Annotated in this window: 46 protein-coding genes and 1 riboswitch (1 of these 47 only partly in view); of the genes, 24 read left to right on the plus strand and 22 right to left on the minus strand. The window is 44.6% G+C overall.

Annotated features, from left to right (window positions below; translation table 11 throughout):
• Positions 1 to 100 precede the first annotated feature (100 nt).
• The 9 genes from DBR43_RS01405 (at position 101) to moeB (ending at position 8,279) form a co-directional block, all read left to right on the plus strand.
• Positions 101 to 946: a hypothetical protein gene (locus DBR43_RS01405; protein WP_124577207.1), complete on the plus strand. Its 846-nt coding sequence runs from the start codon at positions 101 to 103 to the stop codon at positions 944 to 946.
• Positions 947 to 1,069: 123 nt separating this feature from the next.
• Positions 1,070 to 1,157: riboswitch (TPP riboswitch) on the plus strand.
• Positions 1,158 to 1,219: 62 nt separating this feature from the next.
• Positions 1,220 to 1,423 carry a sulfur carrier protein ThiS gene (gene thiS / locus DBR43_RS01410; RefSeq protein WP_124577209.1) on the plus strand — a complete coding sequence of 68 codons (204 nt, stop codon included), beginning with the start codon at positions 1,220 to 1,222 and terminating at the stop codon, positions 1,421 to 1,423.
• Between the two features lie 59 nt (positions 1,424 to 1,482).
• Positions 1,483 to 3,366 (plus strand): phosphomethylpyrimidine synthase ThiC, encoded by a 1,884-nt coding sequence (gene thiC / locus DBR43_RS01415; RefSeq protein WP_124577211.1) that lies wholly within the window; start codon positions 1,483 to 1,485, stop codon positions 3,364 to 3,366.
• Entirely contained in the window at positions 3,367 to 3,969 is a 603-nt protein-coding gene (locus DBR43_RS01420; RefSeq protein WP_124577213.1) for a thiamine phosphate synthase, read from the plus strand. It begins immediately after the preceding gene.
• Positions 3,945 to 4,700 (plus strand): hydroxymethylpyrimidine/phosphomethylpyrimidine kinase, encoded by a 756-nt coding sequence (locus DBR43_RS01425; protein WP_124577215.1) that lies wholly within the window; start codon positions 3,945 to 3,947, stop codon positions 4,698 to 4,700. The genes DBR43_RS01420 and DBR43_RS01425 overlap by 25 nt, the downstream gene beginning before the upstream one ends.
• Positions 4,697 to 5,350: a thiamine phosphate synthase gene (locus DBR43_RS01430; RefSeq protein WP_124577217.1), complete on the plus strand. Its 654-nt coding sequence runs from the start codon at positions 4,697 to 4,699 to the stop codon at positions 5,348 to 5,350. The genes DBR43_RS01425 and DBR43_RS01430 overlap by 4 nt, the downstream gene beginning before the upstream one ends.
• A gap of 5 nt (positions 5,351 to 5,355) precedes the next feature.
• Positions 5,356 to 6,126, plus strand: coding sequence for a thiazole synthase (locus DBR43_RS01435; RefSeq protein ID WP_124577219.1), 771 nt, complete (start codon positions 5,356 to 5,358; stop codon positions 6,124 to 6,126).
• Positions 6,116 to 7,228: a 2-iminoacetate synthase ThiH gene (gene thiH, locus DBR43_RS01440; RefSeq protein ID WP_124577222.1), complete on the plus strand. Its 1,113-nt coding sequence runs from the start codon at positions 6,116 to 6,118 to the stop codon at positions 7,226 to 7,228. Before DBR43_RS01435 ends, thiH begins: the two co-directional genes overlap by 11 nt.
• Positions 7,229 to 7,232: 4 nt before the next feature.
• Entirely contained in the window at positions 7,233 to 8,279 is a 1,047-nt protein-coding gene (gene moeB / locus DBR43_RS01445) for a HesA/MoeB/ThiF family protein (protein ID WP_124577224.1), read from the plus strand.
• A gap of 22 nt (positions 8,280 to 8,301) precedes the next feature.
• Here the strand turns inward: moeB and DBR43_RS01450 are convergent, their stop codons facing one another.
• Together DBR43_RS01450 and DBR43_RS01455 are read right to left on the minus strand one after the other, a co-directional pair.
• Positions 8,302 to 9,393 carry a hypothetical protein gene (locus tag DBR43_RS01450; RefSeq protein ID WP_124577226.1) on the minus strand — a complete coding sequence of 364 codons (1,092 nt, stop codon included), beginning with the start codon at positions 9,391 to 9,393 and terminating at the stop codon, positions 8,302 to 8,304.
• Positions 9,387 to 10,019: an ATP-binding cassette domain-containing protein gene (locus tag DBR43_RS01455; protein ID WP_158622396.1), complete on the minus strand. Its 633-nt coding sequence runs from the start codon at positions 10,017 to 10,019 to the stop codon at positions 9,387 to 9,389. Before DBR43_RS01455 ends, DBR43_RS01450 begins: the two co-directional genes overlap by 7 nt.
• A gap of 84 nt (positions 10,020 to 10,103) precedes the next feature.
• Here DBR43_RS01455 and DBR43_RS01460 point away from each other — a divergent pair, with 84 nt between their 5' ends.
• Entirely contained in the window at positions 10,104 to 10,949 is an 846-nt protein-coding gene (locus DBR43_RS01460) for a S1 RNA-binding domain-containing protein (RefSeq protein WP_124577230.1), read from the plus strand.
• A 68-nt stretch (positions 10,950 to 11,017) separates the two neighbouring features.
• Here DBR43_RS01460 and DBR43_RS01465 read toward each other — a convergent pair whose 3' ends face one another.
• From DBR43_RS01465 to DBR43_RS01520, 12 genes are all read right to left on the minus strand, one after another.
• Positions 11,018 to 12,238: a PepSY-associated TM helix domain-containing protein gene (locus tag DBR43_RS01465; protein WP_124577233.1), complete on the minus strand. Its 1,221-nt coding sequence runs from the start codon at positions 12,236 to 12,238 to the stop codon at positions 11,018 to 11,020.
• Positions 12,238 to 14,637, minus strand: a complete 2,400-nt coding sequence (locus DBR43_RS01470; protein WP_124577235.1) for a TonB-dependent receptor — start codon at positions 14,635 to 14,637, stop codon at positions 12,238 to 12,240. Before DBR43_RS01470 ends, DBR43_RS01465 begins: the two co-directional genes overlap by 1 nt.
• A gap of 145 nt (positions 14,638 to 14,782) precedes the next feature.
• The gene (locus DBR43_RS01475) at positions 14,783 to 16,852 is read right to left on the minus strand and encodes a hypothetical protein (RefSeq protein WP_199756929.1); all 2,070 of its coding nucleotides are present in this window, start codon (positions 16,850 to 16,852) and stop codon (positions 14,783 to 14,785) included.
• 93 nt (positions 16,853 to 16,945) lie between these two features.
• Positions 16,946 to 17,962: a substrate-binding domain-containing protein gene (locus tag DBR43_RS01480; RefSeq protein WP_124577237.1), complete on the minus strand. Its 1,017-nt coding sequence runs from the start codon at positions 17,960 to 17,962 to the stop codon at positions 16,946 to 16,948.
• Between the two features lie 105 nt (positions 17,963 to 18,067).
• The gene (locus DBR43_RS01485; protein ID WP_124577238.1) at positions 18,068 to 19,690 is read right to left on the minus strand and encodes a RagB/SusD family nutrient uptake outer membrane protein; all 1,623 of its coding nucleotides are present in this window, start codon (positions 19,688 to 19,690) and stop codon (positions 18,068 to 18,070) included.
• 23 nt (positions 19,691 to 19,713) lie between these two features.
• Positions 19,714 to 22,782: a SusC/RagA family TonB-linked outer membrane protein gene (locus tag DBR43_RS01490; protein WP_158622397.1), complete on the minus strand. Its 3,069-nt coding sequence runs from the start codon at positions 22,780 to 22,782 to the stop codon at positions 19,714 to 19,716.
• 345 nt (positions 22,783 to 23,127) lie between these two features.
• A complete protein-coding gene (locus DBR43_RS01495) occupies positions 23,128 to 23,796 on the minus strand; it encodes a superoxide dismutase (RefSeq protein ID WP_124577242.1) in 669 nt (222 codons plus the stop codon).
• An 83-nt stretch (positions 23,797 to 23,879) separates the two neighbouring features.
• Positions 23,880 to 26,495 carry a BamA/TamA family outer membrane protein gene (locus DBR43_RS01500; protein WP_124577244.1) on the minus strand — a complete coding sequence of 872 codons (2,616 nt, stop codon included), beginning with the start codon at positions 26,493 to 26,495 and terminating at the stop codon, positions 23,880 to 23,882.
• An 8-nt stretch (positions 26,496 to 26,503) separates the two neighbouring features.
• Positions 26,504 to 28,864 (minus strand): GAF domain-containing protein, encoded by a 2,361-nt coding sequence (locus tag DBR43_RS01505; protein ID WP_124577246.1) that lies wholly within the window; start codon positions 28,862 to 28,864, stop codon positions 26,504 to 26,506.
• A 25-nt stretch (positions 28,865 to 28,889) separates the two neighbouring features.
• Positions 28,890 to 29,768 (minus strand): SdiA-regulated domain-containing protein, encoded by an 879-nt coding sequence (locus tag DBR43_RS01510; RefSeq protein ID WP_124577248.1) that lies wholly within the window; start codon positions 29,766 to 29,768, stop codon positions 28,890 to 28,892.
• A gap of 12 nt (positions 29,769 to 29,780) precedes the next feature.
• Complete coding sequence (gene ppk1, locus DBR43_RS01515; protein WP_124577250.1) at positions 29,781 to 31,778, minus strand: polyphosphate kinase 1; 1,998 nt, start codon at positions 31,776 to 31,778, stop codon at positions 29,781 to 29,783.
• A gap of 1 nt (position 31,779) precedes the next feature.
• A complete protein-coding gene (locus DBR43_RS01520; protein ID WP_124577252.1) occupies positions 31,780 to 32,991 on the minus strand; it encodes a Pycsar system effector family protein in 1,212 nt (403 codons plus the stop codon).
• Positions 32,992 to 33,383: 392 nt separating this feature from the next.
• Between DBR43_RS01520 and DBR43_RS01525 the strand changes: the two genes are divergently transcribed.
• The 9 genes from DBR43_RS01525 (at position 33,384) to DBR43_RS01560 (ending at position 42,072) form a co-directional block, all read left to right on the plus strand.
• On the plus strand, positions 33,384 to 35,783 hold the full coding sequence (locus DBR43_RS01525) for a heavy metal translocating P-type ATPase (protein ID WP_124577254.1): 2,400 nt from the start codon (positions 33,384 to 33,386) through the stop codon (positions 35,781 to 35,783).
• Complete coding sequence (ccoS, locus tag DBR43_RS01530) at positions 35,780 to 35,965, plus strand: cbb3-type cytochrome oxidase assembly protein CcoS (protein WP_124577255.1); 186 nt, start codon at positions 35,780 to 35,782, stop codon at positions 35,963 to 35,965. The genes DBR43_RS01525 and ccoS overlap by 4 nt, the downstream gene beginning before the upstream one ends.
• 77 nt (positions 35,966 to 36,042) lie before the next feature.
• Complete coding sequence (gene ccoN, locus DBR43_RS01535; protein WP_124577257.1) at positions 36,043 to 38,154, plus strand: cytochrome-c oxidase, cbb3-type subunit I; 2,112 nt, start codon at positions 36,043 to 36,045, stop codon at positions 38,152 to 38,154.
• An 18-nt stretch (positions 38,155 to 38,172) separates the two neighbouring features.
• Positions 38,173 to 38,337 (plus strand): hypothetical protein, encoded by a 165-nt coding sequence (locus DBR43_RS33135; protein WP_167353165.1) that lies wholly within the window; start codon positions 38,173 to 38,175, stop codon positions 38,335 to 38,337.
• On the plus strand, positions 38,337 to 39,131 hold the full coding sequence (locus DBR43_RS01540) for a cbb3-type cytochrome c oxidase N-terminal domain-containing protein (RefSeq protein ID WP_124577259.1): 795 nt from the start codon (positions 38,337 to 38,339) through the stop codon (positions 39,129 to 39,131). Before DBR43_RS33135 ends, DBR43_RS01540 begins: the two co-directional genes overlap by 1 nt.
• 1 nt (position 39,132) lies before the next feature.
• A complete protein-coding gene (ccoG, locus tag DBR43_RS01545) occupies positions 39,133 to 40,533 on the plus strand; it encodes a cytochrome c oxidase accessory protein CcoG (protein WP_124577260.1) in 1,401 nt (466 codons plus the stop codon).
• 4 nt (positions 40,534 to 40,537) lie between these two features.
• Entirely contained in the window at positions 40,538 to 40,969 is a 432-nt protein-coding gene (locus tag DBR43_RS01550; protein WP_124577262.1) for a FixH family protein, read from the plus strand.
• On the plus strand, positions 40,966 to 41,652 hold the full coding sequence (locus DBR43_RS01555; RefSeq protein WP_124577264.1) for a sulfite exporter TauE/SafE family protein: 687 nt from the start codon (positions 40,966 to 40,968) through the stop codon (positions 41,650 to 41,652). The genes DBR43_RS01550 and DBR43_RS01555 overlap by 4 nt, the downstream gene beginning before the upstream one ends.
• Before the next feature lie 33 nt (positions 41,653 to 41,685).
• Entirely contained in the window at positions 41,686 to 42,072 is a 387-nt protein-coding gene (locus DBR43_RS01560) for a group III truncated hemoglobin (protein WP_124577266.1), read from the plus strand.
• Positions 42,073 to 42,221: 149 nt separating this feature from the next.
• Here DBR43_RS01560 and hemN read toward each other — a convergent pair whose 3' ends face one another.
• From hemN to DBR43_RS01580, 4 genes are all read right to left on the minus strand, one after another.
• Complete coding sequence (hemN, locus tag DBR43_RS01565) at positions 42,222 to 43,580, minus strand: oxygen-independent coproporphyrinogen III oxidase (protein ID WP_199757000.1); 1,359 nt, start codon at positions 43,578 to 43,580, stop codon at positions 42,222 to 42,224.
• A gap of 1 nt (position 43,581) precedes the next feature.
• Positions 43,582 to 44,055, minus strand: coding sequence for a lactate dehydrogenase (locus DBR43_RS01570; protein ID WP_124577270.1), 474 nt, complete (start codon positions 44,053 to 44,055; stop codon positions 43,582 to 43,584).
• Positions 44,056 to 44,138: 83 nt separating this feature from the next.
• Positions 44,139 to 45,197, minus strand: a complete 1,059-nt coding sequence (locus tag DBR43_RS01575) for a response regulator (protein ID WP_124577272.1) — start codon at positions 45,195 to 45,197, stop codon at positions 44,139 to 44,141.
• Positions 45,198 to 45,216: 19 nt separating this feature from the next.
• Positions 45,217 to 46,401, minus strand: a complete 1,185-nt coding sequence (locus DBR43_RS01580) for a PAS domain-containing sensor histidine kinase (RefSeq protein ID WP_124577274.1) — start codon at positions 46,399 to 46,401, stop codon at positions 45,217 to 45,219.
• 136 nt (positions 46,402 to 46,537) lie between these two features.
• On the opposite strand from DBR43_RS01580, the gene DBR43_RS01585 reads away from it, so the two are divergent.
• The 5 genes from DBR43_RS01585 to DBR43_RS01605 all read left to right on the plus strand — a co-directional run bounded on the left by DBR43_RS01585 (position 46,538) and on the right by DBR43_RS01605 (position 51,021).
• The gene (locus tag DBR43_RS01585; protein WP_124577276.1) at positions 46,538 to 48,307 is read left to right on the plus strand and encodes a hypothetical protein; all 1,770 of its coding nucleotides are present in this window, start codon (positions 46,538 to 46,540) and stop codon (positions 48,305 to 48,307) included.
• Positions 48,308 to 48,537: 230 nt separating this feature from the next.
• Positions 48,538 to 48,999, plus strand: a complete 462-nt coding sequence (locus tag DBR43_RS01590; protein ID WP_199756930.1) for a hypothetical protein — start codon at positions 48,538 to 48,540, stop codon at positions 48,997 to 48,999.
• A gap of 59 nt (positions 49,000 to 49,058) precedes the next feature.
• On the plus strand, positions 49,059 to 49,739 hold the full coding sequence (gene folE / locus DBR43_RS01595) for a GTP cyclohydrolase I FolE (RefSeq protein WP_124577278.1): 681 nt from the start codon (positions 49,059 to 49,061) through the stop codon (positions 49,737 to 49,739).
• Positions 49,736 to 50,758: a CobW family GTP-binding protein gene (locus DBR43_RS01600; RefSeq protein ID WP_124577280.1), complete on the plus strand. Its 1,023-nt coding sequence runs from the start codon at positions 49,736 to 49,738 to the stop codon at positions 50,756 to 50,758. The genes folE and DBR43_RS01600 overlap by 4 nt, the downstream gene beginning before the upstream one ends.
• Positions 50,759 to 50,826: 68 nt before the next feature.
• On the plus strand, positions 50,827 to 51,021 hold the full coding sequence (locus DBR43_RS01605) for a hypothetical protein (RefSeq protein WP_124577282.1): 195 nt from the start codon (positions 50,827 to 50,829) through the stop codon (positions 51,019 to 51,021).
• Between the two features lie 204 nt (positions 51,022 to 51,225).
• Here the strand turns inward: DBR43_RS01605 and DBR43_RS01610 are convergent, their stop codons facing one another.
• The 4 genes from DBR43_RS01610 to DBR43_RS01625 form a co-directional block, all read right to left on the minus strand.
• A complete protein-coding gene (locus tag DBR43_RS01610) occupies positions 51,226 to 53,748 on the minus strand; it encodes a family 20 glycosylhydrolase (RefSeq protein ID WP_124577284.1) in 2,523 nt (840 codons plus the stop codon).
• Positions 53,749 to 53,795: 47 nt separating this feature from the next.
• A complete protein-coding gene (locus tag DBR43_RS01615; RefSeq protein ID WP_124577286.1) occupies positions 53,796 to 54,917 on the minus strand; it encodes an acyltransferase family protein in 1,122 nt (373 codons plus the stop codon).
• Between the two features lie 93 nt (positions 54,918 to 55,010).
• Positions 55,011 to 56,798, minus strand: a complete 1,788-nt coding sequence (locus DBR43_RS01620; RefSeq protein ID WP_124577288.1) for a RagB/SusD family nutrient uptake outer membrane protein — start codon at positions 56,796 to 56,798, stop codon at positions 55,011 to 55,013.
• Between the two features lie 74 nt (positions 56,799 to 56,872).
• A protein-coding gene (locus DBR43_RS01625) for a TonB-dependent receptor (RefSeq protein WP_158622398.1) crosses the window boundary here: on the minus strand, positions 56,873 to 57,671 show its end. The gene runs 2,720 nt beyond the window's last position; the window shows 799 of its 3,519 coding nt (coding positions 2,721–3,519); its start codon lies beyond the right edge, outside the window; its stop codon occupies positions 56,873 to 56,875.

Consider the following 57,671-nt stretch of genomic DNA (forward strand, 5'->3'; position numbering starts at 1 on the left):
CACCGTGGACTCACTGTGGAGCATCTCTGGATTCAGCATAAACTTAACTTGGACGAGGCCCTAATTATGATTAACTTCAACTTAACTAAACATAAACAACATGGCAAGATTTAAAGGAAAATTTCTTGTTGGTTCTATAGGCAACCTCACCTTCAAGAAAAATAAAAAAGAACAGATCGTCCAGACCAAACCTGGAAAGAGAGGCGTAAAACAAACTACAGCCACAAAAAAAGCAGCACTTGTTTTTGGCAAAGCAAGTCAATTCTCCAATTGCGTCAGAACAAGCTTTCGTTCGCTAACTAAGGGCAATTATGATGGCGAAATGATCAACCGTCTTAACAAGGAGAACTTTGCAATCCTCAGGCAATGTTATCAAACTGAATCGGAAAGTTACGATTTTAAACCGGATAGCTTCAAAAGACTGAATGGTTTTGATTTTAACAGCAAGTCGCCGCTAAAAGATAATTTATGGATAGAACCTTCCGTTCAGGTACAGGAGAAGGAACTTCTGATTCAACTTCCAGATTTTGAAATCCCTGCTGACTTCAAGTTTCCTGGCCTCAGCAATACCTGCAGCCTGATGCTAAAAGTCTACCTTCTATCTATCAAAACAGGCTTTGAGAAAGGCCAATACCTGGAAATACTGCAAATTTCCAACGACCAGAAAATAGTGCCTGCCCAGGAATGGAAACTGGAAATCCCGGATGGGTGTATCTGTGTTACCGGCATGGCTTTAAATTATTACCGCATTCAAGGGAATTTGATGACTCCGGTAAATCATAAAGAATTTAACCCGGCAGTGATTTTAAACGCGACAGTCAGCAATGGAGAATTTAATCTGCCCTTGGATTCCAGCTGGCAATTTTCCGGATTTAAATTCCAGCCTGATGTCGAAAATGAGAACGCCCCGAACGACCATTCAAGTCCCGAAACTAAACCGGAATAAAATGATGATCGCTTCATCACCATTACAAAACAAAGTATACTCCAATAAAAAACTAAAAAACAGGATTGAAACGTTGCTCCAGGTGCAACGTTTCTTTTTTTCAAAAAAATAATCTAGTTTTACAAAAAACTTTAGGGGTGCCTTGCGCTGAGAAATACCCTTTGAACCTGATGCAGTTAGTACTGCCGAAGGGAAAAGTAGAAGCAACTTACGTTGCCGTCTTTTCATGCCTGTAAAAAGGTCATGCCTATAGTTTTTCCAATTTTTTAAAATATGGAAATAACTGTAAATCAAAAAAACTACCAGCTTAACGACACTTGTTCCGTAGAACAAATGCTAACAGAGGTCCTCAAAATTCCTGTTCAGGGAATTGCTGTGGCCATCAACCAAAACATTATTCCTAAAACCGACTGGCCCAAACGGGAACTCCAGGCCGGCGACCGCATCACGGTCATCAAAGCCACCCAAGGCGGCTAGACTCCACGAAACATACCAATCCAACAAATAAATCTCCAGTAACCAAGAAATCATAAATTATGAAACACGAAAAGACGCCAGACGAACAGGTCATCAGCCGAACTCCTTTTCCGGCATCCAAAAAGATTTTTGTTAAAGGCCAGCTCCATGATATCCAGGTGGCAATGCGTGAAATCACGCTGAGTGATACCAAAATCCATAACGGGTTTGGTGCCACAGAACCCAATCCACCGGTAACGATTTACGATACGAGCGGTCCCTATACAGATCCGGATGCAGATATCGACGTAAAACGTGGCCTGCCAAAACTAAGGGAAAGCTGGATCACCGGCAGAAAAGACGTGGAACAACTGGATCACATTTCTTCAGATTACGGTCAGGAGCGCCTGGCAGACCCCAAACTGAATGAACTCCGGTTCGCCTACATCAACAAACCTTACAGAGCTACTCCGGGCAGCAATGTTTCTCAGATGCATTATGCAAAAAAGGGAATCATCACCGCCGAAATGGAATACATCGCCATCAGGGAAAATCAAAGGATCGATCTTTTGAATGAACAACTGGGTGCACAATACGGCGTAATGGCACATCAGCATCAGGGACATAGCTTTGGCGCAAATACGCCAAAAGGATACATCACTCCGGAATTTGTGAGAGCGGAAGTGGCATCCGGAAGGGCAGTCATCCCCTGCAATATCAACCACCCCGAACTGGAACCAATGATCATCGGCAGGAATTTCCTGGTAAAGATCAATGCCAACATCGGAAATTCTGCAGTCACCTCTTCCATCGAGGAAGAAGTAGAAAAAGCAGTATGGGCATGCAGGTGGGGTGCAGATACAATCATGGATTTATCGACAGGTAAAAATATCCATGAAACAAGAGAATGGATCATCCGCAACTCCCCTGTTCCAATCGGGACCGTTCCGATTTACCAGGCTTTGGAAAAAGTGAACGGCAAAGCCGAAGATTTAACCTGGGAATTGTTCAGGGATACCCTGATCGAACAGGCAGAACAAGGAGTGGATTATTTTACCATCCATGCAGGTGTACGCCTTCGTTATATCCCTATGACTGCAAAAAGGGTAACGGGTATCGTATCCCGCGGCGGATCGATCATGGCAAAATGGTGCCTTGCTCATCATAAAGAAAGTTTCCTGTACACCCATTTCGAAGAGATCTGCGAAATCATGAAAGCTTATGATGTTGCTTTCTCTTTGGGAGATGGATTAAGACCAGGCTGTATCGCTGATGCAAATGACGAAGCGCAATTCGCAGAACTGGAAACCCTGGGTGAACTGACCAAGATTGCCTGGAAACACGACATCCAGACAATCATTGAAGGTCCGGGACACGTGCCAATGCACCTGATCAAGGAAAATATGGAGAAACAACTGGAACATTGTTCTGAAGCACCATTTTACACTTTAGGCCCGCTCACTACAGACATCGCCCCTGGCTATGACCACATCACTTCCGCAATCGGCGCCGCAATGATCGGATGGTTCGGAACCGCGATGCTGTGCTATGTGACACCAAAAGAACACCTCGGACTGCCCAACAAGAAAGATGTGAAGGACGGCGTGATCACTTACAAGATCGCCGCACATGCTGCCGATCTTGCCAAAGGTCATCCGGGTGCACAATACCGCGATAATGCGTTGAGCAAGGCGAGGTTTGAGTTCAGATGGGAAGATCAGTTTAACCTTTCTCTGGATCCGGATACTGCAAAAGAGTTTCATGATGAAACCCTTCCTGCCGATGGCGCCAAGATCGCGCACTTCTGCTCGATGTGCGGACCAAACTTCTGCTCGATGAAAATCACGCAGGATGTAAGGGACTATGCCGCCAAACAGGGAGTAGATGAATCGGATGCTTTGAGCAAGGGTATGGCCGAAAAATCTAAAGAGTTCACAGAGAAGGGCAGTGAAATTTATTTGTAATTGGAACTGATCGTCATTTCTAACCCGCGCTTTTTTGAAGGAGAAGCTGCACTCATCAACCAACTTTTTGAGTCGGGTATGGAGCGCTTTCACCTGCGGAAAGAGGGGGCAGAAAAACACGAATATGAACAACTGCTGGGCAACATTAATCCTGAATATCTGGAGCGTGTTGCCCTGCACCAGTTCCATGAACTCGCTGTTGATTTTGGAATCCGAAGGCTCCATTTTCCGGAAGCACAAAGAAAGGAGGGGCAACACCTGCTCCTTCGCTCTCCGGAAACGACAAACTTAAGCACTTCTATACATAACACAGATCAAATTACTGATTTAGAAAATTTTAAATATACTTTTTACGGCCCCGTATTCCAGAGCATCTCCAAAAAAGACTACCCGTCAGTGGTTCCGGATGGATTTAAACTGAGGAATCCGGGAACGGTTAAAGTTATCGCCCTTGGCGGAATCACACCTGAAAAAATCAACCTGGTCAGACAGATGGGTTTCGACGGCGCCGCCATTTTAGGCAGCCTCTGGAACATACCGGAACTCGCCTTAAACCATTTCAAAAAGAGCTTAGAAAAATGTCAGCGCACAGACCCTATGTAATCAGCATCGCCGGCTTCGACCCCAGTGCCGGAGCAGGAGTCCTCTCCGACCTGAAGTGCTTCGAAGCACACCGGGTTTACGGATTTGGGGTTTGCTCTGCACTGACGGTGCAGACCGATTCAGATTTTTTAAAGAACGACTGGCTGACGGCCACACAGATCATCGGCCAGATCGATCCTTTGTTAAAAAAGTTCCCGGTTCCGGTGGCCAAAATCGGATTGATCCGGGACCTCGATACCCTGGAAGAAGTCTGCATTCATTTGAAGCAGCTCAATCCGCAGATTAAAATTGTCGTAGACCCCATTTTAAAGGCCAGTGCCGGATATAAATTCCATGAATGGAACCAATACCCGGAAAAACTAAAAAACGTCTTAAAACAGCTCTATTTGATTACGCCTAATTTTCAGGAAATGAAAAGTCTTGGCGAAGGCAGGGAGGTCCATTCGCTATGCAAAGAATGGTCGGAACAGCTTGCGGTCCTTTTGAAGGGCGGCCATAACCCGGATGCACCCGGCACCGATTTTCTCTATACCGGGAAACAATGCCTGGAGCTGAAACCGGAACAGACGGAAGTCTTCCAGAAACACGGTTCGGGATGCGTACTTTCTGCCGCCATCACCGCCCGGCTTGCCCTGGGAAATCCCCTCGCCGAAGCCTGCCTTCTGGCCAAGCAATACACCTACTTTTTTCTTCACAGTAACACCAGCCTTTTGGGCTACCATTCCTCATGATAGACAGACTACATTACATCTCCCAATCCAGCGCAGAACTCAGCCATTTAGAGGCCATAGAACAAGTCCTCAATGCCGGCGGAAAATGGATCCAGCTCCGGGTAAAAGACCAGCCGGAAACGGAAGTTTTAAACCTGGCTAAAGCTGCAAATGAGCTCTGCAAAAAATTTGCAGCCCGTTTAATTATCAATGATTTTCCTGGCGTTTCCAAGGCCATTTCTGCCCATGGATTACATTTAGGATTAAATGATATGAGCATCACAAACGCCAGATTATTAACTGGTAATAAAATAATCATCGGTGGAACTGCAAATACTTTTGCAGACATACAAAAAAGAGTTGCAGAAGGGGCCGATTACATTGGTCTTGGCCCCTTCCGCTTCACGGGTACGAAGAAAGTTTTAAGCCCGGTCCTCGGCCTGGAAGGCTATGCAGAAATCATGAAACAAGTCAAAAAGTCAGGCATTATTTTACCGGTAATTGCCATTGGCGGGATCACTCCGGAAGACCTTCCGGAGCTCCTGAAAACAGGCCTCTACGGCGTCGCTGTTTCGGGCGCACTGACCCAAAAATCAGATGCCCGGGAGCGGATAAAAAGCATGTATGCCGAGCTCGAAAAACACCCTGTTTCCCACACCCTAAACCCTTAAAGAAAATGTTAAAAATAGCAGACAAAATATTCAGCTCCCGCCTGTTTACCGGCACCGGAAAGTTCAGTTCTCCGGAAGCCATGGAAGCCGCATTACTCGCCTCCGGCTCGGAACTGGTTACTGTTGCCCTAAAACGGGTAGACCTGAACGATGCCGCAGATGACCTTTTAAGGCACCTCAAACACCCGCACCTGAACCTTTTGCCCAACACTTCCGGTGTTCGAAATGCCAAAGAAGCGGTCTTTGCTGCACAGATGGCCAGAGAAGCGCTGGAAACAAACTGGGTTAAACTGGAAATCCATCCGGACCCAAAATACCTGATGCCAGACCCCATAGAGACGCTTAAAGCAACGGAAGAACTGGCAAAACTAGGCTTCATTGTTCTCCCTTATATCCATGCAGACCCTGTTTTATGTAAACGGCTGGAAGATGCCGGAACAGCTGCAGTGATGCCGCTGGGCTCTCCGATAGGCAGTAATAAGGGGCTAAAAACCATAGATTTCCTGGAAATTATCATCAGCCAGAGCAATGTACCTGTTATCATTGATGCCGGAATCGGCTCTCCTTCTGATGCCGCCAAAGCCATGGAAATTGGTGCAGATGCAGTTTTGGTCAACACCGCTATTGCCGTATCCGGAAACCCGACAAAAATGGCAGAAGCCTTTAAAATCGCCGTTCAGGCAGGCAGAATGGCTTATGAGGCGAGATTAGCTGCGATTTATTCACATGCTGTGGCCAGCAGCCCCTTAACCGCATTTCTTGACGATGAGTTTTAACGAAATTTTTGAAACCTATAGCTGGGATGAGACCAGCAGGAGCATTTATGCGAAAACAAGCGCAGATGTAGAACAGGCATTAAAGGCAACAAAAAGAACTTTGGAGGACTTTAAAGCACTGATCTCCCCTGCTGCTGCACCATATTTGGAAAGAATGGCGCAACTGAGCCAACAGCTCACTTTAAAGCGGTTTGGAAACACCATCCAGATGTATGTGCCGCTATACCTGTCCAATGAATGCAACAATATCTGTACGTACTGTGGCTTCAGCTACGACAATAAGGTGAAACGCAAGACCTTATCTCCGATAGAGATCATGGAGGAAGTTGCAGCGATCAAAGAAATGGGCTACGACCATGTACTGCTGGTGACCGGTGAAGCCAACCAAAGTGTGCATACCGATTATTTCAAAAAGGTACTGGAGCTGATCAGGCCACATTTTGCACACATCTCAATGGAAGTGCAGCCGCTTGACCTTTCCGATTATCAGGAACTGACCCCTTATGGCTTAAATACAGTATTGGTGTACCAGGAAACCTATCATGAGGAAGATTATAAAAAACACCACCCAAAAGGTAAAAAATCAAACTTTCAGTACCGCCTGGATACACCCGACCGCCTGGGGCAGGCCGGAATTCACAAAATGGGACTAGGCGTACTGATCGGCCTGGAAGACTGGCGGACAGATTCCTTCTTCACAGCAGTACACCTGAATTACCTGGAAAAGAAATACTGGCAAAGTAAATACAGCATCTCTTTTCCCAGACTCCGGCCATTTAGCGGCGGACTGGAGCCGAAGGTGGTGATGAACGACAGAGAACTCGTCCAGCTCATCTGCGCGTACCGCCTGTTCAACGAAGAAATAGAGTTGTCGATCTCGACGAGGGAATCCATCGCGTTCCGGAATAACATCATCAAACTGGGCATCACCTCCATCAGTGCAGGCTCAAAAACCAATCCCGGAGGATATGCCGTGGAGCCGCAGTCTTTGGAACAGTTTGAAATTTCAGACGAAAGAACAGCTCCGGAAATCGCAGAAATGATTCATCAACAAGGATATGAAGCCGTATGGAAAGACTGGGACATGAACTTAACAAGGTAAAACAATGAACAATCAGGAATTTAAACGATACGATCGTCAGATTTTGCTGGAAGAAATGGGCATGGAGGGCCAGGAAAAGCTACAAAAGGCCTCGGTACTGATCATTGGTGCCGGCGGACTGGGCTGCCCCCTCCTATCCTACCTTACCGGAGCGGGAATAGGAAAAATCGGGCTGATTGACGGGGATGTGGTAGAGGAAAGCAACCTGCACAGACAGGTGCTTTACCAGCAGGATGACATTGGCAGGAACAAGGCCCAGGCCGCTGCCGAGCAGCTCAACCGGCTCAATCCACTGGTAGAAATACAGGCCTATCCGCATCATCTGAATGCCCAAAATGCCATAGAAATCATTTTGGATTATGACCTGGTGATTGACGGATCTGACAATTTCCCCACACGATACCTGGTCAATGATTCCTGCCTGGCACTGCACAAACCCCTGGTATTTGGTTCAATCTTCCATTTTGAAGGACAGGTCTCTGTCTTTAATTATAAGGGAGGGCCGGATTACCGCAAGTGTTACCCGGAGGCTCCGGCAGCAGACGAGGTGCCAAATTGCGGGGAGAGCGGTGTTCTCGGCCCCCTGCCGGGCATGATCGGAAGCATCATGGCCAATGAGGCCATAAAAATTATCTGTGGCTTTGGAACACCCCTCTCCGGAAAACTACTTATATTGAATGCTTTAAATTATGACATGCAGATTTTTAACATTCAACCGGAAAATCCAGAGAAAAATGAGACAGCCCCGGCAAAAAGCAAGGCCGCAGCCTATCAGGAAATCGACATCCGGGAACTCCGGGAATGGCAGGAAAATGCAGAACCTTTCCTGCTGATTGATGTGCGGGAAGCCTACGAATTCGAAGAACATAACATCGGAGGAACACACATTTCCCTTTACGATCTGAAAGATAAAATAGACAGCATCCCCTTCCACAACAAGCTTGTTTTATGCTGCGCTTCGGGAGCAAAAAGCAGAATGGCGGTCAAAATCATCAGCAAAAAAAGAAGAGAAGAATTATTTATAATCAGTTTGTTAGCCAAAAATACCTAAACTTCCTGTTCAACAGGAGGCCTTAAATTTCCTGCAGGTCTTTTTTGTGGTAAAAGAAAGAAAAATAGCAAAGATATCCCAGTAAGATGAGCAGGCTATAGAGCAGATAATAATGCGCAAGGACAATAAACATGCTGACGAAAAAGAAGCCGAGTAACCATTTCAGGTATTGATCCTGATCGAGTTTTACCCGGTATAACATCAACTGTAACCCCATTAATCCTGATAAACCGAACAGCAATCCAAAACCAATATGCAGGGGCTGAAATCCTGTTCTGTGGACATAGAAAATGATCTCGGGAACAAAGAGCAAGAGCAGGACCAGGATGCGATGCCCCATCCTTGAGCCTGGAGTGATGGGCAGACTTCTGGTAAAAGAAAGGCGGTCCAGCTCATTTTTTAAAAGGGCATGAATGAGCATACTGTGCGCCAGTACGGCCGCAAGAATCCCGATCAAGGCCACCCGAATATCTCCGGACACATCGGCAAAGACCCACATAACGGCATTAAAAAGGGCAAATGACAAGACTTTACTCCCCAGCAGCATGAGCGTCTGCTCTTTCAGCAAGTAATAAAAAGGCCATGTCCAGTAAGGCTTACTCCATTGGGGGAGGGAGGTTTTTAAATAAACCTTAGCTGGAACATGGCTATAATTGATGATCCGGAACATATATCCGGATACGGCAAATAATAAGGTAAGGATACAGAGTAAAACCGCGCAAACACTCACATAATAAGCATAAACCATGCCTATATAAACCAATGGAAGGGCATACAGCAAGATCGGTAAAAATAATACGGCATACAGCTTCAGCCAGAGCTTAAGCTGGGTTTTTCGCGCTGCTGTGCCCAGGAGGAATACAAAACGATAGCTTTCCAGCTTCAACTGTTTTTTCACAAAAAACAGGCATTTCAGGAGGTATAAAGCCCAGCAGACAAAGACCAGAAAAAGAACAAGCGGTGAAGAATAAACCAGCATCATGAGGGTTTTATGATAACTGATGAGCTGTGAAGCCTCCACAATTCCAAACAAAAGGTAAAAGCCAAACAGGAATAAACCGGCATGTGAGGCGTAAAACTCTTTGCTTAAAGTCTTTAGAAATAGCTTTAACATGCTTCTATTTTCCTGTCTTTAATTTGAAATGTGGCTTTAAGTGCCAGCTGCCCGGGTTCCAGCTCCTGATGGGAAGACAACAGGAAACTACTCCCCTTTTTATGATATTGGTTGATCAGACCATAAAGAACCTGAGCGGATTTTGCATCTATGGTAATTAAGGGCTCATCAAGGATATACAACTGAATATCACCGGTAAAAGCACAAATAAGAGAGAGCTTTTTTAACATCCCACTGGAATAACTTCCAATCTTATTGTTCATAAAGGCGGTCATGCCGAACTGCTCAATGATGTCCTCAATCACCTTTCGATCTGCTTTTCTTAACGCAATAATGTATTTTAACAGTTCATTCCCGGTAATAAAAGAAGGATATTGAGGCTCAGCCTCTGCATAACTGATCATTGCGCGATAGGCAACAGGCTGCTTTTTCAGGCTGATTTGATTTAAACTGAGCGCTCCTTTAAATGGCGTTTGCCCGGAAATCACCCTGAAAAGCGTGGTTTTTCCGGTCCCGTTTCCCCCTTTAATCCAGTAAATTCCTGAATCCAGGCTCCATTTCTCAAAAGAAAGAATGGTATGCGCTCCGTATTTTTTCTCTATATCTTCTAAATCTAAGCTGATCACCCGGTATATTTTTAAATTTAGATACACCGCAGACCGATATGTTACTAACGATATCGCTACCTTTGCAAAAATGCCTGCAAGAACATGATAGAAATAGGAAGATATAACGATCTCAGAATTATAAATAAAACCGAAAACGGCCTCATACTTACCGAAGGCGAAAAAGAAGTACTTCTCCCTTATGTAGATGTCCCTAAAAACATCGAAATCGGAGAGAACATCAATGTTTTCGTATACATGCACAAAGATGGCAGACTAATGGGTACCACCAAAAGGCCTCATGCCTGCGTAGGAGATTTTGCCTACCTGACTGTGGTTGATGATGGAGAAGACGGTGCATTTATGGATCTTGGTCTTGATAAAGACATCTATGTCCCTCAGCGTGAGCAGAAACGCCCGATGTTTAAAGGCGAAAGTCATGTGGTTTACGTATACCTTGACGAAAGTAACGACCGCATGGTGGCTTCTTCCCGTTTAACCAATTATGTGGAAGATCAGGACATTGACCTTGAAGAAGGTGATGAAGTAAGTTTACTGATTGTAGACCGCTCTGACCTGGGTTACAATGCCATTGTAGACAACAAATACATTGGTTTATTGTACACCAACGAGCTGTTTGACCAACTGAATCCGGGAGAATTCAGAAAAGGATGGATCAAAAAGATCCGTGTGGAAGGAAAAATCGATTTGAGCCTTCAACCTATGGGTTACGGCCATATTCTGGAAAATAAGGATGCCATCCTCGACGAACTTAAAGAAAGTGGCGGCGTGATTGCCCTTGGCGATAAAAGTGCACCGGAGGAGATCTATGACCGCTTTAAGATCAGCAAAAGTGCTTTTAAAAAGGTAATTGGCGGATTGTATAAAGACAGACTGATCACGATCTCTGATTATGAAATCAAACTTTTCGTAGATAACGAAGCAGATTAACTGCTGCCGGATTAAACTGAGGTCATAAAAAAGCCGGAATCATAAACATTGATTCCGGCTTTTTAGCTTTAAACCTCAAGGGCTTCCAGTTGTTTTATTTTTGGAGCCTTATGCTCCTCCCCTTTTTTCCGGGGCAATGCGGGTGCATTTCCCCCTTTTTTCTTCTTTTTAAACTTCCTGTTGTACCAAATGATAAAACCGGTAACCGGCAGACTGGCAGAGATCAAACTTGCCAGAAAGGCCAGAATTTTCGTCGGAATCCCCAGTATCGCACCAATGTGCAGGTCGTAATTCATCCTTCTGAGCTTGTCCGCAGCACTGGCATCCTCATATCTTCCTGAAAAAGGAGAGCCATCTGTAATGGGCTTGAGGCTCAGCTGATCAAAGTTATAACGGTTGGTCTTATACAATGTTCCCGCTTTCAGATAAACTACAAAACCAATGGCATCTGAGGCCTTTTCAGGCAATGAAACGAGGATATTTTCTGTCCGGTCTGAGGCCACAATCCTGCTGTAAAGCCGGTCTACATCTGTTGGTTTAAAGGTTCCCGTTGCGGTAGTATCCGAAAGGGCCCTTTTAAATTCCTTCAGAGGCTGCCCTCCGGAACTTAACCAATAGAGGGATTTACTATACCATTTATAGCTGTAAACCAATCCTGTTAGTGAAATCAGCAATAAAAACAGAAAAGTATAAAACCCGAGCACATTGTGCAGGTCGTAATTTTTCCGCTTAAAACTGGCATTCCACTTAATTTTAAAGCTTTTATCACGAATAGATTTGATCCATTTCTTTGGCCACCATAAGATGATCCCGGAAACGAGTAACAGCACAAAAATCAGCACTGCTGCCCCAACGATGGGCCTTCCGACAGGATAAGGTAACCACAATGCACGATGTCCATTTAAGATGAAACGGAAGAAATCCGGGTTACTTTTCCTGTTTTTCTTTTCCGTATGAATCAGTTCCCCTGTATATGGGTTCATAAAAACCACCACACTAACTCCCTTCTTCCGGTTAAAATTGCTGACGGTAACTGCTTCATCTTTTTGTCCGTAGCGAATGGAATTAGGTTTCAGCCCGCCCATTTTCGGGGTAGCCAGAGCAGTTAGCTGCGTAGGAAACAGGAAAGCCTCCTGCCGGGGTTTTACAAATTGCCAGGGCTCATATAAGCTTCTGATCTCTTTTTCAAACACATAAATACAGCCGGTAATGCTCACTATAAACACAATCAGGCCCGAACCAAGTCCGAGCCATAAGTGTAAAAAGGCGTTGATCTTTTTAAAAGTCATTATTTAAATTTATATAGCGCGGTAATTCTTGCGTTTCTAGGCATGTCGTAAATCCAGGTATAGTATCCGGACGCGTTTGCAGGGGCAGTTCCCTGGGTAAACAACCTGCGGTCGAGCACATTATTAACTACGGTAGAAATGCTGAATTTTCCTTTAGTATAAGAAACTCCGGCATCAAAACGGATGTAATCAGGAAGATTTGGCTTCGTAAATCCCTGTCCGGCAATACGTTTTCCCTGATACTGATATCCTCCTGAAAGTCCGAAACCATTCAATAAAGCGCCTTGTTTTTTATAGGTATAGCTCAACCAGCCATTGCTGATGTGTCTGGCTGAATTTGTTAAATAAGTACCTTTAAGGTTTTTATTCAATGCCTGATCTTTGGTCACTTTAGGCTCTGTATAGGCATAATTTAAGGTCACGTTTAATCCTTCCACCAGTTCTCCTACCACATCGATTTCTATCCCTTTAGACTGAATTTCACCGAGTTGAACTTTGTATCCTGCCGGATCTCCGGGAAATCTTGGATCTTCGGTAAGGACGTTCTTCTTAGTAATCTGATAGGCCGTTATTGAGGTATTCCATTTTCCGTCAAACCAGTCTTTCTTGAATCCGATTTCAATATTATTTCCTCTTAAAGGCTTAAAGATCTCTCCTTCTTTATTGGCGCCCGGCTGAGGCAGGAAACTCTGATCAAATAAAGTATAAACAGACATGTTTTTTGTGATGGAATAGCTCAAACCCGCTCTCGGAGAAAATGCATTATCAGACAACTGTGCTGCATTGGTCTTTCCAACCGTCACTGCATGGGTAAACCTTCCGGCAAGTGTCAGGCGTAATTTTTCCTCCAGAAAACGAAGTTCATCCTGAACATAAACTCCGGTATAGCTCACATTTGTTGCATAGATGTTGTTTCCGGAACGCACCTGAATGCTCTTTGAACGGTCAAATACCGGGATGTTTGCTGCAGGAATTCCATAAATCGGATTGTAAATATTAAAAGGCACATTACCTGCCAATTGAAGATCCGGTGTGGTGGAACTGCTAAAGTCACCCCATGTTTTCAGGTTTCCCATATCCAAACCACCTAAAACCCGATGCACGACATCTCCGGTTTTAAATTCTCCCTGTAAACTGAACTGTGCATTTTTATTAATCGCCAGCTCATCACCAATATTGTAATAACGCTTCATGTTTCCCTGATCGTCCAGCGAAGAAAGCCATACCGATCCCCCTTCTAAGGAATAATTCAGATAGGCCAGTTGCGCATTGAAAGTCCAGTCGTTATTTAGCTTATGGTTTAAATAAAGGGTAACGTTATGGTCATTCAGTTTTGCAGGATCTAAAGCAGGATCTCCCAGGAAAAAGCTTGGAGGAACATCACCGAAGCCTTTTTTAGAGAAACCATAATTTCCCAATGCCTGCGCTTCTACATGCTGACGGGTATATTCTGCCGTAAATTTGGTATTACTATCTATCTGATAACTGATTACCGGAGCGATCACATATTTATCAGTATAATTGTATTTATTAAAACTTCCCTTAGTTTGTCCGGCAACATTCAAACGAAACAGCAATTTACCGTCCTGACTCAGCTTGGTATCCAGGTCGACCGCCGCACGGGCAAGGTTATAACCACCTGCACTGACACTTACAGAACTGTTGTTCTGACCTGTAGGTTTCTTGGTGACAATATTATACATTCCACCGGGTTCGCCGTTGGCCATCATAAAACTGGCCGGGCCTTTCACAAATTCAATGCGGTCAATGGTGGCTGCATCGTCTGCCAATGGGCCCCATGGTGTTTTCATATTCATCCCGTTACGGAAAGCAGGAATGGTGGTTCCACGCATATAGATATTGGCGTATTGTGCATCCCAATGGCCTACCCTGATTGCGCCACTGACATTTCTCGTCACCCCGTCCACGATATCAAAAGCCATCTGATCGGCCATCACCTGACTGGTCACCACGCGAATGTTCTGAGGCAATTCCAGCAAAGGCGTCTGTAAACGCAGGGAAGAAGAGACTTTATCTACTTTAAATTTCTTTTTATTACCTGAAATCTGAACGACATCCAGCTGAGACAAGTTCTCTTTCAATGAGAAATCAACAATAAGGGTTGATTTTCCGGTCACGATGATTTGCTTTTCTTTTGTCAGCAGTCCAACTCCGGAAACAACGATGGTATGTGTTCCTGCAGGAACCTTTCGGATGTGGTATTCACCATCCTCATTCGTGATTACACCAATGGAAGTACCTGCCAGTTTTACGGAGATATTGCTCGCTACACTCCCATCTGCTGTAGTGATCCGTCCTTTAATACTACTGGATTGTTGCGCCAGTACGCCGGAACTGAGTAAGAGAAAAAATAGGAGATTCAGTAAAGATTTCTGCATATATTGCGCTTTATTAAGATTAATTATAAATAAAACGCAAAGAAAGCTAAATGCAGGTTATCTTCCTAATAATATTTAAAAAACCTTTTAGCATTTTGCTTTTGCCCCGGCTAATCAGCTGGCGGGACAAAAGCAAAGGCAGGATCTAAACTTTAAGTAAGAGGGTAGTACCGTTTTTAAGTAGGTATTGTTTGACTTTTCCTTCCTTTTTGATGCTGATCCGCATGCGGTTCTTACCTATTCTGGAAATCTCCATATCAAACGTACTTCCAAAGGAATGAATGTTGCGCAAAGCCATCTGATTCCATCCTTCCGGCATCCTCGGCGTACAATTAAAACGGTCAAAACCCAGCGGGCGAATGCCAAACAGGCCTTCGGTAAAGACCCGGCAATACAGGCCGCTTTCTGCGGATAAATGTCGTTGTCCGCCTTCCGGAAAGGCTTCTACAGGATATGGAACGTGTTCGCCCAGCAGGCGTCTTCTGGAATAATACCTGAGGTAAGCCATGGCTTCTTCGGTCTCTCCGGCGGATAGAATCCCCCTTAAAGCGTATAAAGTGGCCCGATCCCAGAAGGTCTTGTCTCCGGATTGTGTCAGGAGGCCATCGCTGGTGAATAACCTGGAGGAAAACAATGCCTTAATGGTCCCTTCTTTCCGGTCTTCAATGCCCACTGTAAGTGGCATACAAATCCAGGAACGCAATACCTCATTGCCTTTGTAATACCTGTAGGTCTCGAATCCTTCTACATTGGCAGAAAAATACCGGCTTATTGCAAGCCTCAGTGTTTCTGCCTGTTTCCGGTAGGCCTGCTGTGTCTTTACGCCTTTATTGAGCAAAGGAGCCAGCTCTGCAGCCGAGATCAAAGCATCATAATACAAACAGCTGGTCGACAGGTTGGCATCTCCGGCAGGAAATCTCCCTTCCAGTTCATCGCTTTTAGAGGCCACTACCCCATCTTTATTCAGCTTTCGCCTGGAATATTCCAGGCACCATTCAATTAAAGGCCACAATACACGTGCGGAATCAATGTTTCCATTCGCAAGAGCGTAACGGGAAGCACCATAGGCGATCATGGCCTGATCACCACGGTCGCCGGCCCCGTTCCAAAAGCCCTCTCCTTCCGCAATAATCGAGCTGGGAATGGGTTTGTATTCAGGGTTCATATAGGTGGCAAACATGCGGTAGGCATTCATGGCCGATTTATTTCCGAGGTCGTCACCTAAAAATGCAAAAAAGGGATTTACATACTCTGCCTGGTCATTTGCCCAGATGGCTGCGTAATAAGAAAGACCACCCGGACCATGCATCAGGCCCCCTTTCGTGTTAAAAATACTTTCTGTCGCCCTGAGTTTGGCAAAGGCAAAAGCCGTGTTTAAAATGGGTTCCGGAGTGATCAGCTGCAGTTTTTGAGCGATTTCTCCGATGCGGGCCTGTCTTTTGGATTCTTCCGCAAGCACATCAATGTCAACTGTAGCTGCTGCATTGGCAGCGGCCTGATAGCTGATCGAAAAGCTGATAGAATCACCGGGTTTAACGAGTTGTTTTCCGCTTGCAGCGGAGCGGAGGATGATGTGATGTGGCTTCAGGTAGGCCCTGGAGGTATCAATCAGGATGTCCCTAAACTGATGGACCATTGAAATCCTGACCGGCTTAAGTCCTTGATTTACAAAAACCAACTGTTCTATAGCGATAGGCTGACTAACCGCAGGAAACAATGTTCTTTTCATTGTAACAAGTCCTTTTTCGCCTGTCTTACTGTAAACCTCCATCCTTCCGTCGAGCCGGATTCCGGTCAGGACATTTGAAAAACCTTTCAGTTGATGGCCGTTAAAGAGTTCCTCTTTCATCGGTTTTCCATCTACAAAAATCTGTGGAAGCTCCTCATCCCTGATCACCTGCATCAGACTGGAGTGGGTATCATTGGGCTTCATTCTAAAGGTTGGAAACACCACCGTACGCTTCAAATGAAGCCTTTTTTCTGCATCTACTTCGTATTGCAGCCATAGAGAAACCTTCTGTCCGCTCATTTCAATATGATCGGCATGGGGCAAGCGGTCTGTAATTTTCCAAAAGATACTGCCGTCCTTTCGGATCTCCCAGCGGTCTGTCTGAACCGGCAGGTCCAGCTGTTGGGCAAAAACCAGGTTCCGGATGGTCATCAGGACCAATAGGCTTAAACAGATCTTCAAGGGCTTCAATTTAATTTTCATCATTTCAATGTGTTAAATGGGTTAAAATAAAAAAATCACAACATCGCCTGTGCAATGGCCAAGGCCATTACCGGTTATTAACTGAAAATGAAATTGTTAAAGAGATTTCCGCCTCTTGAGTACCGTAGGTATCACCTCCCGGATTCTTTCCTGACCAACAACAAATTGTGCTGCTTTCTGTGCCATCAGGTTAAAATCTGTAGAGTAAGTTGTGATGCCCCCGCAAATGATTTCCTTAATGGGGTCATCGTCCTGAGATAAAATACCGACGTCCTTTCCGAGTACAATACCTTGATTTTCACAATCTTTAAGCATCATCCACAGCTGCCTGTCGTTACAAATAAAATAGACTTTCCCCTGCTCTACCGAACCGGGCAGATATTCCTTTTTTACCTGATATTTGATATCATAATCCTTTACAAACCTTTTAAAGGCTTTCATGATTTCAATCGGCAGGTCTGAATTGGGCCGGGAAAAGAAGACCATTTCATCAAATTTTCTGATCGTATCCAGCAATTCGACAAATACCCGGTAACTGGATTCCTCAAACTCCTGACTGAGGTAGGAAAAATCCCCCTGCATGGGTTCAAAACGGTCTATCATCAGCATTTTATGAAGCGGAAGCAGTTTTAGGATCTTTGCTGTTTTAGGATGAGGCATCGGCGTTACGACATACATTCCATATTTCCCGCTGATGTTATTGATGATGCTTTCGAAAGTATCAATATTCTGGTGATGAAAGAAAACATCAATCTGAATGTTCGGCACAAGAAGGTCTCTAAAGGCATTGTAAAAGGTTTCCTGAATGGAATCAAAGGCATATAAGACCAGTGCAAGCTTTAAAGGCTGACCGGTATCTACATTAGAAATGTAATAACCCATTCCTCTTTTAGATTCTATGATCCCGCGCTCAATCAGCTCCTTATACCCTTTCACGATGGTTTCCCGGGCAAATCCGGTTTCCCTGATCATGACGTTTACAGAAGGAAGCTGATCCCCTTTCACCAGAATCTTACTGTCAATTGAGTTAATAAAGCCCTGAACCAACTGCTCGTGTTTAGAATAACCCGGAATTACTTCCAGCTCTTGTATTTTCTCAAAAACATTCCTCATATATCTTATCTAATTGCGGGCCTGATCAGGATCAGGAAAACAAATTTAACATTCCAATTATTAAAAACGTTACGGCATGGATACGCCGTAACGTTTTTCTTCAGATTAATATCCGGGGTTCTGGCTTAGCAATTTATTCTTTTGTGTTTCGTATCTGGGAATGGGAAACAAATAATTGGCTTCCAGAAACTTGCGCGGCTGCAAATCAAAGTAATCATAGCTAAAGGAACCGTTCTGGTTTTTAGTGATGTTCACTGCCCGGATTGGCTTATTCTCTGAAGCAGCGGCAATTTTCCACCTGCGTACATCATAAAAACGATGTCCTTCAAAGCATAATTCTATCTCCCGTTCATGTCTGATCGCATCCCTGAGCGCGGTAGATCCGGCAGTAACTGGAGGCATATTTACCGATGGCCTGCTGCGAACCAGGTTAAGATAGTTCCTCGCTTCGGGTTCATTTCCCAGTTCATATTGGATTTCTGCATAATTTAAATAGACTTCTGCCAGGCGAAAGATGACCCAGTTTTGTGTACTTCCGGTCGCATCCATATCATGCGTTTCATCCGCATATTTGCGCCAGTTGTATCCCGTCAGACTGGCGTTCCAGTTCTCCACGGGGCTCTGCGGGCTATCTAAACCACCTTTAAAGTACTCTGCTTTCCGTCCCTTAAATGGCGTTCCGTTGAAAATAATCGTGGCATCAAAACGGGGATCCCGATTTAAATACGGATTGGTGGGGTCATATCCCGATGCCGGATCATTAATCATCTTTCCGTTTTTCATCTCAAAATCGTCGACAAGGTTCTGGGAAGGTGCATAAACAGACCAGCCATGGTATCCGTTTGGTGCGATCATCACATCAAGTGAAGATTCCCAATCTGTACCATTCATCCCGTAAGACAGGATAATTTCGCGGTTGAACTTTTCTAAAAACAGTTGTTTATAGTCTGATCCGGCGTATAACCCAAAGCCAGGTGCATCGAGCATGGCTTTGGTGGCATCGGCTGCTGCCTGCCATTTCGCCCTGTCGCCGGAGGGGTTGTTCAAGGCGCTTGCGGCATAAAGCAATGCCCTGGATTTCAAGGCGAGAACGGCTCCTTTGGTTGCCCGGCCCAGGTCTTTACCGCTGTAACTGTCCGGCAACATGGGAATCGCCTCATCGAGTTCCTTTACAACAAAGGCCATACATTCTGCGTATGAATTTCTCGCTGCAAGGAAATCAGGGTCAGAAAGGCTATAGACTTTAGTGATCAGTGGTACACCACCATAGCGGGAAATGAGGTTAAAATAACACCAGGCCCTGATAAACTTCATCTCGCCGGTCATCCTTTTTTTGATTCCCTCATCCCCTTTCACTGCTCCTATCTTCTCAAAAAAGGAGTTACAATCCCGTATAAAGCCATAATCCGGGGTCCAGCTGTCCATAGAAAGGTTGTCGGGACTAATTTCTCCTTTATTCCATAAAAAGACACTTTCGTAGTTAAACTTGGAGTAACCTTCATCAGATGCGGCGGACAAACCCGGGCCATTTACTGCTGCCCCCCAGTTATAAAAGTGCGGTAAAGCGCGGTATTTGGAGTTGATAAAGGTCTGTATCAGGTTCAGATCTGTCCAGACATCGAGCTCTGAATAGGTATCCAGGGGCTTTCTGTCCAGAAAATCCTTTTTACAGGAATTCAGGTTTGTTAAAAGCAATAAGCCCAAAAAGCATATAGATATAGTTTTCATCTTCATTATTGTTTCATTTAGGATTAAAGAGAGATATTGATTCCTGCGCTTACAATTCTGGTTTGCGGGTAATAACTTCCGGTTACGGCATTGAGTTCAGGATCATAATCCCTGATCTTGCTGAACACGAACAGGTTACTGCCGTTCACAAAGAGGCGCAGGTGCTGCAGGCTTAACCTAGAGGTCAGCTCTTTAGGAAAAGTATAAGAAAGCTCTACATTTTTGAGCCTTAGAAATGCGGCATTACGGAGCCAGAAGTCGGAATAGCGGTTATTTATGGCATCATTACGGTCAAATGAGGCAGGATATTTCCCTCCCGGATTATTGACACTCCAGCGGTCTTCAAACAACCAAACGGGAGGTGTGATGGCATTGCCCTGCTGTGGTAAAATCAGCTGCCGGGCCTTTCCCTGGCCTTGCAGGAGGATGTCCAGTCCAATTCCTTTGTATTGAAATCCGGCAGTAAAGGCAAATACACTACTGGGTGTCGGGCTTTCAAAGATGCGGATCCTGTCGTCGGAAGTGATCTTTTGATCTCCGTTGATGTCTCTATAGCGGATGTCACCGGGTTTGGTGCCTGCCAAATGCACAGAATTGTCGATCTCTGCCTGTGTCCGGTAGATTCCCTCTGCCTGATAAACCAGCCAGGAATCCATGGCATGCCCCTGGATTTTTTGCCATTCCGGTACATTGGCTGCCTCGTCCATAAACACGACTTTATTCTTCGTGAAAGTATAATTCCCACCAAGCTGATAAGAGAAATCCTTATTGATGGCATGTCTGTATGTCAATTCCAGCTCAAAACCCCTGTTGTTTACTTTTCCGATATTTTCTGTCGGCAACTTCCCTGTCAGCCCGGTGCTCGAAGGAACTGAAGCATTCCGGGCAATGAGGATGCGGTCACGTTTGGAGACAAAATAGTCTGCATTGAAGTTCAAATCCCCGTTAAAGAAGGAAGACTCTATCCCCACATTGGTATTGTTGGCCACCTCCCAGGTGATTCCGGGATTGGGGGCTACTCCTGCAGACAAGCCCTGCTGTTTCTCGCTATCCGGCCCAAAGTAAAAGCCACCATCCAGGTTATACTGCTGTAAATTCTGATAAGGTGCAATTTTATCATTCCCAAGTTTACCCCATGAAGCCTTCAGTTTCAGCTGGTTTACAAAGCTGACATTCTGCTTAAAGAACTCCTCTTCAGAGATTCTCCATCCCAGGGAAATTCCTGGAAAAGTGCCCCATTGTTTGCCTTTAGGAAAGTTGAAAGAGCCATCATGACGTAGAATGACTTCCGCAAGATACCGCTCCTTATAACTGTAGGTAAAACGGCCAAAGAAATTTCTGCGTGCAGATTGCGAGGCCACACTGCCGTTGTTCTTGTCTTTGTCCCCACCTATAAATATCTGGTCAATTTTGCTGCTTAAATAACCTGTACGGTAAGCACTGATTCCTTCATCATAGTTTTCGCTTTGCTCAAATGCAGCGAAAGCCGTCACCTGATGTCTGCCAAAGCTCCTTTCATAACCCAGTTTCAGGTTGTAAGTCGAGAGCTGGTAGTTTCTGAAATCTTCGTTCAGGTTAATTGGCCCTTCCGTATCCCTCAGGTTCACATATTCCTGTGTATTTTTGTTATAACGAAAGGCATCCCAGTTGTCATAGAGCTTCTTGCCATTGCGAAAGCGGAAATCAAAAGCGGCAAGTCCGGAAAGGTACAGGCCCTGAGTGATGTATGGCATTTTAAGATTAAAGGAGGCATCTGAAAGCAGGGAATAATCCTTCGTTTTATTATAACCTGTCGCCCCTGAAGCCATTAATACCGGGTTACGTCCACCGGCAAGCCCAGGCCCGGGAAGACCATTTGGGTAATAGGCAGGCAAAGTCGGATAGGCCGAAAGCACTTCTGCAAAGATCGACCCGCTGCTATAGTTGGAATAACGCCTGTCTTCGATCCGACCTGCAACATTCAATGACAGCTTCAGGTGATCGCTCACCTGAGAACTGACATTGGAACGCAGGTTGTATTGTTTGTATTTCGTGGCAGATTTATGAAAGATCCCATCCTGATTCAGGTACTCTCCGGAAATAAAATGGTCTATCTTTTCGCTTCCGCCACTCAAACTAATGGCATGACGGGTCTGCGGGGAGAAATCCTTTAGCACTGCATCATACCAGTCTGTATTGGGAAAATTCAGGGGATCGGTTCCATCTTTATACTTCTGTACATCTGCATCTGAATACTGATGCGGCTGTCCCAAACGGTCGTTTACCTCATTGATATAAGTGGCGTACTGCCCGGCATCCACCAATTTCGGCAATTGTGTAGGCTGGGTAAAGCCATAACTCCCGGTATAAGTAACCGTCGGCTTTCCAACTTTCCCTCTTTTGGTCGTAATCAGGATCACACCATTGGCTGCCTGGGCACCGTAAATCGCGGCAGAAGCATCCTTCAGCACGGTAATACTTTCCACATCATCAGGATTGATCCTTTCAAATGCCCCCCTGTTGGCTACCCCATCGATTACCATCAGCGGACTATTGTCGTTCAATGTTCCTTTACCCCGAATCAGCAAGGTGGAAAAATCATTGCCCGGTTCTCCGGAACGGTTGGAAGCGATCACCCCCGGAATACGTCCTGCAATGGCATTACTCAGATTGGCCGCAGGGCTTTGTCGCAAAACATCCCCTTTTAAGGTGGCAACAGATCCGGTTACCGTTACCTTTTTCTGCTGGCCATACCCAACCACGACAATCTCTTCCAATATTTTTTGATCTACCTGAAGCTGTACATTAACTTTTGCTCCCCCATTTACCGCAACTTCCCGGCTGATGTACCCTGTAAATGAAAACAGCAATACGCCTTTCCCGGAAACATTGATGCTGTAATTTCCGGATCCATCAGAAGAAACAGCAGCCCCTGTTCCTTTAACCGTAACGGAAACTCCCGGCAGCCCCCCACCGGTTTCGTCTGTTACTTTTCCCGTTACCCGTTCTGTTGTTTTCTGTACAGACTGGGCATTAACGACATTGTTAATGCCCATCTGCCCTCCACATACAGCGCATAGCATTAATACTTTAAGGGTCATTTTTAATTTCATACGCATTTTTGATTAGTTGGTTTGGTTTATATTTTGGTTGATATTGTGATTAAACTTACAGTACCGTACTATTCTATACTGTTCTATATTATCACAAACATATAAACATTTTTACACTTCCCAAATTTTATTTCAGGAAGTGCCAACAACCTTGTATTCAGCGCATAAAAAAAGCCGTATCTAAATGATACGGCTTAAAATATTGTCCCTAAAAGAATCCTTCATATACGTTCTCCTTTATACATTATCCAGGTTTGGCGCAGGAAAAAGTATGCGTTCTGTGAGCGGACCTCGAAATACCTGCCCTTTTTCAGGGCAGGTATTTCAGTCTGCGAACAGACATGCTTACTTTTTCACTTCATTAAACCTTCTCTCCACCTCTGCCCAGTTCACTACAGTCCACCATGCATTGATATAATCCGGGCGTTTGTTCTGATATTTCAAATAATAAGCATGTTCCCAAACGTCCAGTGCGAGAATTGGTTTCCCTTTCTCCGCCACTACATCCATCAAAGGATTGTCCTGATTTGCCGTAGTGGTAATTTTCAATTTTCCATTCTGAACAATCAGCCATGCCCATCCTGAGCCAAACCTTTTGGCTGCAGAATCTGCGAAGGCGGCTTTAAACTTATCCATAGTACCAAAGGCAGCATTCATTTCTTTCAAAAATGCCGGGGAAACAGGCTTTGGTTTAGGTGCCATGACCAGCCAAAACAAGCTATGGTTAAAATGTCCACCTGCATTATTTCTAATTACAGCAGGATACTTAGATACCTGTGCAAGCAGGTCTGCCAATGATTTTCCTTCAGCGGAAGCTCCTTTCAAGGCTGCATTGAGGTTATTTACATAAGCAGCATGGTGTTTACCATGATGAATTTCCATCGTTTGCTTATCGATAGCAGGTTCCAATGCATTGGTAGCATATGGAAGTGTCGGCAATTTAAATTGCGCGCTCACCACTTGTGTGCTGAGCAACAATAAAGTAACGGGTAAAAAGCTTTTTAATAATTTCATTTGATGATATAATTTGTAATATATAGAACGTGTTCAAACTTACTTTGTTTCCTGCGCTTTACAAAAGAACCGGATATTTCAGGTTAAAAATTAAAACCTACTGAAAAATAAGGCATTGTTGCTTCCTTAGAGAAACCTACTGTGCCCTGAATCAGGATCTGATCTCCCGGCATAATGTACAGACCACCACCATAACCATGGTGCCATCTGCCACTGGATTCTCCAGGTTGCCAAACCCGGCCTACATCGTTAAAACCGATCATTCCTACTGTCCCCGGAACCAGGTAAGAGGTAAAATTGAAGAGTTTTAACCTCAGGTCCAGGTTATGATAGGCACCTGTACGTCCTGTAAACCTCCTGCTGTTGAATCCACGAAGGCTGTTTACCCCTCCCAGCTGAATATTTTGAAAGAATGCAGGATTACCTACAGTTGTTCCTCCACCAATCCGATTCGCGATCACCAATCCGGATTTCCCGGGATTGAGGTAAAAGCGAAATTCCGAAGTCAGAATGCCATAGCGCTGATCATCACCGGTAACCCTTTGCTGGGCAGAAAGTGTGGTTTTCCAGAAAACCCCTTTTTTAGGAATGGCGATATTATCCCTTGTATCGTAAGACCATCCGGCGGTTAATCCGGCATAGAAGCGGTTAGAAAAGACATCCTGTCCGGGATTGGCCAGGTCATAATCAAAGAGGAAACGTTCGTCATTTTCTGAACGCTCACTTGCATAATAAGACAGCAGTAATCCACCTTCTACGCTCCAGAATTTATCGAGGTCTCTTTTGAGTTTAATATTGGCATTCAAATAGTTATAACGGTTCCGGTAATAAGAAATCCCATCTTCTTTATCGTTCTCCTCCTCATGATGATCATCTTCCCGATCTTTCACATAGGCGGTATTGTTCCCCAGGCCAAAGAAGTTACTTAAATTATTGGGGCCCAACATATTGACCGTTACCTTGAGGTCGTTGTTACCTATTGCTTTCTTGAAATCGCCTGCATAATCCAGAATAAAAGATTTCCTGCCGGTAGAGTAATGTGCCCAAATCTCTTGTTTAGAGGCATAAGGTTCTTTTCTAAATCCTTGTTTCTCTATGATGTAGCCCAGGCCAATCTGTACGCCCTGATCAATGTTATAGTTCAGGTCAAACAAGATCCCGGACCTGTCGTACAGAAATCCGGTTTTATTAAACTGGTTTACGGCGGTATCCTTTGCCAGTCTGAGTTTCGCAAATCCCTGTTCCGGAAGCTGGTTTATCTCATCTTTACGGTCGTAAATAAAAAGACCTGATTTGTTGCTTACGTTTTCTGCTACCTTAAACTGATCTTCCTCATCCCCACCGATCATCCTTACTTTTATAGTAGAGTTGGCCTTGCCATGAACATCAAAAACATCCTTTCCTCCCAATCCGAACAACCTGATTTCCTTAGTCACCTTTGGGTCGAAAGTGCGGTCAAAGAACAGACGGCCTTTTGTGCCATCTTTCTTAATGTTGTACACATGCAGCCTGACCATGCCATTTTCCTGATGTTTCACATCAAAATATTCCGTTTTTTCTGATCCGGGAACATCTACATTGATGGATAAAAATCGGTAATATTTCAGCGCCAGGGTTTCCAGCTGGTCTCTCCTTGAGGTAAAATTGCCAATCAGCTCCGCGCCGCATTGTTTAAATATCGGCTCCGGCATCTCTCTGAAAGATTTGGCGATCAGTTCATCGGTCATTTTAGACTGCACTACTTTCACTTGCTCTTTCCAATCCTGTTCTGTCAGTTCATTTAAAAAGAAGCGGTCAAAATACCGTTCATTAAAGTTCCAATGCTCCACATCTCTGATCGTTGGGGAGTAAGGTTGTAAGTGTGATTTCAGCCATTGATGGGTAAGCACCCAGGGAAACACGCCTGAAGTTTTATAAAATACTTTATCACGGTCTCTGGGAACGGGACTATAAGTCGTTCCGTCCGGAGTTTTATCTACAGACCAGCGCCAGTTGTCTTCATGTCTGTCCCAATCACCCAATAAGAAATCCAGTAAACGGGCCCTGAGCGTCATTTTCTGATCTGCATGGGTATCGTTGTCTTTAAGAATCTTTTTTTGTGCTTTTTCTGTATTGTCGGTTTTCTCTTCAAAAGGAGATCTTTCTTCAAACACATAGGCCGCGTTGGCGAAGTCTTTCCGGTATTCGCCCAGTCCGGGATCATCTCCTACATATACAATTTCCGGTTTTGCATGGGCCAGGTCTAATGCTCCGGCCAGTGTTGGAACGATTAACGAAGCAAAAGGATGGTTGGTAGAGACCTGATCTTGTGTAATGTCTTTTGCAATGGTGGCCCTCAGGTTTTCCGGCAAACTTCTATCGGCATACTTCTGAACGGTCCTCAAGACCCATTCTTTCCCGGAAACATCCTTTAGACGCAGGGACCGGGTTTGCATTCCGCCACCAAGCTTGGTAATCGTGAGCCCTCCTTTTTCTTTCTGAAGGTCCATGATGCGCAATTTTACCGGCGTTGCCCATATTTTGCGATAGCTTTCTCCCAGCCAGAAGCGGTGAAAGCCACTTACTTTATCATATTCAGGAGCAATAGCCACTGTAATTGAATCTGCTTTACCTGCATTTTGTGCAATGCCAGGCGAAGCAATGGCTACAAGAGCCAGGTTTACTAATAATGCCGCTTGCAGCTCCTTTTTAAAACGCATGGTTGATGTTAATGTTTAAGCGTTACCCCTATTCTAAGGGCCTTTAATCCTTCTACTCCTTGTAGCTCTTCAATATCAAGATACTCAAGATCGTCATTTAAAAGACCAATATCCTGAAGAGTTTTAATATATCCTACATATTCGTGTGCTTCCCAGCTATTAAAGTACACAATTGCGATCTTTCCGGGTTGGGTAATCCGCTCCATCGTATCTTTAATATGTGCTTTATCGATCCGTTTTTTGACCATCTGGTAGCGGATATTATAACTTCCTTCCACATCAAAACGTTGCTCATCGATCCTGAAACTAATGTCTATCAATTTTTCATAGACAAAGATCAGCTGTGTCGTTTCCAGCGGCAGAGAGAAATAAGGTGCCAGACTAAAGGTCGTCTGTGCCACTTCTGCCAGGACTTTCAGTTGTTTGAGGCGAAATTCATGCAGGATCTCTTCCGAAAACTCTTTATCCGGCGCAATTGAGGGGCCCAGGTAAATGTCAAACTCTACCCCATCTGTTCTGAATTTCTCAAAATAGCAAGGGTAAATGCGTTGAATTTCTCTGTTAAACTCATCCAAATGCCTGGTTACTGCCAGGTTGATCATCTGAAGGCTTTTTTCATAGCGGTCCCTGTGTTCGTAGCTCTTTCCATCAACCGCTGTGAGCCTGAAATACTCGTCCACGGTTTCTGTCAGCTCGGGATAGCTCTCCATTAAATGCGTCAGTGCATATGGAATCTGGCGTTGCAGGTAATCTTCTGTTTTCAGGATCTCGCGGTCAGAAAGTTCTTCAAACTGTTCTTTATTCCAGATCTGATATTGTTGCGGAATGTCCTCATCCGGCAGCTGACAAACCTTTTCCTTCACTGCATCCAGCGTTTTTTCCAGGATTTCGAAATGAACATATAAGTCTTTTCTAATCGCCATATTGCGGAGGATACTGGAATTCCGGATGTCTACCGCACCATAAAAAGGGTGTACATCTTTAAAGAAAACGGGTTCTACGGGCAGGTTTCTCGCCTTACCTCCGGATTGAAGGTAATGGTAGGCCGCCTGATGGAAACGCCATTCCACAGAAGGCTGCAGGGCCGTAAATTTATCGGTTACGATATCGGAGATCTCCTGGTTGAAGTCGGTAATGATGTCCTGATATAGTTGTGCCAGTAATGGGAAGGCCATGTCGATCTTGGTCAGGGTACTTCCGTTAAACTGGGTCGGATCTTCAGTATAGAGTTCCAGGCATCCCACCAGTTTTGCATTATAATATAAAGGAAAGAGCCCATAAGCTTTGATTCCTTTTGCCCAAAGGAGGCGCAGCATCGGGTATTTCTCCTGGTCTTCCAGGGTAATTTCCGGAAAGATCATCGTCCTTGGGTTGCTCAGGTACTCTTCAATAAGGTTCAGTTCATCCTCATATCTCCAGCCATCTTCTTCGGCCAGTTTGATCAGTGTACTGTAGAAACCTGATTTTTCATTTACCAGGAGCTTATTGTTCAGCTTAGTATAAGGCAGCATTCCAAATTCCAGCTTTTCAGTTCCCACCAGGGTCTTTAAAGCCGTAGCAATTTCTTTACTGTGGTTTACATCCTTAGACTCATGGTGTTCGATGATGATGTTTTTGATCGATTCCAGCACGTATTCACCCGTCACATCCACCATCGTCACAATAGAAATTCCTTCTATGGTAAAGATTTCCGGTGGAATTAACTTCGTTAGAATGTCCAGGGTATTGTTTTCATCCTGAATATAGTCTTTTACAATATTGAGGTCGTATTCCGGCATTTCCACATTTGCGGTAATCTCCAGAAATCTGGTATCTATAATTAAACGGTAATACTTGGGCAGTTTTGTCTCCGGATCGATGATCGATTTAACCGTAAACTCATTAGCCGTCAGAGAGAAATTGTAAAAACGGCGGAGTACCAGGTTATAAAATGCCGATAAGAGGCTCTTCTCCATTTCCAGCTTCGAAGGCAGACTTAAATCCGCTTTCAATGTGCAGGTGGAAGGCTCCAGCAATATATTATAAAAAGCATTTGTCCCATAATGAAAGCAAGGCATCAATGGTGTACTGATGGCCCATAAATGCTCTTTCTCTTCATTTATAATCGGTGATAATGCCGTATAGATCAATTCAAAAAGCACATTATACCGATGGACATTTTCCTTCGGGATTGGCTGCTGTAATTCAGGAAACTGCTTGAACTGCTCGAGAATGTATTTATAAAAGTTGATTTTTGCGGTTTTCTCCGTATTTGCCATGTTCTCTACATAGGCAATAAAAGGCCTTAGCGAGAGTTTTATGTCTGCGCCAACCGGTCTTTCCCCTGATCCAACAATACTATTATTTAAATCCAGCGTGATCGCTTGCATCTGTTGTATTATTTATTTTTCCGTACTATTTGCCTGTGGCAGTATACTTAAACTTGAGGATGTTGCCATTGGTCAGCTCATCTCCCTCGTTCGAAATATACAGGTTCAGGTCTTTGTCGAAGGCTATCCCCTCCGGTTGGTTGTAGAGTGAAGAGCTCAGGCGGTGAATTGCTTTCACTTTCCAGTTTTCATCTGCAATCAATAACAATTTATTGGCCGATGCGAGAATGTACCATTCTTTGGTCTTCGGGTTTTTGGTCAGTGCAGAAGGGCTTAAACTAGCTTTAAGCTTAGGGTTCATCGCTTTGATCTGCTCCAGGTCGATGCTGAAAGTACTTTCCGGAATCAGGCTATCGATTTCAGCTTTATAATTGAGTACATAACCTGTTGTCGTTTTCTTCTTCTTATCTACCGGGCATGATTTACACAATATATAAACCTTGCTGTTTTCTTCGTCGGCATATAAGCTTTCATACTCTCCTTTCGGGACCAGTCCTTTGCTGTGTTTCACGTGTTCTGCCTCTTCTTTAACCGCTTCCGCAAAGGGAAAGGAGAAAAGATGCCCATTGCTTTTCAATACAAAGATCTTTTCTTTTAAGATCGCGATGTCTTCATAATCCCCCTTAGCTGCAAAACGCACATTTTTCTGGTCTTTGATGTCCCATTTCTGGCGAAATACCTTTCCATCTTCATCCTGAATGGAATAAACGGTATCCGGCTGCCCTTTATAAAAAGTGATGCCGGAAATTTCCAGCAGGCTTTCGGGCATGTTGAACTTATCAGGTTTCTCCAGGTTGTAACCTGCGGGGCTGCTGAATTTAGAGGCTACGGGTTTGCAGGCATAAAAAATTAATAAGGCCAGCAACGGAAGAATATAGAATAGTTTAGTATAGACTTTTTTCATAAAATACGTTCATTAATTAACATTGAACTTTTGTAACAACTGGTAAATGGCTTCCTGAGAACGCAATGGGTTTGGGCCATTAAGCGCTTCATTCTGCATCGTCGCACTGATATTTACCGCCTGCACATTATCCTGAAGCTGCAAGGTAATAATTTCCATAATCAGACGTTTCAAATCAGCGTCATATAACGGAAAACACACCTCAATCCGGCTATAAATATTTCTATTCATCCAGTCGGCGGAGCCCATATAGATGTCGTTTTCTCCATTATTGTGGAAGATAAAGATCCTTCCATGTTCCAGATAACGGTCAACAATCCTCCTTACAGTAATGTTTTCGCTCAGTCCGGCTTGTCCTGGAACCAGGCAGCAAATGCCACGGATGATGAGCTGGATCTTTACCCCTGCCTGTGATGCTTCATAGAGCTTAGTGATGAGCACCTGTTCTTCCAGGTTGTTCATTTTGATGACAATGCTGGCAGGCAATCCTTGCTCTGCATGGTCAATTTCCCTTTGAATCAGGTCAAGAAAGACCTTTTGCAGGTTAAACTGTGCCACCAGCAGGTGTTCAAATGAGATCTGATCTTCATCGGCAGGAGTTTTCTTCTTCTTGCTTAAAAAGCCGAATAAAGATTCCAGTTCCTGCAGCATCGGCTGATGTGCAGTCAGCAAAATATGATCGGTATAGAATTTCGCCGTGCTTTCGTTTAAATTACCCGTTGCCAGTAAACCAAGGTATTGAGTTTCTCCTTCAATAGTACGTTTGACCAGGCCTACTTTGGCATGGACTTTCAGGTCCAGATTGCTATAGACAATCCTTACCCCCGCCGCCTTCATCTGCTTGGCCCATTTGATGTTGTTTGCTTCATCAAAACGCGCTTTCAGTTCTACCAGGACCACAACTTTCTTTCCGTTTTTCGCGGCAGTCATCAGTGCATTGACGATCCTGGAATTGCTGGCTACCCGATAAAGGGTTACATAAATCTCCTCTACGGAAACATCATTTGAAGCTTCATTGAAAAAGCGGAGTACCGCGTCGTAATTCTGGTACGGAACATTGATTAAAATGTCTTTCCGCAGGATATGGTTAAAAAGCGTGTCTTTTTCTGCAATTCGCTCTGCCACCGCAGCAGGCCATTTCGGGTATCCGAACTGTTTGCCATCCAATGGAAAGTTATTGAGGTCTTTTAAATTATGGTAAGTTCCGCCTTCCACCACTGCTGCTTTATGCAGGTTCAGGGCATGGATCACGCGGTATATGTTTCTCAACGGGATTCCCGGTTCATAAAGAAAGCGGGTAGCAAAACCAAAATCACGGGTCTCCAGCTGTTTTTCCAGGGCAATGGTGATGTCTTCGGCATACTCCTGCCCTATCTTTAAAGCGGCATTCCGGGTGATCTTCAGGTTATAAGCACCATGGATCACATCATGAGGAAACAGATAAGCCAGGTGATGTTTGATGATGTCTTCCAGAAACACCACATATTGTTCTTCTCCGGCAGGAATCGCATACAGGCGCTGCAAGACCTCCGAAGGAATACTGATCAGCTCCATGCGTTCCGTACCTTGCTGATCCCTTAAAATGATAACCTGGTAGAGTTTATTGTTTTCGGCAAAGAAGTCCGTCAGGTCGCGGTCAATACAAACCGAGTGAATATAAGCAAGCACTTCATTAAAGAAGATGTCTGAAACCTGCGCGGAAATGGATGCAGGAATAGGTTTATTGTATAACCAATGGATATTTTGAGCTTCCAGTTCAGGCAGGATCTGTTTCACCATGATCTCGCCAAACTTTTGCTGCTGCTGGTTGATCTTCTGTTTCGCCAGCTCAAAGTCCCACATCAGGACCGGCATTCTCACCCTGTAAAACTCATCCAGATTGGAAGAATAGATCGAGAGAAATTTAATGCGTTCCAGAATGGGCACTGTAGCTTTGGAAGCTTCCATCAGCACCCGTTCATTAAAGCTCAGCCAGCTTAAATCCCGGTTAAAAAATACAGCAGACTCCATATTATAAAGTAACCAGGAACGAAGCCAGGATAAAGGCCACTACTGAGATGACAATTCCAAACATAAATACGTTATAGGCGATCCTTAAAAGACGGTATTTACGACCAAGAACTACCCCCTGGGAGTAAAGGTCTTTGATCAGACTTCCATAAAGGAAATCGCGGTCTTCCATCATTTTTATCATTCCTCCTTCATAATCAGGAAGGCTCATGCGGTAAAAGTTACCGAAGAACAAAAGGTTGACCTTTTTATTATTGATGTCTTCAGGTGTAAATACCCCTGTTGGGATAGAAGGGCGTGTTGCGAGAATGGAAAACACCATGGTCACCACGCAAATCACCAGTAATATTAAGGTAGGAATGATCAGGTGCGGGTTGTCTTCGAGTTTTCTTAACAGAATACTCAGGATCACCGACAATATAATGGAGTTGGTAGAAATCATGATGTGCGCCTTATTGTCGGCCATATCACTCAGGCGCTGATGGTTGGTAGAAGTGATCCGGAACATGGTTTCAATTCCCCTTTCCGGCCTGTCGCTCTTTTTCTTTTTATCTTTTTTCGTTTCCGAAGGTTCAACAGGCTCACTGGCCACAGCAACAACTGCCGTTTCCTTCTGTGCGGCTACTGCTTTATGCTCCAATTCGGCCAGGTTCTCCGCTTTTTTTGCATTCAGGAGGTTCTGACAATAAGCGGTATGGTAATGGTGTGCTTTAAAAAGAGCGATGGTTTTCAATCTCCATTCATCTTTATCCAGTGCCCGGTCGCAGAAAGCTTCCGCTTCCTTACGCATGAGTTTGTTTCTTTCTTTAAAGCTGTTGCTGCCTAAATGATAAAGGTCTGCATCGCAAACGATCTGTTCCAAAAGTCCTTCAGGGCTCTGGGGCATTTTGGTGGCCAGGATACAATTGATCACTTTATCAATCACTTCTGCGCTAACGCCTTTCTCTTTCAGGAATTCCGTAGCGAGGCCTGCCCCGCTGGCCTCATGTTGCTGACAATCGAAAAAGTAACCAAGGTCGTGGAACCAGCTGGCAGCGGTAACAATAAAAAAATCTTCATCTGAAAGCTGATAGTGATTGGCGATTTTCACCGCATTCTCTACAACCTGTTCGGTATGGTTTAGGTTATGATATATAAGTCTGACATCGTTTTTTGCATGGAATACGTTGGCAACGTGCGATCTCAACTGGTCTAATATTTCCCTATAATTCATCTGGTATGCTATTGTTTTTCTTAGTAAATACTTCTTTTCATGGCTTAAGAAACCATCATAAGCCTGTTTTATCCTCTTTTACAGGTTACAGACTGAGACTGATTTCTTAATCTATCACTCGCTCTTACTTGTTGGTTGATGATATAAATATGGGGGTTTTAATTTTCATATTTAAAATTACTTTAAAAGATGTCATAACTTCTATTTTTCATCAGGATTATATTTGTTTTTTAAAGGTAATGAAGCGAAGATAAGCATAGTCATTCCTGTTTGTAAGAGGTATGCTTATGATGGTTTCGGAATGGTTTCTGATCTGTATCAAGGGAGAAAGTGACGCTCGTCATATTTATCTATAACCGGAAGCCGGAACTTTGGAAATATCGAATTTCCTTATGTTAGCACAGAAAACCATAGCCCAGGAAACCCAATGTTACCATTGTGGTGACGACCTCCCAAAAAGCCCTTACACGCTGGACGACAAGCCTTTTTGCTGTCTGGGATGCCAGGGTGTTTATCAGCTTTTATCGAGGCATGACCTTGGGAACTATTACGCTTACAACGATGTTCCGGGGCAAACACAAAAGAACGGAGCGCAGCATTTTGAGTACCTGGATGAAGCAGGTATTGCTGCCAATCTGCTGGATTACAGTGATGAAAAAATCAGTGTCATTACCTTATATATTCCTGCCATCCATTGCAGCTCCTGTATCTGGCTACTGGAACATCTCCATAAAATAAAGCCCGGCATTCTTCAATCCAGGATCGATTTCCTGAAAAAGCAGGTGGTGGTCACCTATAAAAACAAGGAATTGTCCCTGCGGCAACTTGTGGAAACCTTATCAGCCATTGGCTATGAGCCCCTGATCAGTTTACAGGATGTGGTAAAAAAGCAGAAATCTGACCATTCTGAAAGGAACCTGATCACTAAAATTGCGGTCGCGGGTTTCTGCTTTGGCAATGTCATGCTGCTTAGCTTCCCGGATTATTTCGGAATTACAAACCTGGATCAGGAGTTCAAATCTTTCTTCGGATGGATGAACCTCGCTTTTTCCATCCCTGTCGTATTTTATAGCGGGAGGGATTACTTTATCTCGGCCTGGAACAATTTAAAAAACGGCATCTTAAACCTTGATTTTCCGCTTGCTTTAGGGATTGCCGTGATGTTTATCCGCTCTATTGCAGAAATCGGGAGCAATACAGGAGCCGGTTTCGTAGATACGCTCTGCGGACTGGTATTTTTCCTGCTCGTTGGGAAATGGATGCAACAGCATACTTATCACCACCTTTCCTTTGAACGTGATTACCGTTCTTATTTCCCGGTTGCCGTTACGCTGATCGGAAAAGATGGCGAAAAACCGATTCCATTGAATGAGCTGAAGGTTGCAGACCGCATCCTGATCCGCAGCAACGAGATCATTCCGGCAGATGCCATCTTATTAAAAGGAGATGCAGAAATGGATTTCAGCTTCGTAACAGGCGAATCCCAGCCGGTAAAAAAGGTATTGGGAGAAGTGGTGTATGCTGGCGGCCGACAACTTTCCGGCGCACTGGAACTGGAAGTCGTAAAGCCTGTTTCTCAAAGTTACCTCACCCAATTGTGGAACAATGAAGCCTTTTTTGGAGAGAAAAACCGCATCAGAACCTTTAGCGACCGGGCGAGTAAATACTTCAGCATTGTGCTGCTGAGTATTGCCATCGGCGCGGCGGCTTTCTGGATGTTTAAAGGAGATACCGGAAAAGCGGTGGCTTCCTTTACTGCGGTGCTCATTATTGCCTGCCCCTGTGCCCTGGCTTTAAGTTCTCCATTTACACTTGCTGCCGTACTGAGCATTTTCGACAAGAATAAATTCTACCTGAAGAATACCGCCGTGATCGAAGAACTGGCCCGCATCAATACCTATGTATTTGATAAAACAGGGACGATCACCAATCCCGATGTCAGCGGATTTACCTTTGAAGGATCTGTTACCGAAGAGGAGAAACAGCTGATCAATGACCTCGCCAGAAACTCCGGACATCCCCTGAGCAGGGAGCTGGTCAAATGGCTGAACAGGCCTGCGAAATATACCGTTGGAAAATACATGGAAAAAGTAGGCCGCGGAATTACGGGAACGGTCAACGGCAATACCTTAAAACTGGGAAGTGCTTCCTTCCTGGGCTTAGAGATGCAACAGCCGGCAAAAGGAGCAGTCGTACATATCATTATCAATGAGCAGTACCGGGGTTTCTTTTGTTCTGAACAACAGTGGAGGTCTGGGTTCAAAGAGCTGATTTTTAAGCTGGGTAAAGCCGCGGACCTTCACCTGCTCTCCGGTGATCAGGATCAGGACAAACAAACACTGATCCCCTTTTTCCCCCGTGCACAACAGATGCATTTTAAGCAAAGTCCGCAAAATAAGCTGGACTATATTGTTCGGCTTCAATCCTCCGGCAGGAAAGTCTTAATGTTTGGAGACGGCCTGAATGATGCCGGAGCTTTAAAACAGAGCGATCTTGGTGTTGCGGTAACGGACAACATCAATAACTTCTCTCCGGGTTGTGACGCCATTCTCGACGGAAGGAGCTTCTATAAGATCCCGCAATTTATTCAGCAGGCAAAAGATGCGGTAAAAGTGATTCACATGAGCTTTGCGATTTCCCTGACCTATAATGCGCTGGGCTTGTACTTTGCCGTTCAGGGCATGCTTTCTCCACTGATTGCAGCGGTGCTAATGCCGATTAGTACCGTTACGATCATTCTATTCACCAGCATTGCAGCAAGACTGTACGCGAAGAAAAACCAATTGCTATGAACATCATTTACTTTCTGATCGGATGCAGCATCCTGCTTGCACTGATCTTCCTGCTGGCCTTTTTCTGGGCCAGCCGAACGGGGCAGAACGATGATACCTATACCCCTTCGGTGCGCATCCTGTTCGATGATGAGGTCCAGCCTGTAAAGGAGGACATAAAAAGTGACGAAGATCACACTTAGTGGAAATCCCTGTCATTCTATAGTCACACACACCGCCCTAATTTTACAAACAATAAACAACCACTCATTATTTTAACATGACTGATAAATTTTACTACGACAACAAAATCGTCAGGAACTTCGCAGTTGCCACCATCGTCTGGGGCATCATCGGAATGACGGTCGGATTGCTCATCGCCATGCAGCTCTTCAAGCCTGCATTAAACATGGGCTCCCAGTACACGACTTTCGGCCGGATCAGGCCATTACACACCAATGCGGTGATCTTTGCTTTTGTGGGTAACGCCATTTTTATGGGCGTTTATTACTCCCTGCAGCGACTCCTTAAAGCGAGGATGTTCAGTGATGTACTCAGTAAAATACACTTCTGGGGATGGCAGCTGATCATTGTCTCGGCGGTGATTACCCTTCCATTAGGATTCACTTCCTCCCACGAATACGCAGAGCTGGAATGGCCGATAGATATTGCCATTACGCTGATCTGGGTCGTCTTTGGGGTCAATATGTTTGGTACGATTATCAAAAGGAGAGAAAAACACATGTATGTGGCCATCTGGTTTTACATCGCCACATTTGTCACAGTTGCGGTATTGCACATCGTGAACTCTTTCCAGCTTCCGGTATCTGCTTTTAAAAGTTACTATTTATATGCAGGGGTTCAGGATGCACTGGTGCAATGGTGGTATGGCCACAATGCGGTTGCTTTCTTCCTGACCACCCCTTACCTGGGAATGATGTATTATTTCCTTCCAAAAATGGCCCAGCGCCCGGTATACTCTTATAAACTGAGTATCCTTCACTTCTGGTCATTGATCTTCATCTATATCTGGGCTGGCCCACACCATTTATTATATACGTCTTTACCAAGCTGGGCCCAATCGTTGGGTGTTGCGTTCTCGATCATGCTGATTGCACCGAGCTGGGGTGGTATGATCAACGGACTGCTGACCCTGCGCGGTGCATGGGACAGGGTAAGAGAAGATTCCAGGCTTAAATTTATGGTGGTCGGCATTACCGCTTATGGTATGGCCACCTTTGAAGGACCGATGCTTGCCTTAAAACAAATCAATGCGATTGCCCACTATACCGACTGGATAGTAGCACACGTACACGTAGGTGCCTTAGGCTGGAATGGTTTCTTAACCTTCGGAATTTTATACTGGTTGATCCCCCGCATTTACAGAACGGAATTATACTCTAAAAAACTGGTTTCCTTCCACTTCTGGATTGGCACACTGGGAATTATATTTTATGCAGTGCCTTTATATTTCGCCGGTTTCACACAAGGTCTGATGTGGAAAGAATTCAACGCCGATGGAATGCTCAGGTATCCAAACTTCCTGGAAACGATCATACAGATCCTTCCGATGTATGTATTGAGAGCGATCGGTGGTGCTTTATACCTTGCCGGTGTGATCGTGATGACATACAACCTGATCAGAACGGTTCGTCTCGGAAAACTGGTTGCCAATGAGCCTGCTGAAGCAATGCCACTGGCGAAAGATTATGTTCCTCAGGGATCTGAGAAAAAATTACACCGGGTGCTGGAACGTAAACCAATGGTATTCATGGTGCTTTCCTTAGTGGTGATCCTGATTGGTGGAATGATCGAAATGATGCCCACCTTTACGATCAAATCTAATATCCCTACCATTGCCAGCGTGCAGCCTTATACTCCTCTGGAGTTACAGGGACGTGATTTATACATCCGTGAAGGTTGTGTGAGCTGTCACTCTCAAATGATCCGTCCTTTCCGTTCAGAAACAGAAAGATATGGAGAATACAGTAAAGCAGGAGAGTTTGTATACGACCATCCACATTTATGGGGATCCAAAAGAACCGGACCAGATTTACAGCGTGAAGGTGGCAAATATGGCAATGTATGGCATTACAACCACATGCTGGACCCACAGACCATGTCGCCGGGAAGTATCATGCCTCCTTACGAATGGCTGATTACCCAAAAACTCGACACGACGACAACCATCAGCAAGATCAATGCGATGCGCAGTCTGGGTGTTCCTTACGAAGAGGGTTATGAGCATACGGCCAACAGCGACCTGGACATTCAGGCCAAAGCCATTGCGGCAGACCTTCAGAAGAACAACATCAAAGTGAAAAGTGATAAAGAAATCGTTGCGCTGATTGCCTATCTGCAACGTTTGGGAACGGATATTAAAGCAAAGTAAAATCTAAACAACAACACCATGTTTAAGCAATTTTTAAATCAAGTAGATGGAAGCCAGGTGTATTTACTCACTTCTCTGGGGATTTTCATGCTCTTTTTCTTACTGGTCGGCATTCTCCTGCTGACCATGAAAAAAGACGAAATAAAATATATGAGTGAATTACCTTTAAAAGACGACGAGTAATGACAGATCTACTTATCTGGGCCCTGCTATTTGTTGCAGCGCTCATCCTTATCGTTTCCTTACAGGTATTGAAGGTCATCAAAATCTTTATTAAGGAAAGCATCAGCCCTTCCCCATTTGCAACTGAAGAAGAGAAAGAACAATTCCGCTTACTGGCCGCAAAGCGTGAGGCGGAGGAAAAAGCAAAACCTTCCATCTGGACCAAACTCATGGGCTTAAAACCTATGGCAGAGGAGAAAGACCTGATGATGGACCATGAATTTGACGGCATCGCGGAGCTGGACAACCCTACCCCGGCCTGGTTTAGCGTACTGTTTTACGGAACCATCATTTTCGCCATCGGATATATGCTCAATTATCATGTCTTCAACTGGGGAAAATCACAGGAAGAAGAATATGCGATCGAACTCCAGCAGGCCGCAGACGACCGCCTTGCCTTTCTTCAGAAACCAGGTGCCGCAGGCCCTCAGATCAATGAAAGCAATATCGAACAAAGCAATGATAAAGAGGTGATCCAAAAAGGAGCTGCCTTATTTAAAACCGTTTGTACGCCTTGTCACGGGGCAAATGGAGAAGGCGGCGTTGGCCCCAACCTGACCGATGAATTCTGGCTGCACGGCGGAGGCGTAAAAGACGTGTTCAAAACGATCAAATATGGTGTTCCTGAGAAAGGAATGGTAGCCTGGGAGAAATCCATGAATGCCAAACAAATCTCAGACATCACCAATTATGTATTGTCATTAAAAGGAAGTAATCCTGCAGGCGCGAAAGCACCACAGGGCAAAAAAGATTAATATGTCGTCGCAAAGTCCCGGACAATTCAGAGATCAGATCTCCACCCTTACCGATGATGGTAAAAGCCGTAAGTGGCTTTATCCTCATGTGATCAAGGGGAAATTATATCAATACCGCTCCATCGTCAGTTATTTTTTCCTGACATTACTATTTGCTGCCCCATTTCTTAAGTTAAATGGGGAGCAATTGGTCCTTTTAAATGTACTGGAACGGAAGTTTGTATTCTTTGGTGTCATCTTCTGGCCTCAGGACTTCTACCTCTTCGTATTGGCTTTGCTGATTTTCATTGTATTCATCGTACTGTTTACCGTCGTCTTTGGACGGGTATTTTGCGGATGGGCCTGCCCGCAGACGATCTTTCTGGAAATGATTTTCCGGAAGATAGAGATCTGGATTGAGGGCGACCACCATAAACGTAAAAAACTGGATGATGGTCCTTTGACCGGACAAAAGGTCTTTAAAAAAGGGTTAAAACATGGGATCTACCTGGCAATTTCTTTTCTGATTGCCAACATCTTCCTCTCCTACCTGATCGGTTCTTCTGTGCTGATCAGCATCATGACGGAACCGGTATCCATGCATCTAAGCGGCTTTATCGCCATCTGCGTATTTACCATCGTGTTTTACCTGGTATTTTCCAGAATGCGGGAACTGGTGTGTACCGTGGTTTGCCCTTATGGCCGTCTGCAAGGCGTATTACTGGACAACCAGAGCATCATCGTTGCTTATGATTATGAACGCGGGGAACCTCGCGGGAAGCGCGTTAAAGAAGCAGAAAACCAAATCGGCGACTGTATCGACTGCAAACTTTGCGTACAGGTCTGCCCTACCGGAATCGACATCAGGAATGGTACTCAGCTGGAATGCGTGAACTGTACGGCCTGTATCGATGCCTGTGATATGGTGATGGAAAAAATCAGCCGCCCAACACGCCTGATCGGGTTTAAATCTGATGATGAGATCAAGTTCAAACAGGGTTTCCATCTCAATAAAAGGGTGTATGCCTATACCGGGGTACTGCTGGTTTTAATGGCGGTCCTGAGCTACCTTTTAATCGTGAGAAGTGAGGTCAAAACCACGATTTTACGTGCAGGGGGCACGCTTTATCAGATGCGGGAGAAAGAAAAGGAAGTCAGCAATCTATACAATGCAGAGCTGATCAATAAAACTAATAAATCATTGAAGTTTGAGATCATTCCGGATGATCCGTCCACCAAAATTCAGTATATCCAGAAACAGGATTCCATCGCCTATGGCGGTGTGGCAAAGCTGACTTTCTTTGTGATCATGCCTCAATCGGCTTTGAAGAAATACAAGTCAGACATCGGTTTCAAACTGATATCGGATGGAAAGGTCCTGGATAGATTTGAAACTACATTTATAGCACCAATAAACGATTAAGCATATGGAATGGAACTGGGGAACAAAATTAGTGATGGGTATGGTCTCGTTTATGACCTTCATTGTCGTACTGGCAGTGATGATGTTTAACAGCAAACCTGATGCCCTTGTAGATAATGATTATTATGAGAAAGGGCTCAATTACAATGCAGATTATAACCTGAAAGAACAGGTGAAGGCAGACCATGCCGCACCGGAGATCCTTGTTTTACCCGGAGAAATCCTGCTTAAGTTTAAAGCTGCCGCTGAGGGAAAAGTAAAAATCGTCCGCCCATCGGATAAACGCATGGACAAGGTGGTTAATTTCAAAACAGATGCAGCATACAGATCGGCCATCCCTTCGAAAGAAATTGCCAAAGGAAGATGGAAACTGATCATTACATGGAATAGTGCAGGTAAATCCTATTTGGATGAGCAGGAGGTCATGGTAAAATGAGTACGGAAAGACTTGCTTTCATGATCGGACTGCTGGGGAGCGTACATTGCATAGGTATGTGCGGTCCCCTTGCCTTCGCTGTGCCCTCCCTGAAACAGGGCTGGGCATTTCTGGTGTTGGACAAGCTGTTGTATCAGCTGGGAAGGATCATTTCTTACTGTTTTCTGGGCCTGATGATTGGCCTGATCGGACAACAGATCTGGATGGCCGGCTTTCAGCAGGGGCTTAGTATTTTCAGTGGTGTATTGATTGTGATGGCGGCCTCTTCCAGGTTATTCAAATTCCAGGTCTTTAAGAACACACCTTCGCTCTTTTTAAAGCCTTTCCACAAGGCCTTTAACTATGCCTTGAAGCATCAGGCCAACCACCTGATCATTGGCCTGATCAATGGATTTCTACCTTGTGGTTTTGTCTACCTGGCCATGGCAGGAGCCTTAAATACAGGAAATGTAAGCAGTTCCATGACCTATATGTTCTGGTTCGGAATGGGCACCCTTCCCCTGATGTTTATCGCAACGCTAAGTATGGGTTTTACGGGAGCATTGCTGCGCAGGAGGATCAACAGGGTGATTCCTTATTTTATGCTTTGCCTGGGCATCTGGTTTATCTTCAGGGGACTGGAATTAAACATCCCCTATCTGAGTCCGGCAGGAAGCGGACAGGGAGTTGCAGAATGCAGGTAATTCTCTTTTTGTCCCATTAAACGTAAATTTGTAATGAAAAATATGAGAGATATAAAAGACAGCAATGACATCCGCTTACTGGTAGATGCTTTCTATAGCAATGCACTGATTGATCCGGTGATCGGTCCGGTATTTAAAGCGGCAGATTTTTCTTTGGAAAGACACATTCCGGTGATGGTTACTTTCTGGGAAACGATCTTATTGGATGTGGTGACCTATAAAGGAAATCCAATGTTAAAGCACATTGCCTTAAGTAAAGAAGTGCCCCTGCATCCGGAACATTTTGATCAATGGATGAAAATATGGACAGCGACCATCAACGCTAATTTTGAAGGGCCGGTAGCAGAAAATGCCATTTCCAGGGCCTCTTCTATCGGTCAGCTGATGCAATATAAGATCAAACAAAGCAGCTCGCTTTAAACGTTTCAAATCCCTTTTGCAAGGTAATTATTGCGTTCAAAGCGAGCTGTTTTTAATGCTTTATTTTCTTTTAGCCTATTTGCTATTTACTAATGCCGGTGCTTTTGTTCATTAAACGTTCAGGCAGTTCTTATCAGCTGACACCCCGATTATCCGGTAAGACTAAACAGCTGTGTGGTAGGCTGATTGGCCCACAATCTCGCATCCAGCGCCATACAGATATTCCTTAAAAATCTTTTACCCAGGGGAGTTACCCTCAGGTTCTCCTCCGACAATAAGACAAGGCCGTCCAATGCCAGCCAGCGCATGCGCTTTAATCCTTCGTTCAATGCGGCAGACTGCTCTTCAGTCCGGCTCCAGGAAGTATATCCCCTGCACATGATGTTTAAGATATGTTTACGGATCATCAGGTCTTCCTCTGTCAGTAAATGTCCTTTAAATACGGGCAGTTCTCCTTCATTTACGATCCTGATGTAATCCTCTACTTTTTTTACGTTTTGGGCAAAGGCAGACCAGGTATCACTGATCGATGAAACTCCCAATCCGACCATTAAACGACTGTATTGATGGGTGTACCCCATAAAGTTCCGGTGCAGGTTTCCTTTGATCTCCGCGCCGTATAAACTGTCTGTAGCCAGTGTAAAATGGTCCATACCAACATCGATATAACCTCCGTCTTTTAGTTTTTTACGGCCCAGTTCATAGAGTTCCTGCTTCATTTTTGGAGAAGGCAGATCGGCTTCTGTATAACGTCTTTGCCCGGGTTTTACCCAGGGCACATGCGCATAACTGTAAAAAGCGATGCGGTCTGGTCTTAATTTCAAAACTGCATCGAGGGTATCGGACAAACCTGCCGGATTTTGTTTAGGCAAGCCATAAATAAGGTCGTAATTGATCGAGGTATATCCCGATTCCCTGGCTTTAAGGGTCACCTCTTCTACCTGTTCATAGCTTTGAATCCTGTTGATGATCAGTTGTACTGTAGGATCAAAATCCTGAATTCCCAGACTCAGCCTTCTGAATCCAAGTCTGTTCAAAGTGCTCAGATGTTCCGGATTGGTATTTCCGGGATGGGCTTCAAAACTAAATTCTGCATCCTCATGGAGGTCTGCATATTGCAGGATCCCTTCAATCAGAACCTGTAGGTTTTCGGCACTGAAGAATGTTGGTGTACCGCCCCCCAGGTGTAATTCTTTGATTTTTGGCCTGCTGACAAACAGATTCAGGTACAATTGCCATTCTTTCAGAACAGCTGCGATATAAGGCTCTTCCACCTGATGGTTCTTTGTGATCCTGGTATTGCAACCGCAATAAGTACAGAGACTTTCACAAAAAGGAAGGTGGATGTATACGCTGATTCCGTCTGAATCATTGCTTTCTTTAAAAGATTGTGCTGCAGCCTGAGCCCATTTTTCCGCATTAAAATCAGTCAGGTCCCAGTAAGGAACGGTAGGATAACTGGTATAGCGTGGTGCAGCAACATGGTATTTTGAAACGATGCTGTCCATATTAATGCTGATGAGGTTGTCCTTTGATGTGCACCTTGCTTCCTGCCTGATCACATGATCTTGAACAGACACAGGCATCGCCGAGGCAACGGTTTTGCTGCCAGTTGTCCAGGTTGATGATGGTTTCAGTGGCCAGGGCCATTGGCAGCTCCCTCTCGCTGAGGCCGGATAAGGAAGCCAATGGAACATTGGCGATCTTAAGGCTTCTTAAAGCAGCGGCTTCGGTATCAATATGTGTGGTATCCGTAGAGCGTGTGGCAATAAATTTCACCCCAAGGTCGGCCAGCTTATTGATCACCAGGGCAGAAACATTGTCCTCTTCGTTGAAAACAATTACCGCCTCTTTACCTTCGGCATAAGAAACTGTTTCCAGGCCCAGCGAATTGGAAATCAGCGTGATCTCATGTTTTTTATTGTTGGCAATGGCCAGCGGTTCTTTTTCAAAAGATTTTATACTATATGCGACAACTCTCATGCGGTTCGATTATTTAATAATCAAAGTTAGCATGAAGGCATGGCGGGGAGAATGAGTTCGGTCAGCCGAAAAAGTGATCTTCGTCAGTTTTTCATTTGCTGCAGCCGGATCTGGTCAAGGATAACGATCTGGCTTCCTTTCCTTTCAATAATCCCTTCATCTTTGAAGTCACTGAGGATCCGGCTTACCGTTTCTGTGGCCATTCCTGCCATTGCAGCAAGGTTATCCCTGGAAATGCGCAGGGTTAGCTCAGGCCCTTCCTGCTCCTGTTTACAAAGCCTGGCCAATACTTCCGCCATGCGCTTTCTAACAGAATGATAGGCCAGCTGCAGCAATTGTTCTTCTTTTTCCTGAAGGTTATTGGAGAGGATCTCTATAAACTGTCTGGCTACATCCGGATAACGGTGGAGCAAATCTTCCATTAAGTCCTTTGGCAGCATGCAAACAGTACTGTCTTCCATCGCCTCTGCCGTTTCTGTGTATGGGGCATTGAGCAATAAGGAAGTGATCCCAAAGTATTCTTCATGGCCATACATCCCGGTTAACAATTCCCTTCCGTCTTCGCTCAGCTTGAAGGTTTTCACTTTTCCCTGCATCACAAGATAAACGCCGGAAACATTGTCTCCTTCGTAATAAACGATCTGTTTTTTCTTAATCGCCCTGACTTTACGTGCAGCAATGATTTTCTCCAGCTCCTGCAAACCAGAAGTATTGCTGAACAGCGCGCTGAGTTTTTCCAGCGACTGGCTATAGAAATGTTGTTGTTTTTCTTTTTTGCTGAGCCTGCTTTCTATTGCATTCATCAGTTCTACATCATCAAAAGGTTTGGTGAGGTAATCATCAGCGCCCATTTCCATGCCTTTACGCATGTCCAGACGTTCCGCTTTTGCGGTCAGAAAGATAAAAGGGGTAGCGGCAGTATTTTCATTTTTATTGAGCAAATACAATACGCCATAGCCATCCAGCTCGGGCATCATGATGTCACATAAGATCAGGTCCGGCAGGTGCGTTCCCGCCAGTTCAACGCCTATCCTGCCATTGCTGGCCTGCAATACTTCATAATTGGCAAGCTCCAGAATTTCGGCAGTGCTTTCCCGGATGTCGTCGTTATCTTCTATAATGAGTATCTGTATCTTCTTCATTTGTGTTTATTCGTAATTGTTATTTATGGAAGGACAGGACAAATTTAGTCCCGGTATGAATGCTGCTTTCAAAGTATAAATCTCCCTTCATTAGGGAGGCATAACGGTGAACAATGTTTAAGCCCAGACCTGTTCCGGGGATGTTACCGGTATTGTGCGCACGGAAAAAGGGTTGAAATAAATACTTATGGTCTGATTCCGGAATCCCGATCCCATTGTCTTTGATGGTCACCACACATTGCTGGTCGTTGATTTCCGTGTTGAATTCTATGAAGGTATTTTCTCCTGAATATTTGATGGCATTGGAGATCAGGTTGATCATACAGTTTTTCAGGAGGTTTGGATCAAGCAAGACCATACTTTGCAGTCCGGTATGCTGGTAAATGATGTTCTGGTCCTGCTTGGCGATCATCTGCATCTCTTCTGTAATCTCTTCCGAAAGTTTCACGAGGTCAAATGCAGTAAATGTCGGCTCTACCCTTCCTGCTTCCAGACGTTCCAGAGACAGGAAATCATTCAGAATGGTAGTTAAGTTTCCTACCGCATTTTTGATTTTACTGACATGCTTTCTGATATTGGTATTGTCATAAGGTTCCGCGTACTTATCGATCAGAGAGGCTGAAAGTTGTACGGAGCTCAGCGGTGTCCTGAATTCATGAGAAGCCATAGAAACAAACCTGCTTTTCAATTGATTGAGTTCTTTCTCTTTTTCTAAAGAAAGGCTCACTTCTTCTTTTGCCTCACTCAATGCCTGTACGGTTTTCTTGAGCGATTTTGTCCGTTCTTCTACCAGTTCTTCCAGCTCCGCAGCATATTCGCGCAATCGTTCTTCGGCTTCTTTCTCCCTGGAGAGGTCATGTATAAATCCGGTATAGATGATCCGGTCATCATACTGAACCTCACTTACGGCGAGTCTGAAAGGAAAAGTAGAACCATCTTTTCTTAGTCCTTTTACTTCTCTTCCCTTGCCGATGATGCGTTTTTCTCCGGTGGTCTGGTATCTGGAAATATAGCCGTCATGCCCGCTTCTGTCTGGTTCAGGCATCAGAACGGAAATATTTTTTCCTTCCACCTCTTCCAGCGAATAACCAAATAACCGCAATGCTGCCGGATTAAGGCTCTCTATCCTGCCCCGGTTATCAATGGTAATGATCCCATCAATCGCCGTTTCAATGATCGCCTTAAGTAACCTCGCCTTTTCCATGTTTTACTTTTTACAAATATAGTCAATACGATTGCAGGAGGCAGATAACCTAAATCATGCAAAAGTGTGACTAATATCATGTTTTTAAAATTAAATAGTCTGTTCTTTTGCGATTCACCCCGCTATTTTATATTAAATGAACCATACTTTTCACATCCCCGTACTAGGCTTAGGCTATTCCATTGACACTCCTTTAAAAGTAGCCAGATACGGCATCTCTTCCGTTGTCTCCATTGTGGATGATGAACTGACGGAGCGCATGAGGAAGTACCATCAGGAAAATACAACAAAAGGATATACCTTAATTGAGAAAAAAGAGGAAGACAGCAGGGCGAGGAGGATTACCGCCTACCTGAACCTTTTGGACATACTCGTTAAGGAGCAGTTCAAAACATTGAAAACACAAACCTTTGAGGAAGGAACCGAGCTGTCCCGGTATTTTGAGCTTTTGCCGGATACTGCTCCGATAAAACAAAAGTATATGCAAATGAAGGCTTTAGAAGCGGGAATATCCAGAGATACTCTTCAAAAAGAACTGCTGGCCTCCATGACTCCGGGAGCCATAGATGTCAACATCATGTCTAAAGTTGATAAAGCCAATTATAAGGCCAATCAGGAATATGCCGGTGATGATTTCACCGATGCCCTGGCCGCTATGCGTGGTTTTGCCAATAGTACACTGGATTCCTCAGTGATCATTTCCGCAGGTTTAAACCCCAGGCTATATGCTTACATGGAAAAATGCACTGCGTTTTTTCCAGATGCCGGAGGGAAACTTCAAAAGAAAATCATCCTTAAAGTGAGCGACTTCCGATCGGCCCTGATCCAGGCAAAGATGCTGGCTAAAAAAGGCTTATGGGTCTCCGAATTTAGGGTAGAATCGGGTTTGAACTGCGGAGGCCATGCCTTTGCTACGGAAGGCTTCCTGTTGGGACCTATCCTGGAAGAATTCAAACAAAAGCGTACCGAACTTGCGGAAGAACTCTATCAGATGTACAGTGCAGCCCTGATCGGCAAAGGCCTTCCGGAAATGGCAAAACCAATCCAGCGCATTACTGCCCAGGGAGGAATCGGCACCGCCGAAGAGCATGAGTTCCTGCTCAACTATTATCAGCTGGATGCGGCGGGTTGGGGAAGTCCGTTTTTACTGGTTCCCGAAGCGACAAATGTAGATGAAGAAACTTTGAACGATCTGGTTACCGCAAGGGCGGATGATTATTACCTGAGCAACTCTTCCCCATTGGGCGTACTTTTCAATAATTTCAAAAAAAGTACCGCAGAGCAACAGAGACTGCAGCGCATAGAGAAAGGGCGGCCGGGAAGCCCATGCACGAAGAAATTTCTATGTACCAATACCGAATTCACGGAGCTGCCCATCTGTACGGCATCAAGAGAATATCAAAACCTAAAGATAAAACAACTGAAAGACCAGCAGCTGCCCAAGGAAGATTACGACAAACAGTTTGATTCCATTACAGAGAAAGTATGCCTGTGTGAAGGTTTATGTGCTTCGACCTACATTAAGGCCGGGATATTAAAACCAAGGGAAAACAGGGCAGTGAGCATTTGTCCGGGTCCAAATCTGGCTTTCTTTCATGCCAAATATTCCCTTAAAGAGATGATCAATCACATTTATGGAAGAGAGAATTTGCTTTCAGAGGTCCTGCGTCCCAACCTGTTCATCAATGAACTCAACTTATATGTGGACTATCTGAAGAAAGACATCGCCGCCCAGCTGGAGGAATTTAATGCTAAAAAAGACAAATATTTCAGCAAGTTTAAAGCGCAGTTACTGAATGGGATCGATTATTACAAAGCGCTCATTCCTGAATTAAAATTCCAGGATAGCTTGTCTGTAGAGGAAATGCTCAAACAACTCCAGCTCGCAGAGCAACGCTTAAGCTAGATTGAGCTTTAATTTATTAAGCCAGGGATCGAACAAGAATTAGGTGCATTTCTTCCCCCCTTCTTTCCCTGGTTTAACTATTCCTGTTTTTGATTGGCTTGCTCCTGGTTTCTCCCAAACAGACCAGATCTGCTCCACGCATTAAGTCATCCGCATTTCAGTTTACAAATAACAATTGCAATATTGTTGCATTTAATATATGTTTGCAGGATCCAATTGCATTGATAAACATGAAAAGCCGCCTACCCCTTATTATGGCCCTGTTGTTTTTTACAACCTGCGCCCTTGCCCAAAAAAGAGCGCACAACCCCTCTGATGTCATCCGCTCCATGAACTGGGACATTATTGGCTCCGTGAATTTTGAACTGAACAAGCAAAATAAAATCCTTCCAGTGTACGGAGAGATGATCAGGAGGTTTGCAGACCGTAATTTCAGTTTAAAAGGTTATATCATTCCCATTAAGGCAGGACTGAAACAGCAGCAATTCCTGTTTTCTCCATTGCCCATCAATCAATGTTTCTTTTGCGGCCAAAACGGAGTTCCTGCCATGATTTTAGTGAACATGGCCAGCCCGATAGCCTATACCACCAAACCGGTCCTCATTGAGGGAATTCTGAAGCTGGAAGTTGTTGATGCCGCAACCGCAGCGCCAATCAGCCTCCAGAAAGCAACCGCATCCCAGGCCAAATAAAACAGATTATTCCCTGATAAAAAGGACCATTACCTGTCAAAATATCAAACCATCATAAAATGGAACATTTACTGAGCAGCTACGAAGCTGAAGGGGAAGCGCATTTCTCCGCAAACACCCAAACCCCGTTAAGGGCTGATGCCTTCTTAAAAACCGATGAAGAAAAGATTCTGGCCATCAGCGGGCATTTTGCCGCAATTATGGAAGAGCTTGGTTTAGACCTGAATGACGACAGCTTGCGGGGAACGCCATACCGTGTAGCCAAAATGTATGTTAAAGAATTGTTTTCAGGACTGAACCCGGCCAATAAACCGGGCATCTCTATTTTCGAAAACAAATACGGCTACCATCAGATGCTGATTGAACAGGACATTGAGTTTATCTCTGCCTGTGAACATCATTTCCTGCCCATGCCTGGAAAAGCACACATTGCCTATATTCCGAATGGCAAGGTGATCGGTCTTTCCAAGATCAACAGAATCGTAAAATACTACGCCAAAAGGCCACAGGTACAGGAACGGCTCAACAAACAAATCTTCCGGGAGCTTCAGGAGGTCCTGAATACTTCAGACATCATCGTGGTCATCACTGCACAACACATGTGCGTGAGTATGCGTGGCGTGGAAGACCAGAGCAGCAGGACGACCACAATCAGTTATGGCGGAAAATTCGAAGAGAAAGAAACGAGGAAGGATTTTTTCCAGATGTTAAACATCGGCACTGATACCCTTCTCAGATGAAAGACATCAAAGAAGTCAGTATTTTAACGGGTTTTCTGGGCTCAGGAAAAACAACCCTGGTCAACGCGATCATTTCCGGAAAAGCAAAAACCCGTTTTGCAATTATAGAAAATGAAATCGGCGAAGAAAGCATTGATGCAGAACTGCTCATTAAGGGGGATGACAATATTGTGGAACTCAATAATGGTTGTTTATGTTGTTCCTTAAATGACAACCTCTACGACATCCTCAATCAGCTATGGCTTAGAAAATCGTCCTGGGACCAGTTGCTGATCGAAGCCACCGGCATCGCTGATCCTGCCAATATTGCCAGGCCATTTCTGACCAATGAATTGGTTCAGGAAAGTTTTCAATTGAAAAGGGTCATTTGTGTTGTGGATGCCGAGCTGATTGAAGATCAGCTGAAAGAAACAGAAGTAGCGATCCAGCAAATTGCGTTCAGCGACGTCATTCTGCTCAATAAATCTGAAAAAGTAAGTCCTGCTTATCTTCGGGAATTGCAGGCAATTTTAAAGACCTTAAATCCATTTGCAGAGATCTTAGTGGCCTTAGAGAACGATTTCAGGATTGAGATCCTCTTTAACAGAGAAAGGTTTGCCAATTTTTACAGCAATCCTAAACCTTTTCTAACGCCTAAAGGCATGTTCAACCTGATTCCTGCGGAAAGTGAAGCAACACCGCAGTTTGGTTTGGGCAGCTCCCATCGCCGGCACCAGCATAGTGACATTGAAACCATTTTGCTGAGGTATCCGGAAAATATGGACATTGAAGCCATTCAGCACCGGATGATGGTTTTTCTGCTGACACAATCTATTGGTGTTTACCGGATAAAGGGGATTCTTTTTAATGCAAACTATACTGATCGCGTGATTTTGCAGACGGTTGGAAAGGGAATGTCTGTCAGCAAAGGCCAGCCCTGGCTGGAGGGGGATAAAAAAGAAAGTAAAATTGTGGTCATTGGCAAACGCCTTTCCCTTTATGGCTTCGACAGAATGTTTCGCAGCTGTCTGGAAGGCTGATGGATTCAACTTATTTTTTTCTTATATTAGGTAGAAAGAAAAATCCGCTACAATAACCAATAAATGCCATGGAAAAAGAAGCTATGAAATCATTACTGGAAATTATTGACCAGCAAGTTAGTTCCTCAATTTTGGGAGGAATGGAAGAACAGTACGAAGAATTGGAAAGATTGGGCTACATCCGGATCAACAGGTCCAGTGTCCAGCACTCCTCTTCTATTACCCCGGAGGGGATGGAATTTTTATATCATGACAAGGAATAGCGCATGGCGCCCTAAAGCCTCGCTAAATCGATTACAATTGTCATGAAATTGTTTTTATTTTTAAACCTGAAAACTTTTTAACAACATTCGCCGTTATATGATCAGTTTGTTTGGTTTAGGTTGATCTGTGGTGGGTCAACCACATTATAACAGGGATAGATCTCTCCGATTTATCCCTGTTTTTATTTCAGGTCTTTTTTAAGCTTATTTGATCAGAATTGTCCTGCCCCCTCTTCCTGCCCCGTCAAAAGCACGCAGTTTTACTGTTCCTTTAAAAGGGATCGCTGTTTTATAAATCAGGCTGTTTTTTCCTGGTTCAGTTCCGTCAGTGGTATAGCGAATGGTAAAGCCCGGAAGCTGCAGGTTCGCCTCCAGCTGTCCGTTGCCGGTCTGCACACCGGGAGTTGGAATTCTGTATTGATAACCGCCCGAATAATATGTTAAACGCGGAAGTTCTTTCTTACCTAAAACATTGACAAATTCCGACCATGCCTGATCATATGCTGCTTTCTCCTTTGCGGCATCTGTTGTCGTTGCCCATTCCGGATCTTTAGCCCAGGCCCTTTCGGCAAGGCCTAAAAGTTTTGGCAACATCATGTACTCCAGTTGTGCTGGTGTTTTTATCGTTTCACTCCACAATGGCGCCTGTAAACCGACAATATTTGATTTTCCTTTTTCTGTAAGCCGCTCTTTATCTTTAAAAACACTCAGGTCAACAGGGTTCCCCTGCTCATCTTCTTTTACGTTTTTATAATAGTCGTAAGGGATAAAGTAAAAAGGTTTGTCTACGTCCACATAACCACCCCAGTTCTGTCCTCTTTCTTCAAAGCTTGGATTTACCGCAAGGTCAATGTAGAAATTGGTTACCGGCGTTAAAACAACTTTATATCCTGCATTCGCCATTTTATAGGCCAGGTCTTCATTACCGGTCAGGTTGTTCCAAACATCCGCATGAAAGTTTTCATTTACGAAACGGGGTTCCGGCAGCATTTTCCTTTCGCCGTTCACCTCCATTTTACGGAGTCCGATTTCTTCCCATCCCGACAGGTATAACCCTCTGGCCTTTAACAGCTGGTTCATTTTACTGAAATAGTAATACCAAAGCGCATCCGTTCCTTTAACCTCAGGATCTGTTTTTGACAGTTGATCCGCAGCGGCTGATTTTTCCCAGACTCCTGCAGGAACTTCGTCCCCTCCGAAATGAATTGTAGTCAGGGGTGCCCCTGCTTCTTTGTGCATGGCAATCAGCTCATCGGTTACCTTTTCCAGAAAAGCATAAGTAGAAGGCAGTGCTACATTGACCACATTGTCGTCAAAGCCCTGGACAGAACGGTATTTAGACTGGTCATTCAGGTCTCTTAACAAGTAACGTTCCGCCTCCGCTTTCTGACCGGCTTTCATCAACCTGGAATACCTGGCGTCCATTGATTTGATCGCTGCACGGGCATGTCCCGGAGTTTCAATTTCAGGAATGACCAGGATATGTCTTGCAGTAGCATATTTAAGAATTTCTACATAATCTGCTTTGGTAAAAAATCCGCTTCCGGAATTTGTTCCTGCAGCGGCTGCTGATCCATAAGAAGGAAGGATACTTTTTTGCTCCCCCTGGCTATGTCCACGCTGTGCCCCTACAGCAGTAAGCTCCGGCAATCCCGGAATTTCCAGTCGCCAGCCCTCATCTTCCGTTAAATGAAAATGGAAGACGTTGAGTTTATACAGGGCCATCAGGTCCAGGACCTTCAATACTTCTGATTTGGGCTGAAAATTTCTGCCTACATCCATCATAAAACCTCTGAATCCGAACCTGGGTGCATCTTTAACCCTGGCTGCAGGAAGGCTGATGACCGTTTGCACACTTGCCCAGGCTTTTGCAGGGAACATCGTTTTTAACGACTGGATCGCATAAAATGCGCCCGCTGCGTCTCCGGCTTTGATCACTATTTTCTCTGATCTGATGCTGAGTTCATAAGCTTCTTTAGCCATAGAACTTTCCTGTTCGAAGAAAATCCCTCCCTTTTCAGAAGCTTTAACCACAACCGGTGTCTTTCCTAAAATTTTGGCAAGCTCATCAGCAAATCCCTTTGCTTCTTTTTCAAAAACACCTCCTGTCACCAATTGAACAGCCGCGCTGAGTTTAAAAGCCCCCTCCTGCTTCGCGTAGCTGACCGGAGTTGGAAACACTGCCGGCAAATCGCTTTCAGCAATGTCTTTAATTCCTGTATTTCGCTGGTAAATTTTCGCTGCCAGTTCCTGTTCTTCTTTTAAATGCGCCGGGAATGGTTTGTAGGTCAGTTTAGAGATGGACTCCCCATGATCAGGATTTTTATCCCAGACCAGATAGAATCCCTGTGGACGTTCGGTCACATTGTTCATTGATTCCAGGGCCAGCTGAAGTTGAAGCTCCGCTCCGGCAGGAACCGTTTTAAAGGCTTTCAATGGAGATAGACAGAACAGATCTCCGTTGACATGTTTTATAGTGGCTATTGTCGAATCCTTAGCCCATGTTTTCACCACTCTGGAGTTGAAATAAATTTTCCATCCTGAGGCGGGAAGCTCAGCTTTACCATTGTTTTTGAGGCGCAAAACTGACTGGATCCTGCCGTCATTCCTGCTCAGGACTTCCAGGTTAATGCTAAGGTCTGCGGCTTTTAAGCTGGCCTTTTTTTGTGCAAACCCGGGTTTCATTACGGCCAGAATCAATAAAGAGCCGATCACATATTGTTTCATTTAAATTATCTTATGAGGTGATGTATTGCATTTTATTTATAAAATCATCAGACACGAATGTATATTTTCTTCCGGTCAAGAACATATCCTACCAGCCAGCAGACCAGCATAAAGCTAATCGCAAAGAGCAAAGACCCAATAGGTCCCGGGGCTATGGCCTGGAAAAACACCGTATTGATCCATCCGCTAAAATCAGATTTAGGGAATATCGTGTTGATGATGATCAGCAACAGATCGGCAACGATATAAATAAACAAGGGATTTTTACCGAATACGGTAAAGAAGCCGGTCCATTTGATCGATTGTTTCACTTCAATGATGTAAATCAACCCTGCGATGATGATCAGGTCCAGTCCGCAGGTGATCAGCACAAATGAACTTGTCCATAATTTTTTATTGATCGGGAAAACTGAATTCCAGCACCATGCCAGGAAAACGAGCAATACCCCCGCCAGCAGTAATTTAGCAATGCTTTCAAAACCTTTTCCTTTTTCCTGAATAAAGCGGCCTGCATAATAACCGATGATCACGTTTACACAGGAAGGAATGGTGCTGAGGATCCCTTCAGGATCAAAGGCAATCCCTTCGCCATGGTAGAGGTGCGTATCTCCAAGAAGGAACAGGTCGAGGTACTGACCTGCATTTCCGGTCATACTGAAAGGCTCGGCCGGATTTCCGAAAAACAGCAATACCAGCCAGTAACCGATCAGAAACAGGACACTGAGAACGATGACCCATCTTGTAGACAGGTAATGAATCATGAGGGACACCATTCCATAACACAGACCGATGCGTTGTAATACGCCCAGAATTCTTGTATTTCCGATTGGGGAAAGGCTGATTCCTCCGGCATCATTGTAATGAAAAAACGGGAACCAGTACATCAGGTATCCGATCAGAAAAATCAGCAAGGTTCGTTTAAATATTTTGCCCAGCACTTCCTGATCTTTCATCAGTCCGAACTTTTTCATAGAGAAGCTCATGGCATTCCCTACGGCAAAGAGGAAAGAAGGGAAAACCAGATCTGTTGGGGTAAATCCATGCCAGGCTGCATGTTCCAGCATGGCAAATGGCTGGGCGCCGCTTCCCGGAGTATTAACGATGATCATGAAACAGACTGTCATTCCCCGAAAAACATCGAGTGATAAAAAACGTTGTGGTTGGTTCATTTGAAGAGGAAGTTACAAATAAATATAATAAATGAGGTAGGGGCATCCGCCCCTACTCATTATAGGGATAAAAAGTGGGGAAACAATTTTTCCCTAGTTATAACCGGCATTTTGTTTCAACACCGCCGCGCCATTGGCCTGGCTCAAATCAATTTGCCGTTGTGGAATCGGATAATATTCGCTTTTACCTTTAATATATTTTCCATTTCTTACATCAGAAGTCAGCTTACCCTGGAAGTTAAAGTAGGCGTTCAGCTCCTGATCGGCGATGCCCCAGCGTACCAGGTCAAAGAAACGGTGCCCTTCCATCGCCAGCTCTATCTTTCTTTCAAAATAGATGGCGCTTAAAGCATAGTCTTTTCCTTTTCCGGAGAAATCACCAATCGGATATTCATTTACCTTATAATTGGCTGCCGGGATATTGGAGAATCCTTCCATCGGCTTTGCATCGTTTTTATACTTGTACACCCATCCTGCCGGATTTGCTGCACGTGCCCTAACCAGGTTTACATAGCCTTCCGCTTTACTCAGGCTTCCTGCCTGAGCCTCCGCCTCTGCCCCCATCAGCAAGACATCTGCAAACCTGATGACCAGGTAATTGATGGCTGAACCTGGTGCCCAGGTGGTGAGATCGGCATCGGTTGCCTGTGATTCCTGCCAGTAAATGTTCTTTTTGGGGCCATAAGGTCCGCCATACCGCTGATCTCTGATCCATGGTTCTCCAGGATAGATTCCCCAGTCCAGGTAGGGAACACCACGTCTTCCGGCGGTCCAGTCGATCCTGGGATCCAATGTACCTGCATCCGGAACAAAGGCCTCATTTCCTTTGATCCCCATATCGTTCTTCACCGCAAAATCATTGTAGTTGTTCAGATAAGGAAGTCCGTTGGCCGCATTGGTTCTAAAATGGTTGACCATATCAATAGAAGGCTGGAAAAATCCGCAGCAGCCAAAAGGGCTGTTTCCATAAGGGAAGTTCAGCATGTCTCCATTATTCCCGTTAGACGGGCCGTTTGGATCCACATTAGCCGCCATTTGAATGGCAAAAACCACCTCAGAGTTGTCTTCTTTACTCGGCTTAAAATTGTCTGAAAACTCAGCATTCAACTGATACTTTTTACCGGTAGTGGTTACCCCCTGAGAGATAACGATATCAAACAATCCCTGAGCTTCCGGAAATTTATGCTGGTATAAATAGGCTTTTGCAAGGTAAGCACCTGCGGCCCATTTATTGGCCCTTCCCATCTCTGTTTGGGTAGCCGGCAGATTTTCATAGGCATATTTAAGATCCTCATTGATTTTAACCCAGATGTCAGTATTATTTGGCTGGTTAAAGATCGTGGTCGTTTCGTCGATCCAGGGCACCATATTCCATAGTTTCTTCAGTTCGAAATAATAATGTGCACGAAGGAATCTCGCCTGACCAGCGATATTTTTACCGTCGGCATCATTGATGTCGGTCGCCTTCGCCATTACTTTCAACACGTTATTGGTCCGGGTTACCCCTTCATATAAGGCTTTCCATTTCCCATTGAAATAGGCATTGGTCGCATCTGAATAGAAATTCGCAATAGGATCTACAGCAGGCTGATCTGCCCCATCACTTCCTTTGGAAGCATCCCCACCGGTGATGGAACCAAAGACCCAGTTGCTTGGGGAGGCATGCCATGCCTCTCCTCCGCCTAAACCCTGATTTGAACCTTGTTGTCCGTCTAATGCAGCATAGGCACCAATTAACAAACCGTTCACCCCATTTTTATTGGCTAAAATTTCCTCTGTCAAAGAGCCCAGTGGTGGTTGCTCCAATGCCTTTTTGCAGGAGAAAAATAACTGCGTTGTAAAGCACAATACAGTTAACAAAATGTATGTTGATCTTTTCATCGGAATATAATTATTGTTTAATGGTGATGAAACTGTCATAAATGATGGTTTCATCTGTCTAAAACATTAAATGGTTAAAAATTTAAATTTAATCCCAACAGGAAAGTACGCTGACTTGGATATGCACCTTCATCTACTCCATAAGCAGTCTGGCTTCCCGTTGCACTGGAAGTACCAATCTCAGGATCCAGTCCTGAATACTTGGTAATCGTAAACAGGTTGGCTCCGGAAACATAAACACGAAGCTTTCCAACTCCGATTTTCTGAAGTGTTTTTGCAGAGAAGGTATAACCGATCTGTGCATTTTTTAGTCGCAGGTAAGATCCACTTTCTACAAAATAAGAATTTGGAACACCGTTAGAACTGAAAGACTGGTTCTTTTCCTGAATGGGCGCTTTAGCGTTCATATTAGATGGTGTCCAGGAATCATACAATGCTGTATGGCTCTTTGCCCCTCCAAATGAAGAAGAAAAATCCGTCCACCATTTCACCTGATTCCAGATCGAATTGCCCTGTGCACCGTAGAAGAACATACTCAGATCGAAATCTTTATAAGTCAACCCCAGGTTCAGGCCGTAACTAAAATCAGGATTTGCATTTCCTAAGAAAGTACGGTCATCGGCAGTAATTAATCCGTCACCATTCACATCTTCATACTTAAAACGGCCTGGAGCAACAGCACTTTGATATACTGAATTGACATCACCGGTAATGCCTCTTGCTTTTACATCTGCCGCATCAATTTCTGCCTGAGAATTCCAGAAACCTGCTACTTTATAACCAAAAAATTCACTTACAGAACGACCTACTTTATTGCGGATGATCATGCTGCCATCAAAACGGCGCGGATCTTCATCATAATAATCTGCATCT

Source organism: Pedobacter sp. KBW06 (assembly GCF_003852525.1).
In the GTDB taxonomy this organism is placed as follows: Bacteria; Bacteroidota; Bacteroidia; order Sphingobacteriales; family Sphingobacteriaceae; genus Pedobacter.

Bases quoted from the DNA above. Each gene is read 5' to 3' on its own strand.
- DBR43_RS01405 (WP_124577207.1), top strand. From the start codon at position 101: ATGGCAAGATTTAAAGGAAAATTTCTTGTTGGTTCTATAGGCAACCTC.
- thiS (WP_124577209.1), top strand. From the start codon at position 1,220: ATGGAAATAACTGTAAATCAAAAAAACTACCAGCTTAACGACACTTGT.
- thiC (WP_124577211.1), top strand. From the start codon at position 1,483: ATGAAACACGAAAAGACGCCAGACGAACAGGTCATCAGCCGAACTCCT.
- DBR43_RS01425 (WP_124577215.1), top strand. From the start codon at position 3,945: ATGTCAGCGCACAGACCCTATGTAATCAGCATCGCCGGCTTCGACCCC.
- DBR43_RS01430 (WP_124577217.1), top strand. From the start codon at position 4,697: ATGATAGACAGACTACATTACATCTCCCAATCCAGCGCAGAACTCAGC.
- DBR43_RS01435 (WP_124577219.1), top strand. From the start codon at position 5,356: ATGTTAAAAATAGCAGACAAAATATTCAGCTCCCGCCTGTTTACCGGC.
- thiH (WP_124577222.1), top strand. From the start codon at position 6,116: ATGAGTTTTAACGAAATTTTTGAAACCTATAGCTGGGATGAGACCAGC.
- moeB (WP_124577224.1), top strand. From the start codon at position 7,233: ATGAACAATCAGGAATTTAAACGATACGATCGTCAGATTTTGCTGGAA.
- DBR43_RS01450 (WP_124577226.1), bottom strand. From the start codon at position 9,393: ATGTTAAAGCTATTTCTAAAGACTTTAAGCAAAGAGTTTTACGCCTCA.
- DBR43_RS01460 (WP_124577230.1), top strand. From the start codon at position 10,104: ATGATAGAAATAGGAAGATATAACGATCTCAGAATTATAAATAAAACC.
- DBR43_RS01465 (WP_124577233.1), bottom strand. From the start codon at position 12,238: ATGACTTTTAAAAAGATCAACGCCTTTTTACACTTATGGCTCGGACTT.
- DBR43_RS01470 (WP_124577235.1), bottom strand. From the start codon at position 14,637: ATGCAGAAATCTTTACTGAATCTCCTATTTTTTCTCTTACTCAGTTCC.
- DBR43_RS01475 (WP_199756929.1), bottom strand. From the start codon at position 16,852: ATGATGAAAATTAAATTGAAGCCCTTGAAGATCTGTTTAAGCCTATTG.
- DBR43_RS01480 (WP_124577237.1), bottom strand. From the start codon at position 17,962: ATGAGGAATGTTTTTGAGAAAATACAAGAGCTGGAAGTAATTCCGGGT.
- DBR43_RS01485 (WP_124577238.1), bottom strand. From the start codon at position 19,690: ATGAAAACTATATCTATATGCTTTTTGGGCTTATTGCTTTTAACAAAC.
- DBR43_RS01490 (WP_158622397.1), bottom strand. From the start codon at position 22,782: ATGAAATTAAAAATGACCCTTAAAGTATTAATGCTATGCGCTGTATGT.
- DBR43_RS01495 (WP_124577242.1), bottom strand. From the start codon at position 23,796: ATGAAATTATTAAAAAGCTTTTTACCCGTTACTTTATTGTTGCTCAGC.
- DBR43_RS01500 (WP_124577244.1), bottom strand. From the start codon at position 26,495: ATGCGTTTTAAAAAGGAGCTGCAAGCGGCATTATTAGTAAACCTGGCT.
- DBR43_RS01505 (WP_124577246.1), bottom strand. From the start codon at position 28,864: ATGCAAGCGATCACGCTGGATTTAAATAATAGTATTGTTGGATCAGGG.
- DBR43_RS01510 (WP_124577248.1), bottom strand. From the start codon at position 29,768: ATGAAAAAAGTCTATACTAAACTATTCTATATTCTTCCGTTGCTGGCC.
- ppk1 (WP_124577250.1), bottom strand. From the start codon at position 31,778: ATGGAGTCTGCTGTATTTTTTAACCGGGATTTAAGCTGGCTGAGCTTT.
- DBR43_RS01520 (WP_124577252.1), bottom strand. From the start codon at position 32,991: ATGAATTATAGGGAAATATTAGACCAGTTGAGATCGCACGTTGCCAAC.
- DBR43_RS01525 (WP_124577254.1), top strand. From the start codon at position 33,384: ATGTTAGCACAGAAAACCATAGCCCAGGAAACCCAATGTTACCATTGT.
- ccoS (WP_124577255.1), top strand. From the start codon at position 35,780: ATGAACATCATTTACTTTCTGATCGGATGCAGCATCCTGCTTGCACTG.
- ccoN (WP_124577257.1), top strand. From the start codon at position 36,043: ATGACTGATAAATTTTACTACGACAACAAAATCGTCAGGAACTTCGCA.
- DBR43_RS33135 (WP_167353165.1), top strand. From the start codon at position 38,173: ATGTTTAAGCAATTTTTAAATCAAGTAGATGGAAGCCAGGTGTATTTA.
- DBR43_RS01540 (WP_124577259.1), top strand. From the start codon at position 38,337: ATGACAGATCTACTTATCTGGGCCCTGCTATTTGTTGCAGCGCTCATC.
- ccoG (WP_124577260.1), top strand. From the start codon at position 39,133: ATGTCGTCGCAAAGTCCCGGACAATTCAGAGATCAGATCTCCACCCTT.
- DBR43_RS01550 (WP_124577262.1), top strand. From the start codon at position 40,538: ATGGAATGGAACTGGGGAACAAAATTAGTGATGGGTATGGTCTCGTTT.
- DBR43_RS01555 (WP_124577264.1), top strand. From the start codon at position 40,966: ATGAGTACGGAAAGACTTGCTTTCATGATCGGACTGCTGGGGAGCGTA.
- DBR43_RS01560 (WP_124577266.1), top strand. From the start codon at position 41,686: ATGAAAAATATGAGAGATATAAAAGACAGCAATGACATCCGCTTACTG.
- hemN (WP_199757000.1), bottom strand. From the start codon at position 43,580: ATGGACAGCATCGTTTCAAAATACCATGTTGCTGCACCACGCTATACC.
- DBR43_RS01570 (WP_124577270.1), bottom strand. From the start codon at position 44,055: ATGAGAGTTGTCGCATATAGTATAAAATCTTTTGAAAAAGAACCGCTG.
- DBR43_RS01575 (WP_124577272.1), bottom strand. From the start codon at position 45,197: ATGAAGAAGATACAGATACTCATTATAGAAGATAACGACGACATCCGG.
- DBR43_RS01580 (WP_124577274.1), bottom strand. From the start codon at position 46,401: ATGGAAAAGGCGAGGTTACTTAAGGCGATCATTGAAACGGCGATTGAT.
- DBR43_RS01585 (WP_124577276.1), top strand. From the start codon at position 46,538: ATGAACCATACTTTTCACATCCCCGTACTAGGCTTAGGCTATTCCATT.
- DBR43_RS01590 (WP_199756930.1), top strand. From the start codon at position 48,538: ATGAAAAGCCGCCTACCCCTTATTATGGCCCTGTTGTTTTTTACAACC.
- folE (WP_124577278.1), top strand. From the start codon at position 49,059: ATGGAACATTTACTGAGCAGCTACGAAGCTGAAGGGGAAGCGCATTTC.
- DBR43_RS01600 (WP_124577280.1), top strand. From the start codon at position 49,736: ATGAAAGACATCAAAGAAGTCAGTATTTTAACGGGTTTTCTGGGCTCA.
- DBR43_RS01605 (WP_124577282.1), top strand. From the start codon at position 50,827: ATGGAAAAAGAAGCTATGAAATCATTACTGGAAATTATTGACCAGCAA.
- DBR43_RS01610 (WP_124577284.1), bottom strand. From the start codon at position 53,748: ATGAAACAATATGTGATCGGCTCTTTATTGATTCTGGCCGTAATGAAA.
- DBR43_RS01615 (WP_124577286.1), bottom strand. From the start codon at position 54,917: ATGAACCAACCACAACGTTTTTTATCACTCGATGTTTTTCGGGGAATG.
- DBR43_RS01620 (WP_124577288.1), bottom strand. From the start codon at position 56,798: ATGAAAAGATCAACATACATTTTGTTAACTGTATTGTGCTTTACAACG.